The following is a 57,671-nucleotide window of genomic DNA, read 5'->3' as shown; positions in this document are numbered from 1 at the left end:
TTCAAGAGGAGAATGACCGTTCGTATGTGGATCCTTTCTGTCGACCACTAGGACTAATCTAAAGTGCTTTCCTGGAAAAACCCTGTGTACGGTCTGCAAGGTCGCTACGCGTTAAATAGGCTTTTCCCGCAAACGATAAAACCCCTGTTCAAGCGCGGAAAACGGGCTCGCTGCAATCAAGTATTTTCACTCTGAGGACATGATTGTCCGGGCGAGGGGATAGGGTATTGCAAGACCTACACACGTTCGAGTACGAAATTGGGGAGTGATCCCGCCATGGAAGGCGAAAAATCTACAGCCGCGGCAAACGCGGAAAAAGTAAAGGTCGACCCGCTAATTTTCTGGGTTGCCTTCGGCTTCATCGTTGCCTTTGTCGGCTACGCGATCATCTTCAAGGACAGGGCCGCAGAAAGCCTGCAGACCGGCGCAAACTGGCTGCTGGAGAACTTCAACTGGCTGTACATCGGCAGCATCTCCTTGGCCTTCCTGTTCCTCATCGTTCTCTTCGTCTCCCGCTTTGGCCGCATGCGCCTGGGCGTGGAGGGCGAGGAGCCGGCATTCCGAACTTTGTCCTGGTTTGCGATGCTCTTCGCCGGTGGCCTCGGCTCCGTGCTGATGTTCTACGGTGTGGCCGAGCCGATGAACCACGTCGTCAACGTGCCCATGCAGGACGCAGAACCGATGAGCACCGAAGCGATCGGCGAGGCCATGGGCTTTACCCTGTATCACTTCGGCCTGCACATGTGGGTTATCTTCGCCCTGCCGGGCCTTGCTCTGGGCTACTTCATCTACAAGCGCCACCTCCCGCCGCGCGTATCTAGTATCTTCGCGCCCATCCTCGGCGCCAGCATTTACTCGTGGCCCGGAAAGCTTATTGACGCCCTGTCTATCATCGGCACCGTTTTCGGCATCGCGGTTTCGGTCGGGCTCGGTACGCTGCAGATCAACTCTGGCCTGGCCAAGGTGTTCGGCGCGGAGACCGTCGCATGGGTGCAGATCAGCATCCTTGTCGTCATCGTGGCGGCGTCGTCCATCTCGGTATCCACGGGACTGTCGAAGGGCATCAAGTGGCTGTCCAACATCAACATCCTCGCCGCAACTTTACTGATGGTGTTTGTGCTGCTGACCGGCCCCACGCTTCTGCTGCTGCGCGGCACGATGGATGCCACTAGCCTGTACGCGGAGTACCTGCCGAAGATCATGTTCTGGTCCGACTCGCAGCAGGTAAACCCCGGCTGGCAGGGTAAGTGGACGGTCTTCTACTGGGCGTGGACGATCTGTTGGTCGCCTTTCGTGGGCATGTTCGTCGCCCGCATCTCCCGTGGTCGTACCGTCCGTGAGTTCATCGGTGGCGTGCTGCTGCTGCCGACTGCGTTCACCATCGTTTGGTTCTCCGTCTTTGGCTACGCCGGCCTGGACATCGAGAAGAAGGAGCCGGGCGTGCTGACCCAGCCGATCGTGGAGGAGGGCGATCCCGCCACCGCGCTGTTCACCTTCTTGGAGCACTTCCCGTGGACCCTTGCCATCAGCATCCTGGCGCTGTTCGTTATCGCCATCTTCTTCGTCACCTCCATCGACTCTGCGGCGTTGATCAACGACATGTTCGCCGCCGGTGAAGAGGGCAAGACCCCGCTGATCTACCGCCTGCTGTGGTGCATCATGATCGGTGCCGTCGCAGGATCCATCCTGATCATGGCTCCGGATTCCGGAATCGACGCGCTGCAGCAAACCGTGATCATCATTGGCTTCCCATTCGTGCTGTTCAACTTCGTGATGATGTTCTCCCTCGTGAAGGGAATGAACGACGACTCTGCGGCGCGCCCCGAGCCGCCGAGCCGCCAGTGGGGCAAGACCGACTCTGCGGAGAAGCTGGCCGAGCACGAAGCTCGCCCGGCCCCTGGCTATGACAACGAGGGCAACGAGCACGCCCGCTTCGAATACGACGCGGAAGGAAACCTCGTCATCCCTGGCAACGTGCGCATCGAGGGCGACCTGGGAATCGTCGGCGACGTGGACAATGAGGCGGAAGTCGCCCCCGCGCGCCCGATGTACGACCAGGAGGGCGAACTGATTACGGAAGAGTCGACTGAGCCCGAAAGCTCGGCGGACGATGAGGGCGTCAATAAGGAATAGATCAGGAAATGCGTTAAGCACAATCGCACCTACAACATCGGTAGGCTGGATCTAGTACGAATAAACCTATAAAAAAGGAGTGACCATGGTTCAGCGTGTAGGTGTTATCGGTGCAGGTCTAATGGGATCCGGCATCGCAGAGGTCGCCGCCAAGGCCGGCAGCGACGTGCTGGTTTGGGAGGCCAAGCAGGAGTTCGCCGATGCGGGTAAGGCTCGCATCGAGAAGTCCCTGGAGAAGGCCGTCAGCCGCGGCAAGCTGTCCGAGGAGGACCGCGACGCAGCTCTGGGTCGACTGACCTTCACCACCAAGCTCGAGGACTTCGCGGACCGCGAGCTGGTCATGGAGGCCATCATCGAGAACGAGGACATCAAGAAGGACGTCTTCGCCAAGCTGGACGAGATCGTCGAGGACAAGAAGGCGCCGCTGTGCTCCAACACGTCCTCCCTGCCGATCCAGACCATCGCCAGCGCCACCAAGAACCCGGGCCGTGTGCTGGGTCTGCACTTCTTCAACCCCGTTCCGGTTCTGCCGCTGGTGGAGGTCATCCCGGCGCTGACCACCGACGAGGACGTCGTTGAGGTGGCTCAGACCTACGCCACCGAGAAGCTGGGCAAGCAGGCCATCCGCGCGAAGGACCGCTCCGGCTTCATCGTGAACTTCCTGCTGGTGCCGTACATGCTCTCTGCAGTGCGCATGGTGGAAAACGGCGTGGCAACCCCGGAGGACATCGATACCGGCATGAAGCTGGGCGCCAACCACCCGATGGGCCCGCTGACCCTGGCCGACATGGTTGGCCTGGATACCTGCGCCTTCATCGCAGACGTGATGTACAAGGAGTTCGGCGACCCGAGCTACGCCTGCCCGCCGCTGCTGCGCCGCATGGTTACCGCAGGTCACACCGGGCGCAAGTCCGGCAAGGGATTTTACGAGTACAATTAAAATCACGACACTCTACAAGGAAGGAAGGTCAATATATGTCCATCGACGATCTGAAGAACAAGGCAGAGGGCGCCGCAGGCCAGGCCAAGGAGGCCGCCGGCGAGGCTACCAACAACCAGGATCTGGCCAACGAGGGTCGCGCAGACCAGACCAAGTCTGACATCAAGGACAAGGCGAACGAGCTGAAGGACAAGGCTTCCGACGCCGTAAACAAGGTTCTGGGCGACGCTCAGAAGTAAAGCTCAGAAGTAAAACTGAGAGCGAGAAAGTCCCGGCTGAAAAATTTCAGCCGGGACTTTTGCTATTGCCGGGGTGTTCCCAGGGCCGGAGCTCGAGGAACGCCCCGGCGCGCTGGCGCGTGCCGGGGTCCTACAGCACGAAGCCTTACAGCGCCTGGTCGACGACCGCTGCCGCGCGGTCGACGATCTCCAGTGCCCAGTTCAGCTGCTCCTCGGTGGTGATCAGTGGCGGGGCGAAGTGTAGGCGGTGGCCGGAAACCATCGGCCAGATGCCGGCCTTCTTCAGCTCGGCGCCGAACGCACCCATGGCCTCGCCACCCATCGGGGTCTTAGCCTTCTGGTCGCTGACGAACTCGATGGCCCAGAAGAAGCCCTTGCCGCGGACGTTGCCCACGCTCGGGTGGTTCTCCGCGATCTTCTCCATAGCCGGGGCGATAACGCGCTCGCCCAGCTCGGCAACCTTCTCGAAGGTGTTCTCCTCGCGGTAGACCCTCTGCGCAGCCAGGCCGGGGGCGGCCGCCAGCGGGTGGCCGGAGTAGGTCAGGCCGCCCGGGTAAGGCTTGTCGGCGAAGCGCTGGTAGACGGCCTCGTTCATCATCACGCCACCCAGCGGCGCCATGCCGGAGTTCACGCCCTTGGCGAAGGTAACCAGGTCCGGCTGCAGATCCTTGCCGCCGTGCTCGTAGGCGAACATCTTGCCGGTACGGCCGAAGCCGACCATGACCTCATCGGCGATGTACAGCGCACCGTGGCGGTCGCAGATCTCGCGCACGCCCTGCAGGAAGCCCTCCGGCGGGACGATGATGCCGCTGGAACCCACGACGGACTCGATCAGCACGGCAGCCACGTTGTCCTCGTACACCAGGGTTTCCTCCAGCGACTGCAGAGCGCGGGCACACTCTTCCTCCTGCGTGGAGGAGTAGAAGGCGCTGCGGTACAGGAACGGACCCCAGAAGTGCTTCACGTCGCCGTCGGTGGTGGGGTTGCCGTGGCGGCGAGCCTCGCCGGTGGCCATGATCGCGGAGCCGGTGGCGCCGTGGTAGCTGCGGTAGGCGGTCAGGATCTTGGACTTGCCGGTGGTCAGGCGCGCCATGCGGATGGCGTGCTCGATGGCGTCCGCGCCACCGTTGGTGAAGAACACGTGGGAGAAGTCGCCCTGCGCCTGCTCCACGATCTCCTTAGCCAGCTCGCTGCGCACATCGTTGGAGAACGCGGGGTTCTGGTTGGTGATGCGGGTGGCCTGCTGCTGAATTGCCTCTACCAGCTTCGGGTGGGCGTGGCCCAGGTTGGCGCTGACCAGCTGGCTGCCCAGATCCAGGTAGCCGTTGCCCTGGTAATCGTAGATCCACACGCCCTCCGCGTGGCTGAGCGGCTGCGGATTGATCTTATCCTGCGCCGACCAGCTGTGGAATACGTAGTTGCTGTCGTTGTCGCGTACCTGCTGCTCTGCGGTCGTTGCTTCTTCGGTACCGACGCCAACTTTCGCGCCGTCGAAGGTAGTGAACTCGGTGATGTTAGGGGGTAATTCAGTCATTCCCCCAGGCTACTCCTGTGTGTCGGCATCGGCAGCGGAGGTGCTGTCTAAGACTGTTCCCGGGTGGCCTGCTCCGTAAAGCTTTCGTCGTAATCCTCGCGGTAATCCTCGCCGTAGTCTTCGTCGTCTTCAGCGCCTGGCTCGGCGAAGCCGAAGCGCTTCAGGCGCGCCCGATCGGCGGCGGAGGAAGAGCTGGTCAGTTGCAGAAGCTCGTTGTAGATGCCGCCGCTGGTCGCCAGCTCCGCTGGGGATCCGACCTCGCAGACATGCCCCTTGTCCAGGGTGACGATCTTGTCCACGTCGGCGATGGTGGACAGGCGGTGGGCGATGACGATGGTGGTGCGGCCCACCATCAGCTCGTTTAGGCCGGCCTGCACCACGCGCTCGGCCTTGGTATCCAGCGCAGAGGTGGCCTCGTCCAGGATCAGCACGGGCGCGTCCTTCAGCATCGCGCGGGCCACGGCGATGCGCTGCTTCTGCCCGCCGGAAAGGCGCAGGCCGCGCTCGCCGATCAGCGTGTCGTAGCCGTCCTTGAAGTGCATGATGAAGTCGTGGGCGAAGGCGCGCTTGGCCACCGCCACGATCTCCTCGTCGGTCGCGTCGGGCTTGGCGTAGGCGATGTTCTCCCGCACAGTGCCGGAGAACAGGGCGGGTTCCTGGAACACCACGCCGACGGAGCTGCGCAGCTCCGCAGCCGTCATGTCCGCCACGTCCTTGCCGCAGACCTTAAGCTGGCCCTCGGTGGGGCGGTACAGGCCCAGCAGCAGGTTCACCAGGGTGGACTTGCCGCCGCCGGATTCGCCGACCAGCGCCACCTGGTCGCCCTTGGCCGCCTGGAAGGTGACTTCGTGGATGACGGGCTCGCCCTTGAGGTACTCGAAGCTCACGTGGTCGAAGTCGATCACCGGCCCGGTTTCCGGGGCGGACAGCTGCGGGCGCACGGCCTGGTCCACGTCCTCTTGGGATACCAGCATCGGCCCACCTGGGCGGGCGGCCTCCAGCAGGGGAGCGGTGGCCGATGGCTCCTCCAGCTCCTCCATGGTCTCGAAGTACTCGCGGGAGCCCGCGGCGGCGCGCTGGGCGGTATCCACCATCCAGCTCATCATGCCGGCCGGCTGGCGGGCCATCACCACGTACTGCAGCAGAAGCACCATGTCGCCGAGCGTGAAGTCGCCGTGCAGGGTGCGCCAGAACAGCATCAGGTAGATGGCGAAGAAGATGATGTTCATCCCGCCCATGCGCAGGACGTCCATGAAGTGCCACCAGCGGGACTGCTCGCGCGTCAGCTGGATCGTGTCTGCAAAGTGCTTCTGGAACAGCCGCAGCTCGCGCAGCTCCGAGACGAAGGACTTCACGACCTTCACCTGGCCGATGACCTCCGCAAAGCGCCCCTGGGCGACGTCGATGTGCTCATTCTTTTCCTTCTCCCACACCATCCACTTCTTGGAGGTCAGCATGGTCAGGTACAGGTACATCGGGAAGATGATGGCCAGCAGTAGCGCCAGCGGCCAGTAGTAGATCGCCGTGATGACCAGGATCATCACCACGGTGATCAGCATGGAGAAGAAGTTGTTGGCGAAGGACTTGATGAAGTCCGTCAGCCCCAGGATGGAGCGGTCCAACCGGGAAATGATGGTGCCGGTGACCTGCTTGTCGTAATAGCCCTGTGGCAGGGCCAGAAGTTTGGCGTAATAGCGGTTGGAAAGGATCTGGCGCATCCGCATCGCCATCACGTCGCCGAACCAACCGCCGATGTTGCGGATGATGGTGTTCGCCAGCTCCACCGCCAGCAGCCCGACCGCGAGCCAGATGACGGTCTTCGTAGCGTTCTCAATGGCGGTGTCGGAAGCACCACCACCGCCGACGGTGTCCACGATCGTGTCGGTGGCCAACTTCACCAGGAAGGGAGTAGCCAGTGCCAGCCCCGCGGTGACGAGGCTGGTGATCATCACAATGATGTAGAACGGCCACAGTTCCTTGGTGGAACGCAGGATACGGCTAAAGGCATTAATCACACCTAGCCAAGTTAATTGTTCACGTGCGCCTTAGCGAATTCCGCGATGCGGTCCAGGGCCTCGTTGAGGATCTCCCGGGACGTCCCGAAGTTGATGCGCACATGCCCCGCACCCTGGGCGCCGAACATGGTGCCCTCGTTGAAGGCCACACGGGCGCCTTCCAGCAGCTTCTGGCCCGGCTTCTCCTCCAACCCCGGGACCTCGCTGAGGTCTACCCACAGCAGGAAGCTGGCCTCGGGGCGGATGAACTTCGCGCCGGGCAGCACCTCCGGCAGGCGGCGTTCGAGCAGGTCCAGGTTGCCCTGTAGGTACTCCAGCTCGCTGTCCAGCCAGGCCTCGCCGTCCGTGTAGGCGGCTTCGGCGGCGACCTGCCCCAGAGTGGAGGCAGATCCGGTGCGCAGTGGGCTGACCTTCGCCATGGCCGCGCGGTCGTCCGGGTTGGTGAAGATCATCTGCGCGCAGTGCAGACCGGCGGTGTTCCAGCCCTTCGAGGTGGCCAGCACTGTCACGGTCACCCGCGCAGCGGTCTCGCTGAGCGTGGCCAGGGGAGTGTGCTTGTGCGGCGCGTAGACCACCGGCGCGTGGATCTCGTCGGAGATCAGGCGCACGTTGTACTTGTCAGCCAGTTCCACCAGCTTGGCCAGCTCTTCGGGGCGCCATGCGCGACCCAGCGGGTTGTACGGGTTGCAGACGATCATCGCGCCCACGCCCGCCGGGTTGTCGGTGCTGGCGAAGGCGGCCTCTAGGGCCGCGTAGTCGAAGGCCCACTCTTCGGCGCCATCCTTTTCCACCTTGGTCATCTCCACCTCGACCTTCGGGCGCTTGACTGCGCTCGGAACGTCGAAGAACGGGTGGTAGCTCGGCACGGGGACGATCACGTCGGAGCCCTGGGGCGTCAATTCGTCGATGGCCGAGGCCACGCCCTTAACTACGTCCGGCACGAGCCGCACCCACTTCGGGTCGATCTGCCAGCCGAAACGGCGATCCAGGAAGCCGGCCAGCGCCTTCTCCACCGAGCCGTTGCGGCGCTCGTAGCCGAAGTATTCGCGGTCCACGCCCGCCTGGATGGCCTGCTTGACGGCGGGGCAGGGGTCGAAGTCGGTCTCGGCGACCCACAGGGGTAGGACGTCCTCGTCGTAGACGGTCCATTTCATCGTCCCGCGGGCGCGCAGCGTGGCGAGGTCGGGGACGGATACGGCGGAATCCTGCGGATGGGTGGCCCGGATGTTCTGGGTGGCCTGGGCGTTCTGGGGGCTGTTGTTTTGGGTGGTTGCGTTCATAGCCTCCCACCCTAGCACTCTAGACCGAGCTGTCTAGTAGCCGTCTAGAAACGGCCTATTGCGGGCGCTGGACTAGCCCAGATTGAGCCCTAACGGCTCGGGTACAGCTCCGGATAATCCTCCCGAATCTGCTGGTAGGCATCTTCCGCCACCTCGCGGGTCACCTCACCTCGCGCGGATGCGTCCGTGTCGAAACGCCGCACCATACGTCGCGAACCATAGGGTGGCCACTCCGGATCTTCCCCGCGGGCGAAACGCGAGACGATCCCGTGAAACTCCGTCGCCAGCGGCTGCAAGCGCTCAGCCGCGGACTCGCCGCAGAAATACTTCACTGTTTTGGGCGCGACCGTGAGGGCGTCAAAAACCAAAGGCAGATCCGCGCAGTGCCAGGCCGATTGGCTCCCGTGAAACTCATAGGCCCAGCTCGTATCGCGTTTCTCCTCCATGATCGCCACGGCCCAGCGTTTGATGGCCGAATCACCGATGGCCATTCCTATCGGGTTTTCTGACGCCCACCGCACCCGCGCCCCCAGCTTCCGTTCCGCGTACCGCCCCAGCGCCTTGGCCGGTTGCCGAACCAGCGGGTTCTTGGAGCTCAAGCGCTTGTCGATGGCGCGGGCGAAGGGCATCTGTGTGAACTCCTCGCGCAGGGTACCGATCAGCAGCGGCACGTCGCGCATCTCGCTGGGCCGGAAAGGATACGGCCCCACGGCGCAGTCCGTGCTGTAGAAGCGGGCGTAGCGCCGATAGGCGCGCTGCAGCTGTTCGGGGGAGAGGCTGTCCAGGTGCTTGCTGGTCAGCGGGCCGCCGAGGACCGCGCGGGCAACATGCTCGCGGCTCGGCCAGCCCTCGCGCGGGAACCCGGGGCTCAAGATCACGGCGCGGTGCACCAAGCCTTCGGTGCGCGGATTACACAGCGTCCAGGCCGTCAGCGCGCCGCCGGCGGACTGACCCATCAGCGTGACTTGCTCCGGATCTCCGCCAAAAGCCGCGATGTTGTCCCGCACCCAGCGCAGGGCGGCCACAATATCCTCGGCGCCGCGGAAGTACTCCGGCTCGGTGTTCGGATCGGCCGAAGCGTCCACGTCGGCGGGGTGATCCTCGTCCAGCAGAGGCAGGAAGCCCTCCAGGCGGTAGCGGTAGTTCAGTGAAACGTAAACGAAACCCTCCTCGGCGAAGCGGACACCCTGGTACCAGAGTTCGTCGGCGAAGCCTTCCTCATAGCGACCACCGTGGATGAACACGATTACAGGTGCCCCAGACTTGGTGCTGGCTGTGGGGATGGAGCCAGATCCAGACTTGGCCTTGGGATGGAAGTCAGACTCGATGATGGAAGGGGGTGCGTCGACCGGGCAGGTGATGGATAGGGATTGGCGGTGGGTGGCGGTAGAGGGGTCGCCGAAGAAGAATCTAAAAGGGACGGCAGGGGAAGGAGGGGCGAAGCGTTCGCCCGAGGCGTAGGGGATGGACTCGAAGCGGAGGACGGAACCGCGGAGGAAGCCACGACTGCGACCCTGATTGATGGCCACATCAACGTAGTCCTTGGCCTCAGGGATAGAGTAGGGGATCATGGATTACCTCCAAAACGCTTCCGAACTGCCTTATGAACTGCCCGACTTCGCGGCTGTCGACCTTGCCGAGCTGGTGCCCGCCTTCCGCACCGCTCTGGTGGATCACGCCGCGCAGATCGCGGCGATCGCGAACAACCCTGAGTCTCCCACCTGGGAAAATACCGCCGAGGCGTGGGAAGAATCGGGGCAGATGCTGCAGCGCGTGCTGGCCATTGTTTTTAATTATACGGGCGCAAATGCCACCGATCAGGTGCGCGAGATCGAGGCGACCATCAGCCCGGAGCTGGCGCGGCACTTCAGCGAAATCTGGCTGAACCGGAGGCTGTGGGAGCGCATCTGCGCCCTGCCCGAGCAGCCGGAAGGCAGCGAGGAGGAGGCCCTGCTGCGGGAGCTGAAGAAGAGCTTCATTCGCGGCGGCGCGGAGCTGGACGATGCACAGCGGGCAAGCCTGCGCGACATCGACGCCCAGCTGGCCGAGCTGACCACCGCCTTCGGGGCGCAGCTGCAGACCGCCACCGAGGACGCGGCGGTGCTGCTGACCGACGAGGCCGAGGTCGCGGGGCTGAGCGCGGCGGACAAGGAGTACTTCGCCAAGGCCGCCATCGAACGTGGGGAGGAAGGCTGGCTGATTCGCCTGGGCCTGCCGAGCATCCAGCCGGTGCTGGAGTCCCTGGAGAACCCGGCTGCGCGCGCGAAGGTGCACGAGGCGTCGCTGAACCGCGCGACCGGCAGCAACGAGGCCACACTGCTGCAGATCGTGCGCCTGCGCGCCCAGCGCGCCGAGCTGCTGGGCTTTGCCAATCACGCCGAGTTCGTCGCCGCCGCCGAGACCGCCGGTAGCCTCGCGGCGGTCGAGGATCTGCTGAATCAGGTGACGCCCGCCGCCGTGGCGAACGCGCACGGAGAGTACAAGCGGGCGCTGGACAAAATGGCCGTGAGCGGCACATCGAGCGCAGCGGACGCAGCGGACACAGCGGGTACAGCGGGTACAGCGGGGCTGAGCGGTGCCGACTGGCCCTACTGGGATGCCCAGCTGCGTGCAGAAGAGCTGGACGTCGACGAAGCCGAGCTGAAGAAGTACTTCCCGCTGGAACAGGTGATGGTCGACGGTGCCTTCTTTGCCGCCAAGCGCCTCTACGGCATCGACGTGCGGGAACGCACCGACCTAGCCGGCTACGCGCCGGGCGTGCGGGTATGGGAAGTCACTGAGGGGGAAGAATCGCCCGTCGGCATCGGCCTGCTGCTGACCGACATGTACGCCCGCCCCACCAAGCGCGGCGGTGCGTGGATGAACTCCTTCGTCGAGCAATCCAACCTGCTGGGCAAGGCGCCTGTGGTAGTCAACGTCATGAACATCGCCGAACCCGCCGAAGGCGAGCAGGCGCTGCTGACCCTCGACGAGGTGCAGACTGTCTTCCACGAGTTCGGCCACGCCCTGCACGGCCTGCTCTCCGACGTGCGCTATCCCACGCTGTCTGGCACCAACGTGCCCCGCGACTTCGTGGAATTCCCCAGCCAGATCAACGAAAACTGGGCCTTGGAGCCCGCCGTGCTGCGTAACTACGCTCGCCACGTGGAGACCGGGGAAGTCATCAGCGGCGAGTTCGTCGACGCGATCCGCGCCCAGGCGAAGTGGGGCCAGGGGCTGGCCACCACCGAGTTCCTGGCCGCCTGTTGGCTGGACCTGGCCTGGCACAAGCTCTCCGCCGCGGAGGCGGAGAAGCTCGCCGCCACCGACGATGCCGCCGCCCAGGTGGAATCCTTCGAGGCCGAAGCCCTGGAGCACGCCGGGGTGGACGTCAACGGAGCCCTCGCCCCGCGCTACCGCTCGGCTTACTTCAACCACATCTTCGCCGGTGGTTACTCCGCCGACTACTGGAGCTACCTGTGGGCGGAGGTGCTGGACGCCGACGGTTTCCAAGCCTTCGTCGATACCGGCGCTGCAGTGGGGGAGTCTGGGGAGTCTAATGACGCCGCCGCCGACCTCGACGACGATGATGTCCGCTTCGCGGGCGAGCGTTTCCGCCGCATCATCCTCTCCCGCGGCGCTAGCATCGACTTCGAAGACGCATTCTGGATGTTCCGCGGCCAGCAGCGCAACGTGCAGCCGCTACTTGACCGCCGCGGGCTGAGCCAGGGGTAGGCGTCAAGAAAAATACAGAAGACCAACAGAGAAACAGGGAATCAGAAAGGGTGAGCGCCACCAATGATGGAATGGCTGATCAACGCGCCGGTGTGGATCCAAACCCCGCTGGTGTTCCTCGCCCTATTCGTGGTTTGCACCGTGTTGGCCTTAGTATGGCAGGTGATTGCGCTGCGGATTTTCCCCGCCAGCGCGGAGGAACAGCGCGTGCACGGGGCGCTTTCGCTGCACGAGATGTTCGCGAGCCGCAGCTCGGTGCCGTTAGACGGCGACGCTAAGCGTAGCGCCGGAGACGACCAGAAGCGCTAAGACGGACCAGAAGTGGTCAGAAACAGAGACAGAAGAGACGGAGAGGACTAGCAGCCGATGAAACACCACTCCAAGGTGCGCCAGGCGTTGGCCCTGCTGCTGGTTCTGCTGCTCGTGGCCTGGCTGGCCACCAGCGTCTTCTAGCCCAGCGCGCTCCCAGCGAGCGCGCTGCTAGCCCTCGCCGCGGGTGGCGGCCAGCACGTCGCGAGCCAGTGGCATGTTCGCCAGATCCTCCACCAGCACTGGGTTGCCCGCGCCGTCACACAGCGGTACGCGCCAGTTCGGGTACAGGTCCTGCGTGGTGCCCGGCTGGTTCTGCGCCCGCAGGTCTCCCACCAGATCCACCAGCGCGGCGCAGCGTAGCAGCGACGGTGTCTGCGCAATGTAGCGGTGCATGGCGCGCAGGATGTACGAGACATCCGGGCGGCGCTCGCGCCCGTGCCGCGGATCGTCCAGTTCCTGGCGCAGGTCGTTAAGGAAGTAGCCCTCGCAGTCCATTCCGCGGAAGCCACCGTGGCGGGCGATGGTGCCCAGCACGTCGACCTGCCAGTTGGCATCCTCGGCGAACTCGTCGTCCGAGCTGCGGGTCAGCACTCCCAGCTCCTCGCGCAGGCCGATGTGCCCGCCGCGCAGGTAGCTGGCGGTCGGGGGCAGGTCGTGTGTGGTCACGGAGGTCAGGCAGGTACGGCGGTAGGCCTCCGGCGGTTTCGCCCCGTTGGCGTCGCCCTCAAACCACACGATCGAGGTCCCCATCACGCCGCGGCTGGCCAGGTAATCCTGCACCCACGGCTCGAAGGTGCCCAGGTCCTCGCCGACCACTACGGCACCGGCGCGGTGAGCCTCCAGCACTAGCGCACCGACCAGCGCCTCGTGGTCGTAGGTGACGTACGTGCCCAGGGTGGGGGATTCCATGCGCGGGATCCACCACAGGCGGAACAGCCCCAGCACGTGATCGATGCGGATGCCGCCGGCGGTGCGCAGGATCGTTCGCAGCATGTCGCGCCACGGACGGTAGCCTTCTTCGGCCAGCTTCCAGGGGTGCCACGGCGGCTGCGACCAGTCCTGGCCTTGCTGGTTGTAGCCATCCGGCGGGGCGCCCACGCTGGCTCCGGGAGCCAGTACGTCGGCCAGAGTCTGCGCATCTGCGCCACCGGGATGCACGCCCACGGCCAGGTCGGCCATCAGTCCGATACTCATGTGTTCGGTCAGGGTGTTCTGCGCGTGCAGTTCCTGCTCCTGGCAAACCATCTGCATCCAGGCGTAAAAGTCGCTGGTCAGCGCCGGATCGTTGGCTGCGCGCTCGCACCATTCGGTGAAGCCCACCAGCCCCTCGCCCTCGCGCTCGCGGAAGGCACGCAGCTGCTCCGCGCGCTCGTCGCCGATCCCTGCGGCGTACAGCAGGTGTAGGGCCTTGATTTTGGACGCCACCACGGGGTCCCGCTCCAACAGGTCAGCCGTGTGATTGCGCTTCTTCAGCGGGGCGGCGAGCTGCTCGATCTCCGCGTGCAGCTCGGGGTGTGCGGCGTACTCAGGAGTGTTCTCCACCCGGATGTAGATGGGGTTGGTGTAGCGGCGGGTGGTCGGCAGGTAGGGGGAATCCTCCACCGGGGGAGCGGCCTCCGCTGCGTGCATGGGGTTTACCAGTACGAAGTCCGCCCCGCCGAGCTTCTGCAGGGAATCGCTCAAGACCTCGAGCGTGCCGTAATCGCCGATGCCCCAGGCACCGCGGTCGCGCAGGGAGTACAGCTGCGCCATTACTCCGGTGCGCGGGGCATCCGGTAGTTCCAGGGCTTGGGGGGAAACCAGCAGGGTAGAAGTAGCCTCCGTGGAATCGGCACGGGCCTCGAGCTGGTGCCAGCCCGCGGGCAGTGCGGGAAGCTGGAATGTGGCGGTGCCGAAAGTGGTGGCGGCGGCTTCAGCGCCGACGGTGATGGGATCGACCCATTCATTGAGCTGTTCGAGGGGGATGGTCTCGCCGTCTTCGGTGCGGACTTGCACCTGCAGGGATTCGCCGTCGATGCAGTGGACATGCAAGGTGCGGGGGCGGTCGGCGATGGCGGTGACGGTGGGAGGCAGCATGCGGCTATAGCGGGCGCGTAGCAGGTCCTCGATGGCCGCCTGTGCAATCTCTTCGGTGAGGGCGTCGGGGTCCTCGGGCAGATCCAGACCCAGCTCGCGGAGTGCGAAGAGCACGGTGCTGCTTTGGACCTCTACCCTTTGGCCGTTCTGGCCGGTGTACCAGGTGGCCACGCCGCACTCGGTGGCCAATTCGTTGAGGATTGCATTGACATCGGAGGCATTTGCGCCGCCGGATTCCACAGAGCTAGTCACAACTGCCATTGTGCAGGGCACCGGGCGCATCTTCCACTTTTCCAGCCTTTTGCAAAAAAGGGGCGAGCGGGACAGCGGGGAGATAGTGGGGAGAAGGCCGCAGCAGCGGGTGTGGGGAATTTTGCCGAAGGTTCGACGTGATTCACGCCACTCATATATGGTTGTAGAAGTATAAGTCACGTTGAGGCTGCGGGCGCAACGACCGAAATTGCGCCCGTTATTCACGTAAAAACCCAGGTCAGGCAACTGTCAGGACATGAACAAAGGGAGCAGCATGACGGAGTACACCTCTGAAGCCCTATACACGATCGACGAGCACGAGACCTGCCTAACGGCAGTCCGTGACCTCGGCGCCGAATCCCCAGACGGGGTGCTGTTTAAGCGTCCGAAGAACTTCGACTGGGTGGACGTCACCGTCTCCCAGTTCCTGGACGACGTTTACGCAGTAGCCAAGGGCCTGGTTGCCAACGGTATCGAGCAGGGCGACCGCGTGGTCATCATGTCCGACACTCGCTACGAGTGGACTGTGCTGGACTACGGCATCTGGGCTGCCGGCGGCATCACCGTGCCGATCTACCCGTCCTCCTCCACCTCCCAGTGTGAGTGGATCGTGGGCAACTCCGGCGCGAAGCTGGCCATCGCTGAAAAGTCCGGCCACACCACCCGCCTGAAGACCTTCGTCAAGGAAGGCGACCGTCCGGAGGGCGACAAGTCCGCGCACCTCAAGCGCGTGCTGGAGATCAACAGCGGTGCCATTGACATCCTGGTTAACGACGGCCAGGAAGCTGGCATCGGGCAGGACGTCCTGGAAGAGCGCATCGCCAACACCCGCCACGATGACGTTGCCTCCATCGTTTACACCTCCGGCACCACCGGCCGTCCAAAGGGCTGCAAGCTGACCCACCACAATTGGCTGGCTGAGGCCCGTGCCATCCTGACTCACCCGGTCGGCCGCGCCGCTGCTTTCGGTTACCGCAAGCTGACGTTCCTGCCGCTGGCGCACGTGTTCTCCCGCGCGATGGCTCACGCTGCCACCGTCGGTGGCGCTACCCAGACCCACTGGAGCGACATGAGCACCCTGGTTGCTGAGTTCCAGCGCACCAAGCCGAACCTGATCTGCTCTGTTCCGCGCATCTTTGAGAAGGTTCACGCGGGTGTGAAGTCCAAGGCCACGGAGGGCGGTGGCGTCAAGGCCAAGATCTTCAACTTCGCAGAGCGCGCCGCAGTCGACTACTCGAAGGCTCTCGATACCGACGAGGGGCCATCGCTGAAGCAGAAGATCGACCGCGCCATCGGTGACAAGCTGGTCTACTCCAAGGTGCGCGAGGCTATGGGTGGCGAGCTGGATTACGCGATCTCCGGCGGTTCCGCACTGAACCCGGAGCTCATGCACTTCTTCCGTGGCGTGGGTGTGACTCTGTACGAGGGTTACGGCCTGACCGAGTGCACCGCCGCAGCCTGCACTAACTTCGCCCCGGACAACATTATCGGCACCGTCGGCCGCCCGCTGGGTGGCATCACCGTCAAGATCGCCGATGACGGCGAGATCCTGCTGAAGGGCGACATGGTCTTCGCCGGCTACTGGGAGAACGAGGAAGCTACTGCGGAATCCTTCACTGAGGACGGCTTCTACCGTACGGGCGACCTGGGCAAGTTGTTGCCCACCGGCCACCTGAAGATCACTGGCCGCAAGAAGGAAATCATCGTCACCGCCGGTGGTAAGAACGTGTCGCCTGGCCCGATGGAGGACATCCTGCGCTCCGCTCCTCTGATCTCCCAGGCCATGGTCGTTGGAGACGATCAGAAGTTCGTCGGCGCCTTGATCTCCCTGGACGAGGAGGCTGCCAAGAAGTGGAAGGAGAACAACGGCATCGCCGAGAATGTTTCCATCCGCGAGCTGGCGAAAAACCCGGTCCTGCGCTCCGAGATTCAGGATGCGATCAACGAGGCCAACGCCACGGTCTCCCACGCTGAGGGCATCAAGAAGTTCCGTATCGTCCACCGCGACTTCACTGAGGAGAACGACGAAGTCACCCCGTCGCTGAAGCTGAAGCGCTTCGTCGTGGCGAAGAACTTCGCCGACGATATCGCCTGGATCTACAACTCAAAGTAAGTTAAGAAATCCGCTTCACGACACCGGCCACGCCTCCGCGCGTGACCGGTGTTCTTGTTTTAGAGTTGTCTGCGGTATCAACCAACACATGGGCTGTGACGAGCCCAGGGGAGAGGAGAACGCGTGCACTACGATGCTGCCCTGCGCGTTCGCGAGCTCACCCAAAATATCTACGACATTGGCGACGAGATCGCCGATTACATCAATCACGTCTCCCAGGCCATCGCCGATTGGGATGCCGACCTGGTGGAAGACTGCCTGCTGGAGCTGGAGGAGATCGTCGCGGAGGGGCGCGCCGAGGTGCGCCCCGGCCTGTCCGAGCTCAACGGCCTGCGCCAGGCTTTCGTCTCCGGTGTGCGCGCCGGCAGCATGTCCGGCGTGACTCCCTCGCGCACCCCTCGCGCCCTCGGCGGCAGCGTTGCGCGCGGCAGCGACTACCCGCACCCCGGCCGCACCTTGAGCTTTATGCACAGGAAGCCCGGTGCGTCCGCTCGCCGTTCTCTTTCTGACGCCACCACCCCAACCGCCGCCGGCACCAGCGACCCGCGCAGTGCCCGTGGCGCGGAGTTCGCTGATACTTCCGCCGAGCACGCGCCGGCGACGATGGCCTCCACGGCCTCCTGGCGCATGTGGCTGCGCGAGCAGGCCGAGCGTATCCGCGCGGACCTGCGCGAGGTGGAGGACTGGGTGATCAACCAGACGCAGTGCGCCCTGGAATCCCAGTCCGTGCTGCTGCCGCAGGCATACGTGAAGGCCGAGCAGCGCACCATCGAGCTGGTAGGCCACTGGCGGGAGGTCATTGCCCGCCAGCCGGAGCTGGCCGCGGGCATGCGCGGCGAGGCGCCGCCGGAGTTCCTGGCAGAGCGCGCCCGGGTGGAGGAGATCGTCGGCCGCCTGCAGCGACGCAAGCGCGGCACTGCGGTCTAGCGCCAGTACCGCCAGCACGGCTAGTACTATGCACGTAGTATGCATGGCCTTTATATCCACGTCCCCTTTTGCTCCACCCGCTGTGGCTACTGCGACTTCAACACGTACACCCCGCAGGAGCTCAGCGCGGCCGACGGCGGCGCTGCAGAGGGTAACACCATCCCCGGCTACCTGGATGCCCTGGAGCGTGAGCTAGAGGTCGCCGCCGAGGTGTGGGATTACCCCGGCGAGGTGCAGACTGTCTTCTTCGGCGGCGGCACGCCGTCCATGCTGGGGCACGAGGGGCTGGCCCGGGCGCTGAACGCTGCGCGTCGCACCGTGGGGCTCGCAGCCGATGCAGAGGTCACCACCGAGGCCAACCCGGAGTCCACCAGCCCGGAGTTCTTTGCAGGACTGCGCGAGGCCGGCTTCAACCGCATCTCCTTGGGCATGCAGTCCGCGATGGGGCATGTGTTGAAGGTGCTGGAGCGCCAGCACACCCCAGGCCGCCCGATTGAGGCCACCCGCGAGGCCAAGCGGGCCGGTTTCGAGCACATCAACCTGGACGTCATCTACGGCACCCCCACCGAGACCGACGACGATCTGCGGCGTACCCTCGACGCGGTGCTGGAGGCGGACGTCGACCACGTCTCCGCCTACTCCCTGATCGTGGAGGACGGCACGGCCATGGCGCGCAAGGTGCGGCGCGGCGAGCTGCCCGCCCCGGACGAGGACACTCTGGCGGATCGTTATGACGTCATCGACGCCCGCCTGCGCCAGGCCGGTTTTCGCTGGTACGAGGTCTCTAACTGGGCCAAACCCGGCGGCGAATGCCAGCACAACCTGATCTATTGGCGCTCCGGGCAGTGGTGGGGCGCAGGCCCCGGCGCCCACGGATGCGTGCGGCTGCGCGGGGAAGGCCACAGCGAATCAGGCCTGGTGAGGTTGGTGAATGCGAAGCGTCCGGCGACCTATTGGAATGGGCTGCTGGGTGAGGCCGAGGGGGCGTCAATAGGAAAGGATGGCCTACCCGTGCCAGGGTCGGTGGTGACGACCGAGCGCTTAAGCAACGACGACCTGCGCACAGAACAGGTGATGCTGCGGCTGCGGCTGGCCGAGGGGGTGGACCTGGCGGAGCTGACGGGCGGAAGCGATGGCGCGAACAGTGCTAATCCCGCCCAGAACGCGGAACTGGGACAGGTGATCGAGCGCTACACGGGCCTGGGGCTGCTGGACAAACGCGGCGAGCGCCTAAGATTGACGGATAAAGGGCGCTACCTGGCCGACGGGATCGTCACGGACATCGTGTTGGCGCTCGGGCTTTAAGAGCCAATCGAGAGCTATTTGAGGCTAATCGGACTCACGCGAGGAGTGAAGGATTTGTCGAGCGGAACTGAACACAGAAGGAACCAGGTGCTGCGGGCGATCGTCAGTGATTTCATCGCCTCGCACGAACCGGTGGGCTCGAAGATGCTGGTGGATAAGCACCAGCTGGGTGTTTCCTCCGCGACGATCCGCAACGACATGGCGGTGCTGGAGGCCGAGGGCTACATCACCCAACAGCACGCCTCCTCCGGGCGCATCCCCACGGTGAAGGGCTACCGCCGCTTTGTGGACGGCATCAACGAGGTCAAGCCGCTGAGCACCCCGGAGCGCCGCGCGATTCTGGACTTCCTGGAACACGGCGTGGACCTAGAGGACGTGCTGCGCCGCAGCGTGCAGCTGCTATCCCAGCTGACCCGCCAGGTGGCCGTGGTGCAGATGCCGGACCTGCGGCGCGGGCGGGTGAAGCACTGCGAGCTGGTGAAGTTGGGCAGCCACCGCATCCTGCTGGTGCTGATCACCGACACCGGGCGCGTGGACCAGCGCAACGTGGATCTAGGCCAGCCGATCAGCGACGACGACCTGCCGCGGCTGCGCGACCTGGTGAACTCCGCGATGGTGGGGCGCACCCTGGACGACGCATGCACGAACATCGCCGCGCTGGCGAACGAGGCCAAGGGCAACAGCATGCCCGAGGAGCTGCGCGACGTGGCACTCGTGGTGACGACCGTGCTGGTGGAGACCCTGCTGGAGCGCCCGAATGACCGGCTGATCCTGGCGGGCACGCCCAACCTGATGCGCACCAGCGAACTCAGCCCCGTGGTGGAGGCCCTGGAAGAGCAGGTAGTGGTGCTGAAGCTGCTGAATAGCGTGCGTGACCTGCAGGTGCAGGTGAGCATCGGCGAGGAGAACGAGGACGAGGAGCTGCGCGGCGCCTCCGTCGTATCCGCCGGCTACGGCAATGCCAACGCGGTGCTCGGCGGCATGGGAGTGGTGGGGCCAACCCACCTGGACTACTCCGGCACCATTTCCTCTGTGACCGCCGTGGCGCACTACGTCTCGCGGATTTTGAGCGAGGAGTAGGAATAGTAGGATAGTGCAGTTGGTTTAGGACTAAAGACTGCAAGCAGCTTCAAGATAGACGTGAAAAGGACCCGCTGAACGTGGCTCGAGACTATTACGGAATCCTCGGTGTGGATCGCGACGCTACGGACGCCGAAATTAAGAAGGCGTACCGCCGCCTGGCGCGCAAGTACCACCCGGACGTCAACCCTTCCGAGGAGGCTGCGGAGAAGTTCCGCGAAGCCTCCCTGGCCCAGGAGGTGCTGACGGACCCGCAGAAGCGCCAGATCGTGGACGCTGGTGGCGACCCGGAGGAGCAGGGCTTCGGCCAGCCGGGAGCCGGTGGATTCGGAGGCTTCTCCGGCGGCGGCCTGGGCGACATCTTCGACGCATTCTTCGGCGGTGGCGGCGGGGCACGCGGCCCGCGCGAGTCCCGCGTGCGCCGCGGCAACGATGCGCTGGTGCACCTGGAGGCCACGCTGGAGGAGGTCTACGCGGGCATCGACCGCGAGATCACCGTGGAAACCGCCGTGCTGTGCGACGTGTGCGACGGCTCGGGCTCGGCCTCCAAGGCCGCGCCGGTGACCTGCCCGACCTGTCAGGGCGCGGGCGAAGTCATGGAGTTGCAGAATTCCATGCTGGGCCGCGTGCAGGTGCGCCGCGCCTGCCACCGCTGTGCGGGCACCGGCGAGGTTATCGAGGACCCGTGTGAGAACTGCGCGGGCGACGGGCGCGTGCGCGACCGCCAGACCCTCAAGGTTTCCATTCCCGCCGGCATTTCCGACGGCATGCGCCTGCGCATGAGCGGCAAGGGCGAGGTCGGCCCGGGCGGCGGCCCGGCTGGCGACCTGTACGTGGAGGTGCACACCACCGAGCACCCGTACTTCATCCGCGAGTCCGACGACCTGCACGTGAACCTGCAGGTGCCGGCGGTAGACGCGGCCCTGGGTACCTCCGTGGAGGTCAAGCTGCTGGACGATTCCATCGCCACCGTGGACATCGCGCCGGGCACCCAGCCGGATGCCACCATTCGCCTGTCCGAAAAGGGCATGCCGCACCTGCGCCGCGAGGGCCACGGTTCCCTGATCGCCCACGTGGAGGTCATGATCCCCACCGACCTCAACCACAAGCAGCGCGACCTGCTGGAGAAGCTGCGAGAGGCCAGCTCCCAGAACGCTGGCGTGGCCTCGAAGGACGAGTCCCACAGCGGCTTCTTCTCCCGCCTGCGCTCGAAGTTTGGCCGCTAACCCATGACGGATCCGGTGTTCATCCACCCCATCCCCGAGCCGGTTGCGGTCGGGGATCGTTTCCGCCTGACCGGCGCGGAGGCCAAGCATGCCTCCGTCAAGCGTCTTGAGGTGGGTGAGGGGTTGGTCATCACCGATGGCGCCACACGCGCGGTGCAAGGTTCTTTTCTTGGTGACGCCACCGTGGAGGTCGCCGACATTCTCGAGCTACCCACCCCGAACCCTCGGGTGACGGTGGTGCAGGCGATCCCAAAGTCCGATAGGGCGGAGCTGGCCGTGGATCTGGCGGTGCAGGCGGGCGCGGATCGGATTGTGCCGTGGGCCGCCCGCAGGGCTATCGCCAAGTGGGACGGCAAGGAGGCCAAGGCGCACGCGAAGTGGGAGAACGCCGCCCGCGCGGCCGCCAAGCAGTCCCGCCGCCTGCAGATCCCGGAGGTTACCCAGCTGGTGCGCAGCCCACAGGAGCTGGCGCGGGTGCTGGGGCTGGGGGAGGCCGGCACCGGTAACGACGCAAGCGCCGTGCATGTGCTGGTTTTGCACGAGGAGGCCACCGAGCCGCTGCCCGCGGTCGTCACTGCGGCAGTAGGCAGTGCCAGCGCCGCAGCCAGTGACGCGGCCAGTGACGCGGCCAGTGACGCGGGCGCCACCGAGATCGCCCTTGTCGTCGGCCCCGAGGGCGGCATCAGCCCGGAGGAACTCGCCGAATTCGAGCAGCTGGGAGCCACCCCGGTCCGCCTGGGGCCGGAAGTTCTGCGCACCGCCACCGCTGCAGCCGTGGCGCTGGGAGCCATCGGCGCTGTCACGGACCGTTGGCGGTAGGATCGATACACATGACGTCACCCAACTCCGCTAGGTCACCGCGCCCCCGCGTAGCCAGCTCTACCGTGGAGCTCGACCCGGAATCGGTTCTGGCCGTCGCCGGCCCGGCAGATGAGAACCTGCGGGTGCTGGAGTACGCCTTCGATGCGGACATCCTGACCCGCGGCAACCGCGTGACGATCCGCGGCGAGGCCTCTGAGGTCTCCCAGGCGCGCCGGGTGTTGCAGGAGATGATCAACCTGGTCAGCCGCGGCCATGCGGTGGATCCGGCCGCCACAAAGCGCGCGATCACCCTGGTGGAGGAGCAAGCCCCGGCGCTGGTTTCCAGCAGCGATTCCGCACCCATCGTCTCCTACCGTGGCAAGACGGTGCGCCCGAAGACGCCTGGCCAGCAGGAGTACGTGGAGGCCATCGACGAGGACGCGATCGTATTCGGCATCGGCCCGGCCGGTACGGGTAAGACGTATCTAGCGATGGCCAAGGCCGTGCAGGCCCTGCAGGCCAAGGACGTCAATCGCATCATCCTTACCCGCCCGGCAGTGGAGGCGGGGGAGAAGCTGGGCTTTCTGCCCGGCACGCTCAGCGACAAGATCGACCCCTACTTGCGCCCGCTGCACGATGCGCTGCGGGAGATGGTGGATCCGGAGACGATTCCCCGGCTGATGGATACCGGCGTGATCGAGGTCGCGCCCCTGGCCTACATGCGCGGCCGCACGCTTAATGATTCCTTCGTGGTGCTGGACGAGGCGCAGAACACCACCCCGGCGCAGATGAAGATGTTCCTCACCCGCCTGGGCTTTGGCTCCAAGATGGTGGTCACCGGCGACCTGAGCCAGGTGGATCTGCCGAACCGTCAGGAGTCCGGCCTGAAGGTTGCCCGTCAGGTTCTGCAGGGCGTGGATGGCGTGTCGATCATCAACTTGGATTCCGACGATGTGGTGCGCCACCGGCTGGTCTCCAAGATCGTGGAGGCCTATGGCACCTACGAGCTGGACAATGAAATTTAACGGAAATCTAGCGGAAATCTAGCGGCAAGCACGAACTACCAAAAGGCGAGCACCCAATGAGCATCGAAGTTTTTAACGAATCCGGCCGCGGCGAGGTCAACGAGGAAGAGCTGATCGACGTCGCCCGCTACGCCCTGTGGACCCTCGACGTCCACCCGGCCGCCGAACTATCTATCCACATTGTGGACCTGGAAACCATCGAGGACCTGCACGTTAGGTGGATGGATCTGCCCGGCCCTACCGATGTGATGAGCTTTCCTATGGACGAATTGACGCCAGGTTGGGGCCGCAAGGATGCGGCGGAGCCCTCCCCGGCGATGCTGGGTGACATCATGCTGTGCCCCGACTTTGCCGAAGGGCAGGCGACCCGTGCGGGCCACTCCCTGGCTCACGAGCTCGACCTACTGACCGTCCACGGGGTGCTGCACCTGCTGGGCTTCGACCACGTCACCCCGGAGGACGAGCAGAAGATGTTCGCCCTGCAGAATGAGATCCTGGCGAACTGGTACGACTCCCAGGAGGAGCGCGGCGTGATCTTCGCCCCGAAGCCAACCGGCGCCGGGGCCTTCCCCAGCGCCGCGGACCGCGACGATACCCAGGACTAGAACCCACCCAAACCCAGGAAGACCTAGAAGCTTCGAAAGATGACGATCGACATCCCCTTATCCATCCCGTTCGCGATCCTTGCACTCTTCCTCGGAGGTGTGCTGTCGCTGGTGGAAACGGCAGTGTCCTCGCTCTCCGCGGCGCGGGTGGAGAACCTGGTAAAGGAGGATCGCCCGGGCGCGGCCCGGCTGGAGCGGGTGCTCGAGGGGCGGGCTGGCCACATTAACCTGTTGGTGCTGCTCCGCACCATCTGCGAGGTCTCCGGCGCGGTGCTGGCCGCCGCCGCGTGTGTGGAGCTGATGGGCTCGCGCGGCTGGGCTTTCGCCACCGCCATCGTGATCGTCACGCTGCTGACGTTCATCCTGATCGGCGTGCTCTCCCGCACGCTCGGCCGGCAGAACCCGTACACCATTAGCCTGGCGACCGCCCCGATCCTGCTGGGCCTATCCAAGCTACTGGGCCCCATCGCCAAGCTGCTGGTCGGCGCGGGTAACGTGCTGACCCCCGGCCGGGGTTTCCGCAACGGCCCCTTTGCCTCCGAAATCGAGCTGCGCGAGATGGTGGACATCGCCTCCGAACGCGGCGTGGTGGAGATGGACGAGCGCCGGATGATCCAATCCGTATTCGACCTTGCCAACACCTCGGCGCGCTCCGTGATGGTGCCGCGGCCAGAGATGGTGTGGATTGAGGCCGACAAGACCGCCGGCCAGGCCACCAGCCTGTGTGTGCGCACCGGTCTTTCCCGCCTGCCCGTGGTGGGCGATGACGTGGACGACATTGTGGGCGTCATTTACCTCAAAGACCTCATCGCAGAGACCTATCACATGACCGACGGCGGCAGCTCCATCCGCGTGCGCGACTGCATGCGGCCTGCCGTGTTCGTGCCGGACTCGAAGAAGCTGGACGACCTGCTGGAGGACATGCAGCGCGACCAGATCCACATCGCCATGCTCATCGACGAATACGGTGCCGTGGCGGGGTTGATCTCTATTGAGGACATCCTGGAGGAGATCGTCGGCGAGATCACCGACGAATACGATACGTCGGAGCAAGCGCCGATCGAGCCGCTGGAGGACGGCAGCTACCGGGTGCAGGCGCGCCTGTCGCTGGAGGAACTCGAGGAGCTTTTCGAGGACGTAGAGTTCAGCGAGGCGCAGCACGAGGAAGTGGATACCGTCTACGGCCTTGGAGCCTTCGAGCTGGGCAGGGTGCCGATCCCGGGGGCGGAGATTTCCACCGCCGGTCTGCATGTCCGTTACGAGGGCGGGCGCGACCGCCGTGGGCGCGTGAAGATCCGTACCGCCGTGGTGACCCGCGAGCAGCAGCCTGAAGGCACTGGTGATGCCAGCCGCGATGGTGAGGCGGCGGAACAAGATAAAGCCGCTGGCGATAAAGAACAGCAATAAGGGATACTTGATGACCATGAACGATCCTTATATCCCCGAAGACCCCTTCGACCCGGGCGCGGGAATGCCCGAAGGGGCGGGCGTGGCGCCCGAAGAGATGGAAGTGCCGGAGGAATACCGCGCTCCGGAGGGCTTCCGCTCCGGGTTCGTCAGCTTCGTCGGCCGCCCCAACACCGGCAAGTCCACCCTGACGAACGCGCTGGTGGGGGAGAAGATCGCCATCACCGCCGACCAGCCGGAAACCACGCGCCACCCCATCCGCGGCATCGTGCACCGCGAGGACGCGCAGATCATCCTGGTGGACACTCCCGGACTGCACCGGCCCCGCACGCTGCTCGGCGAGCGGCTAAACGAGGTGGTGAAGGAAACGTACTCGGATGTGGACGTCATCGCCATGTGCGTGCCCGCGGACGAGAAGATCGGCCCGGGGGATCGCTGGATTGTGGACGCCGTGCGTTCCGTCGCCCCGAAGACTCCGCTGATCGGTGTGGTGACGAAGCTGGACAAGGTCTCCAAGGACCAGGTCGGCGCGCAACTGCTGGCGCTACACGAACTGCTGGATGGGGCGGACGTGGTGCCGGTTTCCTCCACCAAGCAAGTGCAGCTGGACGTGCTGCTGGACGTGCTACGCGACCAGCTTCCGGAGGGGCCGAAGTTCTACCCGGACGACCACGTGACCGACGACGACCGCGATACCCGCATGGCCGAGCTGATCCGCGAAGCCGCGCTGGAAGGACTGCACGACGAGCTGCCGCACTCCGTGGCCGTGCAGATCGAGGAGGTTGTGCCGAACCCGCAGCGCGAGGGCGTGTTGGACGTGCACGCGGTGATCTACGTGGAGCGCGAAGGCCAGAAGGCGATCCTGCGGGGCAAGGACGGTCGGCGCCTGTCGCGCATCGTCCACCGCTCGCGGCTGGAGATCGTGAAGATGCTGGACCAGAACATCTATCTGGACGTGCACATTAAGGTGGCGAAGAACTGGCAGTCGGACCCGAAGCAGCTGGGACGGATGGGGTTCTAGCGGCTTGGTCTTGACCTGGGGCTGAACTGGGTTTGACCATTTTTTTAGTTCTGAGCCGGTGCGCGGAAGCGAAGTGCGATAGTTTGGTCTAGACCTTGATCTTGAAATTTCGTGGCGCATGGCGCGCCCCTAACCAGGCGCATGGATTGCGCCGCTAGGAAGGGCTACTAGTGACAACTCCGTCTAACCCCTACGGTTCCGATGATTCCGGCAAGCACTCGGCAGACGGTGCTGGCGACAATGGCGCTGGCTACGGCGCTGGCGATAACGGCGGCCTGAACAACGGTTCCGGACAGGACCAGACGCAGGACTACTCCCAGGGCTTCGGCCAGTACGGCCAGGACCAGCAGGGTCAGTACGGCCAGGACCAGCAGGGTCAGTACGGTTCCTACGGCCAGGATCAGTTCGGCCAGCAGGACCAGTACTCCCAGCCGAGCTCCTACGGCCAGCCGGGTCAGTACGACACGAACCAGTTCGACCAGAACCAGTTCGGCCAGCAGGAGCCTTGGGGCCAGCAGAACCAGCCGCAGGGTGCGGCCGGTTTCCAGGCTTACCCGAACCAGCAGATGGCGAACACGACGGGCACCGACAACGACGGTTTCTTCGCTGCCCTGTTCGACTTCAGCTTTAACCGCTACGTCACCCCGTCGGTGGTGAAGGTGCTGTACATCCTGCTGATGATCGTCGTCGGCCTCGTCGTACTGCTGGCGATCATCGGCCTGCTTGCGGCGATGGCGCAGGACGCTTCCGCAATCATCCTGGCGCTCATCGGCATCCCGCTGGTGCTCCTCGGTGCCGCGGCGTGGCTGGCGGTCTACCGCGTTGGTCTGGAGGTCGCTGTGTCCATCATCCGCACCGCGCAGTCGGTGCAGTCCATCGACGAGCGACAGGCGCGTAACTCGACCAACGGGAGCTAGCCGATGGGAAACGAATCTTTTCTTTCCGGGCTCTTCGACGTTAACTTTGAGAAGTACACGACCCGTTCTTTCCTGCGAGTGCTTTACATCCTCGCCACGATCGTGATCGGTCTGTACCTGCTGTTCTCTTTGATCGGAACCTGGACCAATAGTTCCTTCCTCGAGTTCTCTGCCTATGGGTCCTACTCCGATCAAGGCCAGGCCTATGCGAAGGTGGATTTGAGCGGCGGGGATTCCGTTGGAGGCAAGCTGATTTCCTCCGTGGTTTCGATCTTCCAGTCGATCGTTAACCTGGCGGTCGTCCGTATTGTCCTGGAGGTCTTCGCGGCGCTGACCAGTACTTCCGCCGCGTGGGCTCGCATCAAGCAGCGGGGTATGTCCGCCTAGCTTGTCTAAGCCCGATCACTTTGCAGCAAGCGCTATACTGGCTGCCTATGAGTAGAAGGTCTCGTCCCAGCTTCCGGGACGAGGCCTTTGTGCTTCGCACCTACAAACTGGGCGAGGCCGACCTGATCCTCGTCCTGCTCACCAAGGATAATGGCCTGATCCGTGCCGTAGCCAAGGGCATCCGCAAAACCCGCTCCCGTTTCGGTGCCCGTCTGGACCGTTTTTCCCGCGTTGACGTGCAGATTTATCCTGGCCGTTCACTGGCCAACGTCACCGACGCCGCCACCGTCGCCACCTACGCCTCGCCGATCGTCGCGGATGTCGATCGCTTCTACGCTGGCGCGGCGATGCTGGAGATGGCCCAGGTCTTTGCCGCCGAGCCTTCGTCGGCGCACTCGATCTTTTTTCTTTTGGACGCCGCGCTCCAGCAACTAACCACCTCAGCCCTCCCTCCGGTCAGCGTGGCCGACGAGTTCGTGCTGCATGGCCTGGAAGTCGCCGGCTGGGAGCCCAGCCTGGTCGACTGCGCGCAGTGCGGCAAGCGCGGCCCCCACCGGGCGTTCCACCCGGGGGCCGGTGGTGCGGTGTGCGTGACGTGCAGGCCTCCGGGCGCGTTCACGCCGCCGTCGGCGGCGGTACACGCCCTGTGGCTGCTGAAGAAGGGGCGTCACGAACAAGCAGCCCAAGTACTCCGCGACCAGCAGGGGCAAGACATCGCGGCACAATCGCACCGCCTGCTACTGGCACACGTGCGACAGCAGCTCGAGGTAGGCTGCCCGGCTTACGCGGCGCTATAGGGGCAGTGGTGCGGGTGTGGCAATATGGTACGGGTGAGTAGCACTGAATATCCGCACGTGGACCGTTCCGAGATTCCGCCGGAGCTCCGTCCGAAGCACATCGCGCTAGTGATGGACGGCAACGGGCGCTGGGCTGAGGAGCGCGGCATGGTCCGCACCGAGGGGCACCGCCGGGGCGAGGCTGTGCTGATGTCCTTGGTGGAGGAGTGCATCGAGCTGGGCGTGGATTACCTTTCGGCCTATGCGTTCTCCACCGAGAACTGGCGCCGGTCAGCCGACGAGGTGCGTTTTCTGATGGGCTTCAACCGCGACGTGCTGCGCCGCCAGCGCGACTACCTGAACAGCCTGGGGGTGCGGATCCGCTGGGTGGGGCGCCGCCCGCGTCTGTGGCGCACCGTGATTGCGGAGCTGGAGCAGGCCGAGGAGCTGACGAAGAACAACACGACCATGACCTTGGGCATGTGCGTGAATTACGGTGGCCGGGCGGAGATCGCGGACGCGGCGCGCTGGATCGCCGAGGATGTGAAGGCCGGTCGGCTGAAGCCCCGGCAGGTGAACGAGAAGACGTTCGCCCGCTACCTGGACGAACCGGACATGCCGGACGTGGATCTGTTCCTGCGGCCGTCGGGCGAGATGCGAACCTCGAACTTCCTGCCGTGGCAGTCCACCTACGCGGAGATGGTGTACCAGGATGTGCTGTTCCCGGATTACACGCCGAACCACCTGCGGGCGGCAGTGCTGGAGTTTGCGAAGCGCGATAGGCGCTTTGGAGGTGTGAAGTGAGCGACGTGACCGGTGCAAACGGGGCGGATGCCGCCGAGCAGGTCGAGCAGCCGCAGCCGACGAAGCGCCAGATCGCCCGCTGGCAGCAGTACCTGGCCAACGAGCGTGCCGAGGGTGCCGTCTACCGCGAGCTGGCGCGTAAGAAGACCGGCGAGGAGCGCGCCATCCTCCTGGGGCTTGCAGAAGCAGAGGCGCGCCACGAGGCCTATTGGAAGAACCGCCTCGGTGAATACGTGGGTCTGCCGCGCAAGGCCAGCCTGGATACCCGCATGAAGGCGTGGATGGCGCGACGCTTCGGATCGGTGTTCGTGCTGGCTCTGATGCAATCCTCGGAGCAGCGCAACGAGTACATTTCGGATGCGGACGCCGACGACCAGCTTGCGGCGGACGAGACGATTCACGCCGAGGTTGTCCGTGGCCTGGCCGCGCGCGGGCGCGCCCGCATGTCGGGCGATTTCCGCGCTGCTATCTTCGGCGCGAATGATGGCCTGGTTTCGAACCTGGCGCTGGTACTGGGCATGGTCGGCACGGGTGGATCTTCCCACCTGGTGCTGGTCACCGGTATCGCTGGCCTGCTGGCTGGCGCGCTGTCGATGGCTGCTGGCGAGTATGTGTCCGTGACCTCGCAGAAGGAGCTGCTGGGTGCGAATGCCCCGGATCCGAACGCTAGCCGCTCGCTGCCGAACCTGGACGTGAACCAGAACGAGCTGGCGCTGGTGTACCGCGCCCGTGGCATGAGCGAGCAGGAGGCCGCCGACCGCGCCCGCCGCGTTTTCGATTCGATCATCGAGACGAACCAGCCGGTAGGGGAGCAGGCCTTCGATGCAGAGAAGGTTGGCACTGTGTCCGCGCAGGGCGCCGGGGAGAGCATGGCGGAGCACGCGGCTCCCAAACACGAGGATGGCGGCTCCGGCTTGTCCGCTGCGGTCTCCAGTTTCTTCTGCTTCGCGGTTGGCGCTTTGATCCCGGTGCTGCCGTATATCTTCGGCCTGTCGGGCTCCACCGCGGCGATTGTCGCCTGCGTGATGGTGGGCCTGGCCTTGATGTTTACCGGCTCTGTGGTGGGCTTGCTGTCTGGCGTGGAGCCGGGCCGACGCGCTTTGCGTCAATTGCTTATCGGTTTCGGCGCTGCCGGGGCGACCTACCTGCTCGGCTCGCTGTTTAACGTCTAGTTAGCTGGCGGACTTCTTCTGGCAGTCCCCGCACAGGCCGAAGATCTCGGCGGTGTGGCCGGACTTTTTGTAGCCGAACTTCTTGGCGGTCTCCGCGGCCCAGTCCTCGACGGGGCCGCCGTCGATCTCCACGGTCCGGCGGCAGGAGGTGCACACCAGGTGATGATGGTGGTCGTCGGTGGCGCAGGCGCGGTAGAGGGTCTCGCCGGAATCGTCGTAGAGCGTATCGATCGCGCCGGCTTCCGCCATCTGCTGCAGCGTGCGGTACACGGTGGTCAGGCCGACCTTGTGGCCTTGGGCTACGAGCTTCTGGTGGATGTCCTGGGCACTGCAGAACGTGGTGAGGCCTTCCAATAGCTCCGCCACAGCGCGTCGTTGGCGGGTGTTGCGCTGGCCGATCTTGGGAAGTTTGTTGGTAGCTGGGGTGCTCACGGTGAGCTCGCTCCTTGTGCTCTAAAAGTGCTCTAAATGTGTGTTGCGTGGCAAATCAATGCTCTATTTGCGGCAGGTAACCTGCGGTAACTACCCACAATAGGGATCTTGCTGGTAATTTTCAATAAGCTTTCGATAAGTCCTTCTAAGGCAGCTCCAGTGCGGCACGATAGCGGTGTGTGGTCGCCGCGTGCGCGGTGCAGTGGCCACCAGAACTTGAGCCCGCACGCAACAGCGGCGAGCCGGAAAAATATGCCCAAATAATGTGCTCCGGACGCTTGACTTTCTAGAAACCCCCGGGCTAGATTTAAGGCAGTTCCCTTGGGAGCGTGCGTAATCCCCCCCCTTCGCAGCTTCCAGCTAAAGGGAACAGGCCCCATTCTCTTTATGAGGAAAGCGTGGCCGGAACCCGCGGTATTTACCCCCCCCTAACCGCGGGTTCTTTTTTATCTTCACCCATTTTTATGACGCCCCTTCGGCCGGCTGCAGCGGTGGTTGCGCCGAAATGCAGCGACACATTCGGCGCTCCCACCCCGACCGTTGGCTTTCGCCTTGAACGGGTTAGAATGTTGGGCACAATAGCTGGAAAGCGAAACCTGCATTTCTTGCACGAACACCTCGACCAAGGAGACACGCCAACCATGGCAAGCACCATTGATTCCGTCGTCAACCTAGCCAAGCGCAGGGGGCTGGTGTATCCCTGCGGCGAGATCTACGGTGGCACCCGCTCTGCCTGGGATTACGGTCCGCTGGGCGTCGAGCTGAAGGAGAACATCAAGCGCCAGTGGTGGCGCCACATGGTTACTTCCCGCCGCGACGTCGTCGGCCTGGATTCCTCCGTGATCCTGCCGAAGCGCGTCTGGGAGGTCTCCGGCCACGTCGAGGTATTCACCGACCCGCTGGTTGAGTCCCTGCACACCCACAAGCGCTACCGCGCGGACCACCTGCTGGAGGCTTACGAGGAGAAGCACGGCCACCCGCCGGCAAACGGCCTGGCCGACATCAACGATCCGGAGACCGGCCAGCCGGGCGCCTGGACCGAGCCGAAGGCCTTCTCTGGTCTGCTGAAGACCTTCCTGGGCCCGGTGGATGACAAGGAGGGCCTGCACTACCTACGCCCGGAGACCGCGCAGGGTATCTTCACGAACTTCAAGAACGTGATGACCACCTCCCGCCAGAAGCCGCCGTTCGGCATCGCGCAGGTTGGTAAGTCCTTCCGCAACGAGATCACCCCGGGTAACTTCATCTTCCGTACCCGCGAGTTCGAGCAGATGGAGATGGAGTTCTTCGTCAAGCCGGGCGAGGACGAAGAGTGGCACCAGTACTGGATCGATGATCGCCACCAGTGGTACATCGACCTGGGTATTAACCCCGATAACCTGCGCCTTTACGAGCACCCGCAGGAGAAGCTGTCCCACTACTCCAAGCGCACTGTGGACGTGGAGTATGCTTTCCACTTCAACGGCTCCAAGTGGGGCGAGCTCGAGGGCGTGGCCAACCGCACCGACTACGACCTGCGCGTTCACTCCGAGGGCTCGGGCGAGGACCTCAGCTACTACGACCAGGCTGCGGACGAGCGTTGGATCCCGTACACCATCGAGCCCGCCGCCGGTCTTGGCCGTGCGATGATGGCCTTCCTTGTTGACGCCTACACGGAAGAAGAAGTACCGAATGCGAAGGGTGGCACGGACACCCGCACGGTGCTGAAGCTGGACCGTCGTCTGTCTCCGGTCAAGATCGCAGTTCTGCCTCTGTCCAAGAAGGAGACGCTGACGCCGACCGCGGAGAAGATCGCCGACCAGCTGCGCGGCTTCTGGAACGTGGACTACGACACCTCCGGTGCTATCGGCCGCCGATACCGTCGCCAGGACGAGATCGGCACGCCTTTCTGTGTGACCGTCGACTTCGACACCCTCGAGGACAATGCCGTGACCGTCCGCGAGCGCGACACTATGGAGCAGGAGCGCATCAAGATCGAGGATCTGCAGAGCTACTTCGCTGAACGACTGGCGGGCTGCTAAGCATGTCGAGTGACATTCGCTGGGGCCTGCCGAGTGACGGACACACGTTCCCCATCTACGAAGGTCCCAGCAATGACCTCGTGAAGGTGGCGGAGTTCGCCGACGAGCGCGGCGTCACCAATATCCGCTTCGGTGGCGACACGTGGCAGTTGCACGGCCCCGACGACAGTGCCGCCAGCGACGGCGAAAGCACTGCGTCGGCGACGACCCAGACGGGCACCTGGACGGTGACCGGCAACGGCAAGAGCTTCGGCAAGTCGGACCGCTACGAGGTGCAGGCCGACCGGCACCACGTGACGATCATCGCGGAGACGAAGAAGAACTTCGTGCTGGACATCGACGGCGAGAAGGTGGGGCAGTTCACCAGCGAGAACCGTGGCCTGCGGAACCTGCACGTGGAGTTCGAGGGTGCGGGGGAGAAGCTGCCGATCGACGTGCGCGTGTTCATTTCCTGGGCGGCGCGGCTGTGCATGGAGACGCGGATGATCAGCTCTTCGTGGGCGATCACCATCGCGCTTTTGCTGTGCATCCCGATCGTGGTGCTCTACTGGATTGGGTTCATCTAAAACGCCGGATTGGGGTTGGCGGGGAGCTGGGTTTGGTTTGGCTAAAACTGCATGTCGAGGGTTTGCCCAAACTAAATAGGTAGCAAGATTTCAACCCCCATTAACCTTCTGTTCACCATTAAATCCCGTGTTTTTTACCTCCATCGGAGAAGGTGTTTCTGTCTGACATCTTGACGTTTTGGAGGAATCTTGTCGACGACAACCGAAACGGCCGCGCCATCGTCGGCCACGGGCATCACCCCTGTGCCCGAAAACGAGAATAATACCTGGTGGCACCTGTTCTTCGGTGGCCTCATGGCCATCACCCTGGTGACCTTCAGCCTGTGGGCGCACGACTACGTCGGCGACGATGCCAGCTTGATCGTGCTGCTGACCACCATCATCTTCGCCGTGTTCATGGCGTTCAATATCGGTGGTAATGACGTCGCGAACTCCTTCGGTACCTCCGTGGGTGCGGGCACGCTGAGCATGAAGCAAGCCCTGGTTGTGGCCGCCATCTTCGAAGTTTCCGGAGCTGTACTGGCTGGTGGCGAGGTTACGGATACGGTCCGTTCCGGCATTGTTGACCTGGGCGCTATCGACAACCTCGAGCCGATGAACTTCGCCTACATCATGATGGCCTCGCTGCTGGGTGCGGCTGTGTGGCTGCTGGTGGCGACCCGCATGGGTTGGCCAGTGTCTACCACGCACTCCATCGTGGGCGGTATCGTGGGTGCGGCTCTGACCGTCGGTTTCGTCACCGGCACTGGTGGCTGGTCCATGGTCCAGTGGGGTGCCGTTGGCAAGATTGCTATCTCTTGGGTTCTGTCTCCTGCCTTGGGCGGAATAGTTGCCTACCTTCTGTATGGCGCGATTAAGCGTGGCATCTTGGTCTACAACGAGCTGGCAGATCAGCGCCTCGAAGAGATCAAGAAGGAAAAGAAGGAGCTGAACATTCAGCACAAGATCGCCTTCGGTCAGCTCAGCGAGGAAGAGCAGCTGGCGCTGACCGATGCGATGATCCGCGACTCGACCACGATGCGCGAGCACGGCTATACCGAGGAGGACCTGGAGTCCGACTACTACAAGAAGCTGCACCGCATCAACAAGTCTGTCGACGAGGTTGAGGCGCACCACGCCCTGGATACCTGGGTGCCGCTGCTGGCCGCAGGTGGTTCCATCATCATTTCCGCGATGCTGCTGTTCAAGGGCCTGAAGAACATGAACCTGGAGCTGTCCAGCCTGGGCAACTTCCTGATCATGGGCATGGTGGCAGCTGTTGTCTGGATGGCTGTGTACATCTTCTCCCGTACCTTGAAGAAGCAGGCTCTGAACCGTTCGACCTTCCTGCTGTTCAGCTGGATGCAGGTGTTCACCGCGTCTGCTTTCGCATTCAGCCACGGCTCCAACGACATCGCTAACGCGCTTGGACCGTTCGTTGCAGTGCTGGACGTTCTGAAGACCAACACCATCTCTGAGGAATCTGGCGTGGCGCTGCCCGTGATGGTTGCGATGGGTGTTGCTCTGATCGCCGGCCTGTGGTTCATTGGCCGCTTCGTTATCCGCACCGTTGGCTCCGGTCTGACCAAGATGCACCCGGCTTCTGGCTTCGCTGCAGAGCTGTCCGCAGCTGCCGTGGTTATGGGCGCATCCGTGCTGGGTCTGCCGGTTTCCTCCACTCACATTCTGATCGGTGCAGTTCTGGGCGTTGGCCTGGTTAACAAGGACGCCAACTGGGGCCTGATGAAGCCCATCGCCCTGGCTTGGGTTATCACCCTCCCGGCTGCCGCCATCATCGCAGGCGGTACGGTCTCCGTGCTGCGCGTGATCTTCTAAAGCAAACTGCTTGCCGCTGGCTTAGCCCGGCTGGCTGGCCCGGCTGAAGTTGCTGGCCCGGCTGGGTCCGGCTGGCTGGCCCGGCCCGACTGGCTGGCGCGTTACTGCAGGCCCGGATGGCTGACCCGGCATTGCTGATTCAAGGCGCTCGCCCTTCGGGGCGGGCGCTTTTTGCTGCCCGGAGAACGTGGGGCCAGAATTTTGGGGGCGCCAGAATGTGGAACGCCTAAACGTGGGGGCGCCTGCTCGAGTCGACCCGAGGTTTAGGTCTTCTGTCCTGGTGGATCTGAAGGGCCTCGCTAGGCGTAAATGTCGTTAAAGTGGGAATCTGTAAAATTGAATCCCGCTTATGATTTTTCAGCAACTCGCTGACCTGCGGTTTTACACATTTGGAAATGAGTGCCGGTAACGAATTCCCACTTTAACGACATTTAACGCAATCCGAGGGCACAAAAGCCCTGGCTGGAAGCTGGAGGAGCCCCAGCCAGCCGACCGGCCCGGCCCTGGCAGGAAGCTGGGGCTAACTAGAAGCTAGAGGAGACTCGGCTAGAAGCTGGAGGAGCCGCTGCCGCCGAAGCCCCCGCCTCCGCCGCCAAAACCGCCGCCCCCGAAGCCGCCGCCAAATCCTCCGCCGAAGCCGCCGTTGCCGCTTAGCAGCGAGCCCAGCACCATGCCCGTCACAAAGTTGCCGCTGCCGCCACTTCCGCCGAACCCGCCGTAGCCGCTGTTGCGACGGTTGAAGTCGTCGATATCCTTGCGAGCCTGCGAAGTGGCCTGCTGCGCCAGCTGGCTAGCCCGCTGGGCCGCCCGCAGCGCCCGCTTCGGATCTTCCGTCCGCAGCTGCGCTGCCTCATCCAAAGCAGCCCGCGCCGCCTGCGCCGCCGTGCGCGTATCCACGCCGATGATCCGCCGGCGGTTCCTGATCAGGTCCTCCACGGCCTCCAACCGCTGGGCGGCATCCATGGCCGTCCGGTCCACCATGTCCACGGTCCGGGCAAAGTCGCTGGCCTTGCCGCGCGCCTCGTCCAGCTGAATGTCCAGCACACCGTCGGCTTCCAGTAGCTGGGAGTAGCTACCCAGCGGATCCGAAGAACCTTCCTCCCGTGCCTTCTTCAGCGCCTCGCGGGCCTGCTCCACGGCCTTGTGCAAAGCCGCACGGTCCAGGTCTGCGCCGGACTTTTCCAGCTGCCCGGCCTCTGTAATTTCCTCTTCCACCTCGGTGATCAGCGCGGGCAGGTTGGACTGCGCCGACCGCAGGTGCTCCTCCGCACGCTCCACGGCCAGCAGCTGCGAATCTGCCTGCTGCAGTGCCATGCGCGCGGCCCCCAGCGCGTCGATCAGCCCGCCTTGCTGCCCGGCCGGCTTGTCCAGCAGCCCGCGCGCGGAGTCCAGGGCCTTCTCAGCTTCCGCCAGCTCGTCCTCGGCCACGTCCGGGTTATGGCGCACGGATTCCAGCAGCGCCGGGTCCACGCGCGTGATGGCATCGCTGAGGATCTCCCGCGCATTCGGAATGCGATTGTGCAGGCTGATGCTGGTCTGGCGGAGCTTCTCCACCAGCTGGGGCGCATCCATCAGCTTCTGGCGCAGTTCGGCAAAGCGCGCGGCCTGCCCGTCCAGGTTGTCGTCTGCCTGCCCGCAGGTAGACACGATCTCGATCAGCAGGTCGCGCTGCTCCGGCTCAGTCGTCACCAGCCCGGAGCGCAGCCGCTCGTTCATGCTGTATGCCTTGTTCAACGTCGAGCGGCTGTGTTGCAGCGCCTTAGCAAGGTCACGGGTGCGCTCTTCACCGAACTCTCCGCGCGCAACGGCCAGCTCCTCGTCGCCCTTGCGGATGGATTCGTCGGTACTGTGCAGCTCCTCGTCCGCCAGTTCGCGCAGCACCTCGGTGGGCTGCTTGTACAGGTCGTCGATGTTGCCCGGGTCGATCTCGCGGGCTGTCTCCAGCTGCTGCGCGTGAGTCTTCTTACGGTTGCGGCGGGACCACACAACCGCACCGGCGCCCGCGCCGACCACTCCGACGGCACCGGCGCCCATCCACACCTTCGACGCGGTGGAGGTCTTGCCCGCCAGCTTGTCCGCCGCGGCCTGCGCGCCCCCGGCCCAGTCGTCGTCGGCGAAGTGGTCCCGCGCCGCGTCGTGCAGCTTCTCTGCCTCGCTCGTCTTTACCTTGTCCCCGGCGGCGTAGCCGATCTGCCGCGTTTCGGTGGCCACTGCCAGCACAATTACGTTGTCGGTGCCGTCCTGGTCCCGTAGCTGCTCGGCCATTGCATTGATGCTGTCTGCCGCAGTCGGGACGAAGACGATGTAGAGCTTCTTGCCGGATTCTTTGGTTGCTTCCTTTAATGACGCCGTAATGTCCGCTTTTTCCTGTTCAGACAGCACCCCGGACTCGTCAACGAGCTGGGATGTCAGCTGCACCTCGCTGGTGGCGGTAGCGGCTGGGGCCGAGGGGGCGTCAATAAGAAAAGAGCCAAATCCGAGTACGGCGCCGGCGGCTAGGATTGCCAGGAAGCGAGTGGTGGAAAAAGTCGGTTTCATACAGCCCACCTTAACGAAAAATACAGGGGAAACCGCGTATGGTTTTGCGCATGGCTAATGCACGGCGTCCGGTGAAGCGCGTGGTGAAGTATGTCTTCATCACGCTGTTGACCATCTTCTTGGTGGCGGCGGGTGTGTTCGGTGTGACGGCTTTCCAGGTGTGGCACTTTGCGCGGTCGGACGACAGGCGACCGGCGGACACGATCTTTGTGCTGGGGGCAGCGCAGTATGCGGGCAATCCCACGAACTGGTTTGCCTCGCGGCTGAATCACGCAGCGGAGCTGTACAAGCAGGGTGTGGCGCCGACAATCGTCACCGTTGGCGGCAAGGCGGAGGGCGACCTGTACACCGAGGCGGCCGCGGGCAAGAACTACCTGGTGGAGAACTTCGACATTCCGGAATCGGCGGTAGTGCCGGTGGAGGAAGGTGCGGATACGCTGAAGTCAGCCGAGGCGTTCGCGCAGGTGGCGAGCGAAAATGGTTGGCGGACTTCCGTGGTGGTGACGGATCCTGCGCACTCGCTGCGCGCTACTCGGATGGTGCGTGACCAGGGGCTGGAAGCGTGGTCGAGCCCCACGCGCCAGGGGCCGTCGGTGTTTACCCGAAAGTCGCAGGCCAACTCGATCCTGCACGAGACATTGGGCATGCTGTACTACGAGGTAGTAGAGAAACGCCGGTAGTTGAGTGCCGGTAGAAGTGGAAAGAGGACATGCGTTACCCCTATAGCGATCACGACCAGCAGCGGCGGCTGCCGGACCGGCCGAAGACCCTGGGGCTGCCCGGGGCGGTGGTGGACGGGCGCGATAGCTTCGACCGTGACCGGGCGCGCGTACTGCACTCTGCGGCGCTGCGGCGACTGGCGGATAAGACGCAGGTCGTGGGGCCGGGGTCGGGGGATACTCCGCGTACCCGCCTGACGCACTCGCTGGAGGTCGCGCAGATCGCTCGCGGGATCGGCAAGACGTTGGGCGCGGACCCGGATCTGACGGAGCTGGCGGGGCTGAGCCACGACATTGGCCACCCGCCGTATGGGCACAATGGCGAGCGTGCGCTGGATGAGGCCGCCGCCGACTGCGGAGGCTTCGAGGGCAACGCGCAGACGCTGCGCATTCTCGCCCGGCTGGAGCCGAAGGTGCTGGGGGACGGCAGTGAAGGCGCATCTGGCGCTGGCGCTGGGGCTGCTAGCGCGGCAGGCATAGCAGGCGCCGCGCCCGTCTCCTACGGCCTGAACCTCACCCGCGCCAGCCTGGACGCCGCCTGCAAGTACCCGTGGGGGCCGGTCGACGAGCACGGCAACAAGCGCGCCAAGTACTCCGCCTACGCCGAGGACGTGGAGACCCTCGAGTGGATCCGCGAGGGCGCGCCGGAAGGGCGCAAGTGCCTGGAGGCGCAGATCATGGACTGGTCCGACGACGTCGCGTACTCGGTGCACGACGTGGAGGACGGCATCCTTTCCGGGCGCATCGACTTCGGCGTGCTGTGGGATCTGGTCGAGCTAGCCGCGCTGGCGGAGAAGGGCGCCCGCGTGTTCGGCGGCACCCCGGAGGAGCTGCTGGAGGCTGCCGACCGCCTGCGTGCCATGACCTTGATCTCCCGGGCGGCGGATTTCCGCGGATCGATGCAGGACCTCGCCGCGCTAAAGGCCATGACCTCGGAGCTGGTTTCCCGCTTCGTCACCGCCGCCGTCACGGGCACCCGCCAGCAGTTCGGCGAAGGGACGCCGGAGCAGTCCCCGGTAAAGGCACTCGGCCGCTACGCCGCCGACCTGGTGATCCCCGAGCCCGTGCAGGCTGAGGTCACTCTACTGAAGTCCGTCGCGGTCCTGTACGTCATGGACGAGGCCCAGCATCTGGCCAACCAGCAGCGCCAGCGCGAGCGCATCTTTCGCGTCACGGACTACCTGTGGCGCGGTGGCTCGGGTGCGCTGGACCCAATGTTTTCTTCGTGGTTTGACGCCGCCGCCTCCGACCGCGAGGCACGCCGCGTAGTCATCGACCAGGTGGCTTCGCTGACGGAATCCCGGTTGGAGCGGCTGGACAAGCGCGCCAGCGGAATCAGCGCCGCCTGGGCCTAGGCGCCAGCGGGCCGGCGCGAGCTAGCGCGAGCGCCGCTAGTCCTCCGCGTCCGGGATGGAACAGAAGCTCTCGAAGTGGTCGGACGTGTAGTACCACACATCCGGGTCGGTCTCAGTGCCGCCGCCGACGACGATGCGGCGCTCACCCCGGTGGTTAAGCCCCGGGGTCTTCACGGTGTATTCGCGGTAGTAGTCGCCCTTCTCCTTCGGCAGCAGGCCTTCGTAGTTGCCGAAGTGCTTGCCGTCGGCCTCCCCGTCATCCGGCGGGGCGCCCTGCAAAATGTCGTCTATCTGCTTCTTGGCCTCCGGTGGGAGGGTGTCAACGGCGCAGGTGTCGGCGTCATTGCTAGAAACACCAGAAGCCTGCCCGCCGTTTCCGTCAGCTCCATCGTCGCCTTGCAGGCCGAACCAACCGGCTGCGACGACTGCCGCGCCGACGATCGGCGTGGCGTACTTTGCCCACTTCTTCGGCACTAGGCCCTGCGAGGGGCTCTGCGAGCGGCCCTGCGAACTTCCCTGAGACATAGGGAAGAGTCTAGAGCACGCGCAGTGGCAGGCGGAGGGCGGCCGGGGCGTCGTCCGGAACGATCGGGTTGTTCGGCTGCACTGGGTTAATGCGGCGGTAGCCCTCGGACTGCGGCGGGCGCGGGTCGGCCTCGCCCTTGTTCGGCCACATGGCGGCAGCACGCTCGGCATTCGCGGTGATGGACAGGGAGGGGTTCACGCCCGGGTTCGCGGTGATGGCGGAACCGTCGGTGATGAACAAGCTCGGGTAGCCCCATGCGCGGTGGTAAGGGTCCACCACGCCGTGCTCGGGCGAGGAGCCGATAACGCAGCCGCCCAGGAAATGCGCGGTCAGCGGGATGTTGAAGACCTCCGACCACACGCCACCTGCGATTCCCTTCGGCAGAAATTTCGCCAGGATGCGGGTGGCCGTGTTGCCTTCGGGGATCCAGGAGGGGTTTGGCTCGCCGGTACCCTGCTCGGAGCTCAGCATGTTGAACGGGCCGACCTTGCGGAGGAAGGTGCGCAGCGAGTTATCGCGGGTCTGCATCACCAGGTTGATGACGGTGCGCTGCGACCACTTGCTCAGGTTCACCAGGCGCGGGATGGCCTTGTACTGCAGGAAGACCTGCTTGATGAACTCCAGGAAACGGGGCTGCAGCTTATCGCCGTCTGTCATGAGGGTCTGCAGCAGGCCCATCGCGTTGGAGCCCTTGCCGTAGCGCACCGGCTCGATGTGCGTATCCGGGGCGGGGAAGTAGGAGGAGGTGATGGCCACGCCCTCGGAGAAATCCATGTCGGGGGAGTAGTCCGAACGGTTCGCGCCCAGCAGCGCCTCGGAGTTCGTGCGGGTAAGGTGCCCCAGCTTGTCTGACAGCTTCGGCAGGTTGCCGTTGGCCTTCTGGCGGTGCAGCAGGTTCTGGGTGCCCCAGGTGCCTGCGGCGACGACGAGGTTATCGGCGGTGAAGCTGCTGGTCTGCGGGTTGCGTTTGGTGATCGGTCCAGTCTGTTGCGCCTGTACCGTCCAGGTGGTGCCGTCGAAGGTGATGTCGGTGACGGTGGTGCGGTCGTGTACCTTCGCCCCGCCCTTCTCAGCCAGGTACAGGTAGTTCTTCAGCAGGGTGTTCTTCGCGCCGTGGCGGCAGCCGGTCATGCACTCGCCGCACTCGTGGCAGGCGGTGCGGTCGGGGCCAACACCACCGAAGTATGGATCCTTCACAGTTTCACACGGCTTACCTTCCAGCCCGACCTTTTCTCCGAAGAACACTCCGACGGGCGCCATGCGGAACGTGTCGCCCACGCCCATCTCCTCGGCAACCTTCTTGGAGTACACGTCGGCGGGGGTCATGGTGGGGTTCTCCACCACGCCGAGCATCTTCTGCGCCTGCTGGTAGTAGGGGGTCAGCTCGTCCTCCCAGTCGGTAATGGTGTTCCACTGCTTGTCGTTGAAGTATGCCTCGCCGGGCTGGTAAAGCGTGTTCGCGTAGTTCAGCGAGCCGCCGCCCACGCCCGCGCCAGCGAGGATCATCACGTCCTTGAGCAGGTGGATGCGTTGGATGCCATACAGGCCGATCTGCGGCATCCACAGGAAGTCCTTGAGGTGCCAGGAGTTCTTGGCGAACTCTTCGTCCTTGAAACGGCGGCCGGCTTCGAGGATGCCGACCTTGTAACCCTTCTCCACCAGGCGCAGGGCGGTGGTGGAGCCGCCGAAGCCAGAGCCGATGATCAGCACGTCGTAGTGGGTGGAGGAGTTGCCGGTGGCCTGCGATTCAGCCTGCGGGGCGGCTTGCGAATTAGCCTGCGAGTCAGTCATGGGAGTGGTCCTTCGTGTTATTGCAGTGTGACGTAGATCCTATTTTGAACACGTTAGCGCCCGGTTCTGTCGCGGTGTGTTGTTTGTAGAAAATAGGTTGTATAGGTTGTGACGGTCGCCGATCTGGGACTTCCGGGGGACGTCTGGGGGTTGTACTAGCATGTGGCTATGGCTAAGGGCAGGATTCCGGAGCGGGACATCGAAGCAATTCGAGAGCAAACCCCCATCGAAGAGGTAGTGGGGGAGTATGTGCAGCTCAAACCGGGTGGCGTCGATTCCATGAAGGGCCTTAGCCCCTTTAAGGACGAAAAGACTCCCTCGTTCCACGTCCGCCCGAACCACGGCTACTTCCACTGCTTCTCCACCGACCAGGGCGGCGATGTTTTCAAGTTCCTCATGCTGATGGAACACATGTCCTTCCCCGAGGCCGTGGAGGCCTGCGCCGAGCGCATCGGCTACCGCATCAACTACGAGGGCGGCCGGCCCGGCAACCGGGAGGAACCCGGCACGCGGCGCAGGTTAGTCGCCGCGAACAAGGCGGCCTTTGAGTTCTACCGCAAGGAATTTCTTGGTGACGCCGAAGGCGCGGACGTCGCCCGCAACTTCCTTATCGAGCGCGGTTTCACCATGGAACACGCCGAGCAGTTCGGCTGCGGGTATGCGCCCGCCGGGTGGGATCGGCTGACGAAGCACCTGCAGCAGAAGGGTTTTACGTTCAAGGAAATCGAGGCGGCGGGCCTGGGCCGCATGGGTAAGCGTGGCCCGATCGACCGGTTCCACCGCCGCCTTTTGTGGCCGATCCGTTCCGTCAGTGGAGACGTGATCGGCTTCGGTGCCCGCAAGCTCTTCGACGACGACCGTCTGGGCAAGTATCTGAACACGCCGGAGACCATGCTGTACAAGAAGTCGAAGGTGTTGTTCGGCATTGACCAGGCGAAGCGGAATATTGTGGCTAAGCACCAGGCTGTGGTGGTGGAGGGGTACACGGACGTGATGGCCATGCACGCCGCCGGGGTGGATACCGCGGTGGCCGCGTGTGGCACGGCCTTCGGTGCGGAGCACCTGTCGGCCCTGCGGCGGTTCATGTTGGACGACCAGTTCTTCCGGGGCGAGATCATCTACACCTTCGACGGTGACGAGGCCGGACAGAAGGCCGCCATGCGTGCCTTCGAGGGCGACCAGCAGTTCTCGGGACGGAGCTATGTGACGGTCGCGCCGGGCGGGCAGGATCCGTGCGACGTGCGCATCAAGCGCGGCGACGCGGCCGTGCGCGAGCTGGTAGCCTCCCGTATTCCGATGTTCGAGTTCGTGATCCGCACCCTCATCGCGGACTACGATACGGCCAGCATCGACGGGCGCGTGCACGCGCTGCGGCGCATCGTTCCGGTGCTGGCGGGGATTAAGGACGACGCGCTGCGGGACGAGTACGCCCGCCAGGCCGCGGGTTGGGTCGGCTGGGATAACCCGAACGACGTGCTGGATCAGGTGCGCAAGGAGGCGCGGAAGTCCGGCGGGCAGCGGCCGAAGCTGGAGTTGAAGACCGGCGCTGGTCCAGCGGGTGCCGGACGGGCCGGGGCCGGTGCTGGCTCGGCTGGCGCGGGTAGCGCAGGCGCGGGCAGCACAGGCGGCCCGAACCTGCACGTGGTGAAGGGCATGGAGCGCCCGAACCCGAACGACGACTACCTGGAAGGTCCCCGCGAGGTTATGAAGCTGGCTTTGCAGGAACCTCAGCTGGCCTCCACCATCTTCGACCTCATGCCCCCGGAGAGTTTTGTGCATCCGACATACGTGGCGATGGCGGAGGCTGTGGCGTCCTTAGGAGGGGCGGCGAACAGCGATGGCGGGGCCGGATGGATCGAGAAGATCGCGGCGCAGATGAAGGACCCGATGGGGGCGGCGGTGGTCTCCGAGCTGGCGGTGGAGGATCTGCACTGCCTGCCGGAGAGGCTGCCGTACTACGCGGATGCGATCATGGCGCGGATGCAGGAGCGTTGGGTGGGCAGCGAGATCGCGGACATGAAGTCTCGGATGCAGCGCATGCGCCCCGACCTGCAGAAAGAGGAATACAACGCGCTGTTTGCGGATGTGATTGCGTTGGAGAAGTACCGCCGCTCGCTGCACGAGCGGGCCTCGGACTTCGGCGACTTTACGCGCTAGGAAAACCGTTTGGAGAACTACGCGCTAACGCTTCTTCTTAATTCAAACCCTGTAGCGCCACTCGATCGCGGTTCCATCGGTCAGCATAAGTGGCCGAAGTTCGTCATCGTCCCCGACTTCGAATACCTCCGACTAACCAAGTTGGGCGAGGACTCCTGGGCACAAACGTTCACCGTTGACGAGCTACCCGACCGTATTGATCAACTGATCTTCCTCGCTGGACAAGAAACCATCACCACAGACGAAGAGTAAACGTCCCCTCCACACATCCAGGATGATTTCATCCCCCAGTCACCAATTTTCCTTTCAAAGGAAACCTCTGGTGCTACTGTCAGATCTAACCACTCACCGCAGCGAAAGATGACCACCATGGCTCGACCATTGCGCACCATCTCAGCCCTCCTTTTTCCCGCCATCCTCAGCATCGGTTTCGCCCCGGTTGCGCAGACCCAACCTGCTCAGGCACCAACAGTCACTAATGCTCCTACCGATAACAACGCCGATCAAGTTGCGCCCGGACACAGGTTCTCCAATGAATAAACATGGCATCGAGGCAACTATTTCACTAGCTCAGAAAATGGCCGCTACTAGGGGGTGGGATGAAGATAGTGAATACCTCCAGCCACGGGCCGTTCCCATCGCGGACGTAGTTGGAGACTTCATGAAGCCCTCAGAGGATTTCAGCGTGGAACTTAAAGGAACCATCTGGCTCGACACATACTCTGATTCGAAAGCATTTACATTACTAGCTTCGCCCTTAACCAGCCTGTTTGAATACACCATTGAGGGGCGCGATCCCCGTTCAAACCTTGATCTACTCCCGACGCCTTGGTCAAACCCTCACCACGGTTCTACGCAGGGTAACCGCACCTACGTTCCAAGAGGCGATATGCACACTCCGCCCTCGTTGGTGTTCTTCCAAAGACTTCCAATATGGGGGCAGATCAACAGCTCTTCACCAGAACGCCTAGTTCCCACCGAGGCGTGGTATCTACCAATTGGATTTACCATCGTTCGATGCACATCTCTCGATGGTTTCAGTGCAACGGACATGATTATTGACCACTGGGGCCGCTACCTTGTCTTTTATAGGCAAGTCGTCAACGAAGAAAAGGTAGTGGAAATGCGTGTCACCCAAGCGCAGCGTAAACAAGACCCGCGAAACAGTCCTTTAGTTCGCAACTATTAGTCGCTTAAATTCTTTCACCCGCAGGTAGTCCAAAGCACCTCTTTTCAAGTTTCGATTGTTTCGTGATCCGGCGCTTTGCGGCCGTCTCGTGTGGAGGCGCTGTCGCGGTACTACGCCCGCAATGTGTGGCGTGATACACCGAGGAGCTCACCGACTTCCTCGTAGGCGCGTTGCAGTGAGCAGGACTCCAAGCGGACCATTTCGATGATCTGATGGACCGCCTTCTCCTTAAACTCGACGGAATACTTTCTGGGCAAAGTGCCTCATCCTTCCTTACCTGAGGTAGGAACTAAACCCAGGATGATTCAAACGTCCTTACGCACCCCAATAGCCCGGTTGCGGGCAAGGAATACTCGTTCTGTTGTTATAAAACTTATATCCTTGCCATATTGCGCGGTCAGCCTTCGGAGTTTGTCAACGCCCAACCGCGGGCTGCTTCACGGCGCTTCCAGAAGTGCTGATAAATACCAGGAACACCGTAAAGTTCGTCATGTGTCCCCACCTGGCTGACCTGACCATGGCTACCCAGTACCACGATTTGATTCGCAGATTGAATGGTATCAAGTTTGTGGGCAATTACAATGAAGGTAGAGTCTGCGCGCAGGGCTTCCATAGAAGCCAGAATGTTCGCTTCGTTTTCGGCATCAAGGGCTGAGGTAGCCTCGTCGAATATTACGATGGGGGCATTCTTTAGTAGTGCACGGGCTACCGATACCCGCTGGCGCTCGCCACCGGAAAGGAGCCGGCCGCCTTCGCCCACCGGGGATTGCCAACCGAGTCGTCGGGCAATCGGGGTTACACCAGCAAGATCGGCAGCATGATAAACTTCTTCGTCGGTAGCATCGGGGCGGCCAACGCGGATATTGGCGATTAGCGAATCATCGAACAGATAAATGTCTTGGAAAACCATGGATAATTTGGACATTAACTGTTCCGTGCCCAACTGGCGAATGTCAACCCCATCGACGAATACAGTACCGGAATTGACATCCCAGAAGCGGGAAATTAATCGGGCAATGGTGGTCTTACCGGAGCCAGACGGGCCAACAATTGCAGTGACGGTTTGTGGTGGAACCTTAAAACTCACATCGTTTAGCACATTTTTCTTATCGTAGGCGAAGGTAACATTGCTAAGTTCCACACTGCCGGAGCCATCACCTGGGGTTGGTTCTGTCGGCTCTGGCAGGGACGGGGAATCGGTAATCGCCGATGTTTCGACAATGGCCACGCGCCCGACGTCCAGAGCTACATAGGCATTGCCAACCTGCTCCAATGAACGGGTAAACCGCAAACTAATACCGATCACGGCAACGGTTTCTAGTGGTGACATTGCCCCATCGATAGCCAAACTGGCAACTATAGTAATGAACGAGACGATGAATGCCTGTACTACTAAGCCATTGAGTAGCAATGCGAATGTGGATTGCCATAGTTCGCGTACCCGTGCTTTGTGATCGTTTTCTAGTGCTTCGTGGAGTAAACTGAAGTTTTCAGAACGACCTGCCGCGCGAAGTGCCGGTTGGCGACTGGCAAATTCGACGACTCTATTGGAGAGCGCTTTATTCGCTGGAAGTGCCCGATCGGTAGCTTTTTCACGAATCCAACCTGACAGCTGCATGATGGCTAGGGAGAAGGGGGCAATAACCAGAAAGATCAGGCCCAAGCGCGGATTCCAAATCCACGCACCGACCAGTAGCGTAATCAGTGCTGCACCATCACGGAAAATAGTGCCTTGTTGATGGGCGATTACCTCACCGGCAGCCATGTAGCGTTCCGATACTAGGCGAGACAATCCACCTGTTTTCGACGGGCCGAACCATCCGAGGGGAAGGTTAGCGAGTTTATCGCCGATCACCTGGTGAGCAGTGCGTAGAAAGTCCAGCACTGTGTGATAGGAGAACATGGTGGAGAAAAACCGCAGTACAAAGGCTATAACTGCGATGGCTAGCAATGTCCACAGCCAGGGGGTAATAGGGGAGCCGGCAACAAGTGCTTTCGTTAGCGGTACTAGCACGAGGATCGCAAGGCCGTCGAGGAGGCCGATGAGCAAGGATAGGAATATAAACCATTTACTGAGGCGCTGCCCCTGTGGAGTTAGCAATTTGGCTAGGCCACGTAGAAGTAGTGGATCATGCAGACGCGAACGGGTTGACTTCGATGGTGCATTAGACATTGGTAGCCTCCTTGACAGGATCAAGCTCGATTACTTGGTCGGCACCCTTAACGGACTCTGGTTTGTGTGCGATGACCAGCACAGTCTTATCTGCTACAAGTTTGGTTAGCGCCGCTTGAATTTCCGCCTCACAATCGGGATCTGTAGCCGCGGTGGCCTCATCGAGAATCAGGATGACTGGGTCGGCCACAATCGCCCGGGCAATAGAAATGCGTTGTTGTTGACCACCTGATAAGAAAGTTTCGTCGCTGACAATGGTGTCCAGCCCAGCTGGTAACGCGCGAATATCTTCGGCGATGTGTGCGGCCTCTGCGGCTTGCCAAATTAGTTCATCGGAGGCATCGGGCTTAGATAAGCGAATATTATCGCGAATGCTGGTGCGCAGTAGATATGGATCCTGCAGTACGAAGGCAACAGTGCGGTAGAGACTGGCAAAGGTTAACTCGCGAATATCGATACCGTCGATGGTGACCTGGCCGGAATCCGGATCCTGGAACCGCGCCAGCATTGTGGCTGCGGTGGATTTACCAGAACCAGAAGGCCCGATGAGTGCGGTCACGGTGCCGGGTTCCAGTGTTGCGTTGAAGTTATGCAGAACCGGGTGGGTGGAATCATAAGCAAAGCTCACATCGTGGAACGCCACCTTCAAGTCGCGCTTGTCGGTGACTAACTCAGTAGTTCCCTCTTTTACTAGGGGAATGTTCATGACATCATCTAGACGCCGTGCAGCATTACCGGCTAGCTGATAAGCCCACATCATCATACCAACGGTTTGAATAGTCCCTGGAATAATCAATGCGATGAGGGTTGTGGCAATGACCTCTGCCACAGTTACTTTGCCAGCATTGATGAGTAATACACCACCGCCGACATTAATGATGAGGATGACCGGTACGGCAATGACGGATTCAGAAATAGCACTGAAACGCAGCAATGGTTTTACCCACTCGTAGTAAAAATCAGCGAATCGGAATGCTGCATCCCGGTAGCGAGCATGAGCTTTACCAACGGTTCCGAAAGCCTTCACTACAGAAATTCCTTCGGTGAATTCCACGGCAGTGGCAGAAACCTTAGCGAGGAGGTCATCCATTTCGGCGGTTTTGGTTCCCATATCCTTCATGGAATAGGCCTGTATAGCTAGGTAAATGGGTACTGTGGTGATTGAAAGTAAACCCAGTCGCCAATCGAGAATGAAGGCATACACTAATAGTGATAGGGGAGTCACAATCGCAGCGATCCGTTCGACAGGTGCGTGAGCGGTGAGAGTGTGCAAGGTTAATGTGTCATCCTCAACGGCTTTGCGAACCTTACCGGAAGTGGTCTGGCTAAACCATGCCAACGGTGCTTGAGAGATACGATCTACGATCTTGCGCCGGTTAATGCCAACCAGTTTTGCATCTGCTAAGTGGGTGGTGAGAAGCGCTAAAAAGTATAGGAACAACTGCCCCAAAAAAGCAGTAATAAGCCACTGCGCGATTTTTCTGACATGGACCACATCTCCATCAAACAGTGCATTGCCCATTGCTACTAGTGCAACATAAGGCGCCACGGCGAGTACTGAGGACAGTAATGCGAGGAATTGTGCACCATAAATTATTGGTTGCACGGGGGAGAGGAGTTTCTTCAGGGCGGCTTGGCCAGCTTTATACCTATCGCGGGCAGCATCAGCCAAGGAAGAATTCTGTTTTTCTTCTTTTACATTGTCCATGTCAGATATTGCTTTCTATTGTTTCGTTGTCATCATTCATGTCAATGATTCGGGTTGCAGATTCGCTAGTGTACTAAAGGTAGCCTAACCTTATCTTTCTCTTGTTTTGTGTGCAAGGGCCTGGCCCCCGATGCGTCTACTATCCGGGGGTCAGGCCCGAAGTCAGCGACCCACCACTGATCAGGTCGCTGAGCCTGGGACCAGGCCCGTTGAATACGATCCGGGAAACGCTGCGCGGTGGGATCAGCAATGGTGGTACGCGTGGTCTTACGTCGGAGCACCCCCGCGATTCCAAGGATCTTCATAAGGTGCTGCACCTGGTCACGGCCGATGTTCCAACCAGCCCGGTGGGCGGCTTTCCATAGTTTGCGTCGCCCGTAGACCCGCCGATTAGCCACCCATAGCTCAAACAGCCGGTGCGCGGCATACGCCTCGTCTAGCTCAGCGGCGGTGGGACCGAAACCACGGGACTGGAAGCGGTAAAACGTTGCAGGTGAAATGGTGTATTCATGCTCGTTGAGCACGCGGCATGCCCGCTCGATGGAATACAGGTGCCGGTGAGTGTGGAGGAAATCTACAATCACTTCAGTTTGCGGTCGAGCTCCGCCTGAGCGAAAAAAGCTGAGGCCAGTTTCAAAATTTCATTGGCTTCTTTAAGCCTGGCGTTTTCTTTGCGCAGGGTGATAAGTTCCGCGTCTTTTTCTGCAGCGGATTGCTCAACGGCCACGACTGTCTTCTTCTCTTCCACACGTACCCAGTTGCGGATAGTGGATGTTTTGATACCGATGACCGCTTCGACGGCGCGAAGCGCGGCTGCCTTGGATTCGGCACCGTCAGCAAGCTCCTCGAAATTGAAGCGTCCTGGGATTAGTTCCTACCTCAGCTAAGGAAGGATTGAACTATGCCTAGAAAGTATTCCGTTGAGTTCAAGGAGAAGGCGGTCCATCAGATCATCGAAATGGTCCGCCTGGAGTCCTGCTCACTGCAACGTGCCTACACGGAAGTCGGTGAGCTGCTTGGAGTATCTCACCACACGTTGCGGGCTTGGTACCGTGACAGCGCTTCAGCACGTGATGACTCTGACGCGTCAGGCGGCGAAACAATGGAAGAAGAGCTCAAGCGTCTGCGCCGAGAAAACCGCGAACTAAAAAGAGCAAACGGGATTCTCAAGACTGCTTCGGCTTTTTTCGCAGCGGAACTCGACCGACCCACGACCAAATGATCTCCTACATCGACACATATAAAGATCAGTTTGGGGTCGAGGCCATCTGCCGAGTCCTTAAACAAGCAGATCGTGGATTCATCACCTCACGCGGCTACCGCAAAGCCACCACACGTGTTCCCAGCGCAAGGGCCTTAAGCGACAGCCTGCTCATCCCAGAGATACAACGTGTGCATGCGCAGAATTTCTCGGTCTACGGCATCCGCAAAATGTGGCACGCGATGAACCGTGAAGGCCTTCATATCGGCCGCGACAAAAACGCTCGATTAATGAAACTAGCAGGTGTTTGCGGCCGCAGACGTGGACGAACCCCCGTGACAACGACTAGCCCGAAGGCACCGGATCATCGCCCAGACCTAGTACAGCGAAACTTCCGTGCACAAGCACCAGGAAGGCTGTGGGTTGCCGACATTACTTACGTTCGCACCCTGTCAGGATTCGCCTACACCGCGTTTGTCGTGGATGTCTACAGCCGAAAGATTGTTGGTGTTGCTACACGCTCGACGATGCGTACCGATGCGCTGCCCATGGAGGCTTTGGAGCATGCGTTAACGACTGCAGGGCGAATCCATGGAAACCAACTGATTCACCATAGCGATCGGGGCAGCCAGTACGTGTCACTGAAGTATTCCACCGCTCTCGCCGAATCCGGCCGAGTGTCGGAACAGTCGGAGATTCTTATGACAATGCTCTAGCTGAGACCGTCAACGGTCTCTACAAGGCGGAACTGATTCATGCCCAAGGCCCGTGGACATCGGTCGGAGAAGTCGAACTGGCCACCTTGCGGTGGGTGCATTGGTGGAACACTAAGCGGCTTCACGAAGCTTTGGACTACGCCACCCCACAGGAAGTAGAAACCGAGTACTATCTCACCCAGCCCATCAACACAGGGGCATAAAAGAAGCGGAACTAATCCCAGGGCGCTTCAGTTCGCCGCACACAGCGATAGTTCCTACTTTCTCGTAATTGCGTAGGAGGTATCGTACCCACAAGCCGTGTTCATTTAAAGGGGTTCTTTGGCGCCCTCTTGGGCGATTCAATGCGGTCATTTGGGTGCGCATCATCCGCCTCGACGATGGTGTGGCCCTCGCCTAGGGAATCGCGGGTGGAGCGGTTCAGGTCGCGCACCTCGTGCATGCGCGGCTCCGGATCCAGGCGGTTGGCCAGAGCCTTACGGCCGGAACGCACAACGGCCTTGGTGATGTCCGAGTTCACTGCGGACTGGTAGCCGCGGCGGATCTGCTCATAGCGGCGGCGGCCGGCCTTCGTGCCCATCAGGTAACCCGCGGCGGCTCCGACGACGAGCTGAATCATGGTGGCTCCTTGGTTTCTTGCCTTGGTTGCTGCATTAATGCCGTTAGTGCCCCAATCCTACGCGAAGCTCCCGACGGCGCCGAACGGGGTGCTGGGCCCGACACCGCCCAGCGCTGCCTGGTGCTGGGCCCGACGCCGCCCAGCTCTGGCCGGCTGCCGCTTTTCTGAACCGCCCGTACAGTGGGTGACATGACTACCACTGTGAAAGCTGTAATTTCCCGCGCAAAGAACGACCCCGTCGAGCTGACCGACATCGTGATCCCCGACCCGGGCGATAACGACGTGATCGTCCGCATCCAGGCCTGCGGCGTGTGCCACACCGACCTGGCCTACCGCGATGGCGGCATTACGGACGACTACCCGTTCCTGCTGGGCCACGAGGCCGCTGGCGTGGTCGAGCAGGTGGGCGACCGCGTGACCCACGTGGAGGTCGGCGACTATGTGGTGCTGAACTGGCGCGCCGTGTGTGGCCAGTGCCGCGCCTGCAAGAAGGGCGAGCCGAAGTACTGCTTCGATACCCACAATGCCTCGAAGAAGATGACCCTCACCGACGGCACCGAGCTGGAGGCCGCCCTGGGCATCGGCGCTTTCGCTGAAAAGACGCTGGTCCACGAAGGCCAGTGCACCAAGGTGAACTCCGACGCCGACCCTGCGGTCGCGGGTCTGCTGGGATGTGGCGTCATGGCCGGTCTCGGCGCCGCAGTGAACACCGGTGAGGTCAAGCGCGGCGAGTCCATCGCCGTCATCGGCGTAGGCGGCGTGGGCATGGCCGCGATCGCAGGTGCGGCCGTTGCGGGTGCGACGAAGATCATTGCTATCGATATTTCTGACGCCAAGCTCGCCCGCGCCAAGGAGGAGTTCGGCGCTACCCACACGATCAACAGCTCGGGGCTTTCGGATGATGAGCTGGTGGAGAAGGTCCAGGAGATCAACGGCGGATTCGGCGTGGACGTGGCGGTGGACGCCGTGGGGCTGCCGCAGACGTACAAGCAGGCTTTCTACGTGCGCGACCTGGCTGGCCGTGTGGTGCTGGTGGGCGTGCCGACCCCGGACATGACCCTGGAGCTGCCATTCCTGGACGTTTTCAGTCACGGCGGTGCGCTGAAGTCCTCCTGGTACGGCGACTGCCTGCCGGAGCGCGACTTCCCGATGTATGTGGACCTGTACCAGGAGGGCCGATTCCCGCTGGATCGCTTCGTGGACGAGCGCATCGGCATCGATGGCGTGGAAGAGGCGTTCGAGAAGATGAAGCAGGGCGAGGTTCTGCGCTCCGTGGTGGAGTTTAAGTAGGCAGGCTGGGGGCGTAGGCCCGAAAGAAAGTTTGGCCCAAGAGTTAGAAGAGGAAGCATGAGCGAGCACAAGTTTGATAACCCGCAGATCGAGCAGTTCGAGACCTCCGGCAAGTTCCGCCTGGATGGCGGCGAGTGGGACGTAGACAACAACGTCTACTTGCTGGTCAACGATGACAAGTGCATCGTGGTGGATCCGGCGCACGACGCGCAGGCGGTGATCGACCACGTGGGGGATCGCACCGTGGAGGCAATCCTGCTGACCCATGCGCACAACGACCACTGCGAGCTGGCCCCGGAACTGGCAGAGAAGTGGGGAGTGAAGGTCTACCTGCACGAGGACGACCGGATGCTGTGGGAGGAATCCAACGGCGACGCGCCGTTCACCCCGATCGACGTAGAGGATCCGCGCTGGGCGGACTGGGGTGTGCGCCTGTACCACACGCCGGGCCACTCGCCGGGCTGCATCGTGGTGGAGGTTCCGGGACAGCATGCGCTGCTGTCCGGGGACACGCTGTTCAACGGTGGCCCGGGCGCGACGGGACGGAAGTACTCCAGCTTCCCGACGATTATCGAGTCCCTGCAGTCCACGGTGTTCATCCTGCCGCACGACTTGAAGGTGTACCCCGGCCATGGTGACACCACCACGGTGGGTGCCGAGGCAGCGCGCATCGAGGAGTACATCGAACGTGGATACTGATACCCCCTAGGGGTATACTGGGGGGTATGGCTGTAATAGATCTCGACATCACGGGCATGACCTGCGCCTCCTGCGCTAATCGCATCGAAAAGAAGCTGAACAAGCAGGAGGGCGTGACCGCCACCGTCAACTACGCCACGGAAAAGGCGCACATTGAAACGGGGGAGGGGGCGGCCGCCGACGCGGACTCCTACATCGCCATCGTGGAGAAACTCGGCTACGGCGGCAGCGTGCCCGCACCGGAGAAGCCCGCCGGCGACGACCCCGCCGCCAAGGAACTGCGCGGCCTGAAGCGCCGCCTAGTGGTCGCCATAGCGTTGGCCACCCCGGTGATCCTGCTGGCGATGATCCCGCCGCTGCAGTTCGACTACTGGCAGTGGGTCAGCTTCGCCCTGGCCACTCCCGTGATCCTGTGGGCGGGCTGGCCTTTCCACAAGGCCACGTGGGTAAACCTGAAGCACGGTGCGGCGACGATGGATACCCTCATCACCGTCGGCACCTCGGCGGCCTATCTGTGGTCGCTGTATGCCCTGTTCTTCGGTCATGCGGGTGAGCCCGGCATGCGCCACGGCTGGTCCATCCTGAACCATGCGGGCGACCCGATGGGGGACATCTACTTCGAGGTTGCCGCGGGCGTGGTGACGTTCGTGCTGGCGGGGCGGTACTTCGAGAAGCGCTCCAAGCAGCGTGCTGGGGACGCCATCCGCGCGCTGACGGACATGGGCGCTAAGCAGGTCACCGTGTTGCGGGATGGCACGGAAACATTGCTACCCATCGAGCAGCTGCAGATCGGCGACCGCTTCCTGGCCCGCCCGGGCGAGAAGATCGCCACGGACGGCCGCATCCTGGACGGCACGTCTGCCATTGATCAGTCCATGCTCACCGGCGAGTCCGTCCCTGTCGACGTTGGCCCCGGCGATGAGGTCACGGGTGCCACCATCAACACCTCCGGTCGCCTAGTGGTGGAGGCCACCCACGTGGGCTCGCAGACGAAACTCGCGCAGATGGCCAAGCTGATCGACGAGGCCCAGTCCGGCAAGGCCGACGTACAGCGCCTGGCCGATAAGGTCTCCGGCATTTTCGTTCCGGTCGTCATCGCGATTGCGCTGCTTACGCTGCTGTTCGCGGGCTTTAGCAATGCGGTCGCGGTGCTGATTATCGCGTGCCCCTGCGCCCTTGGTTTAGCGACGCCCACAGCCCTGCTGGTTGGCACGGGTCGCGGGGCCGAACAGGGCATTCTGATTCGCGGACCCGAGGTTTTGGAGGGCGCGCATGCCATCACCACCGTTGTGATGGATAAGACCGGCACGGTGACGACAGGCACAATGCGGGTAGTCGATGTGCAGCCAGCAGACGGCAATCGCGAGGATGTTCTGCGCGCCGCGGCTGCGGTCGAGGCGTACTCGGAGCACCCCATCGGCCGGGCTATTGCAGAGGCCGGCCGGGAGGAGTTCGGCGGCCTGCCGGAAGTCACCGGCTTTAGAAATCTGCCTGGACACGGCGTGGAGGGGACCGTCGAGGGCCAGGTGATACGGGTTGGCCGTGGGGACGAGGGGGCGTCCACAAATAAGGCAACCACAGTCAAGGTGAGCGCGGATGGGCGGGCGATCGGCACCATCAGCGTGGCCGATACGGTGCGCCCCACCAGTGCCGAAGCGGTGCGGAAGATGCATGAGATGGGCCTGAAGACCGTGCTGCTGACCGGCGATAATCAGCAGGTGGCGGACGCCGTGGCGCGTGAGGTTGGCATCGACGAGGTGATCGCCGGGGTGATGCCGGAAGACAAGGTGGCGCACATCCGCTCGTTGGAGAACGTGGCGATGGTCGGCGACGGCGTGAACGACGCGGCGGCGCTGGCGAGCGCGGATCTGGGCATCGCGATGGGTTCCGGCACGGACGCGGCGATCGAGGCGGCGGACATTACCGTGATGCGCGATGACCTGCTGGCGGTGGCGGATGCGCTGCGGCTGGCACGCAAGACGCTGCGGACGATCAAGGTGAACCTGTTCTGGGCGTTTGCCTACAACGTGGCGGCGATCCCGCTGGCCGCATTCGGGCTGCTGAACCCGATGTTGGCCGGGGCGGCGATGGCGCTGTCCAGCGTGTTTGTGGTGAGCAACAGCCTGCGGTTGAAAGGATTCAAATAATGCACGGGTACTTGAGTGATAAGGATCGCTACCTGGCGCGGCTGAAGCGGATCGAGGGGCAGGTGCGCGGGCTGCAGCGGATGGTGGATGAGGAGCAGTATTGCATCGACATCCTCACGCAGGTCAGCGCGCTGCAGTCTGCGCTGAAGGGCGTGGCGCTGGGGTTGTTGGACGACCACATGAACCACTGCGTCCGGCACGCCGCGGAGGCCGGGGGAGAGGAAGCCGAGGAAAAACTGGCGGAGGTATCCCAGGCCGTGAAACGGCTGGTTCGGTAGGTTGCTGGGCTGCGGGGCGCAGGGGTTAGCAGGGGGCAGGGGACTACATGTTGTCCACGCCGTACTGGGCCTGTTCCGGGGTGAAGCCCTCAAAGATCAGCTGGTCGTACAGGCCGCTGTCAGACATCGCTAGGCCGGACTCGTCGTACTGGCGAGCCATTTTGACTGCCTGCTCGTTCCAATCGACCTCGATATTCTGCATGGCGTAGTCGATCGCGTCCGGCGGGAAGCCTTCGAAGTCCAGCTGTTTGCGGAGCCCCTCGTCGGAGAATGCCATCGTGTCGAGGTAGTTCTTGGCCGAGCGCAGGGCGTTTCGCTGCTCGCGGGTTACATTTCCGGAATCGTTGGAATCTTCTTCTGGCTTTTCTTCCTCAGCTGGTGCAGGGTTCGGTTCTTCAGCCGGAGCGGGGTCCACTTCCTCGGTGGCCTGCTCGTTCTCAGCGGACGTTTCCTCAGGTGCGGAGGATTCAGAGCTTGAACTGCTAGAAGTCGAGGAGGCAGAGTTGTCTTCTTCGCTGCCACCCATGGCTGCGGCGATTATGACGAGAACAACCAACACGCCGATCACGATGAGGGCAAGCTTGCCCTTGCCCATCTTCTTCTTCTGGGGTGGTTGGGGTGCAGGCCAGCTATTCTGGTTTCCGTAGGGGTTGGCTTGTGGGGCCGGCTGTGGAGCAGTCATCTCTTGATCCTTAAGCGTCAGTGGTTGTAGGCATGTAGCCAGCTGCAGAGTAAAAGAACCCTGTTAGCATTTCGTATAGCTTAAATAACCTTTGGAAAACTACCTATACACTTAAGGTAAGTCACCCCTTTTCTGGGTTAAATATCAGGTTTCGAGGGTGGTAGGGGGAGGGGTTAGTGGCCGGCTACAGGCGGTCGATCGCGTACTGAGCCTGCTCCTCGGTGAAACCGGAGTTAGTCTTTAGTATCTCGAGTAGCTGATCCTCGGGCAAGGGGGAGCCGGACTCGTTGAGCTTGCGCGCGCAGTTGAGGGCCTGCTGGTTCCAGTCGGGATCGAGCTTGTTGATGGCCGTGGTGATCTGATCGTCGGAGTAGCCCTGCAGCTGCAGGTTCTCGCGCAGACCCTTTTCGGAGAGGTTGAATTTGAGGGCGGTCATGGCGGCATCGTTGGCTTGCCGCTGGGTTTTGGGAGCGTCGGTTGGCTGGGCGATGGCCGTGCTCTCAGTGGATTCCATGGCGGTGCTGCCGGTGGCCTCGCTTTCGGATGTGGAATATTGGTTGAGCTCGCTTTGTGGGGCGTTGGATGCCTTGACAGGCGCGTTGGCCGGCTCCGTGGCCGAAGTGCTGGCTGGGCGCTGATGTGCGGAGGCTGCGGCGGGCTGCGGGTTGATTCCGCGACCGTAGTCTTTGTTGTTGGCTACATACCAAATCGCTGCGACGAGGAGGCCGACCAGGACGATGGCGCCGATGAAGATCAGTGCGAGGCGGCCGTTGATGGGGTCTTGGAGGGCGTCTTTCTGAGGATCTGCGTGGGAGTCTCTCTGAGGAGTGTTGTCGGGGGAGGGCATCTAACAAAAGTCCTGGTACTCGTTGCTGGGTGCGTGTTGGGTACTTGCGGGTGACGTGCGCGGCGCCTGTAGGGAAGGCGAAGGCACAAAGCCCGGTCGTAGTAGTAGATGAACTAGCCCCCGAAAGTTGGACTGGTTTAA

At 62.7% G+C, this 57,671-nt stretch carries 48 protein-coding genes and 2 pseudogenes; 33 read left to right on the top strand and 17 right to left on the bottom strand.

Annotation, left to right across the window (positions count from 1 at the left end):
* Positions 1 to 276: 276 nt before the first annotated feature.
* The 3 genes from HMPREF3166_RS01305 to HMPREF3166_RS01295 all read left to right on the top strand — a co-directional run bounded on the left by HMPREF3166_RS01305 (position 277) and on the right by HMPREF3166_RS01295 (position 3,312).
* Positions 277 to 2,133 carry a BCCT family transporter gene (locus tag HMPREF3166_RS01305; protein ID WP_035005323.1) on the top strand — a complete coding sequence of 619 codons (1,857 nt, stop codon included), beginning with the start codon at positions 277 to 279 and terminating at the stop codon, positions 2,131 to 2,133.
* Positions 2,134 to 2,218: 85 nt separating this feature from the next.
* Positions 2,219 to 3,073: a 3-hydroxybutyryl-CoA dehydrogenase gene (locus HMPREF3166_RS01300; RefSeq protein WP_011273238.1), complete on the top strand. Its 855-nt coding sequence runs from the start codon at positions 2,219 to 2,221 to the stop codon at positions 3,071 to 3,073.
* A 41-nt stretch (positions 3,074 to 3,114) separates the two neighbouring features.
* The gene (locus tag HMPREF3166_RS01295) at positions 3,115 to 3,312 is read left to right on the top strand and encodes a CsbD family protein (RefSeq protein ID WP_192816666.1); all 198 of its coding nucleotides are present in this window, start codon (positions 3,115 to 3,117) and stop codon (positions 3,310 to 3,312) included.
* A gap of 145 nt (positions 3,313 to 3,457) precedes the next feature.
* On the opposite strand, the gene HMPREF3166_RS01290 is transcribed toward HMPREF3166_RS01295, so the two are convergent.
* The 4 genes from HMPREF3166_RS01290 to HMPREF3166_RS01275 all read right to left on the bottom strand — a co-directional run bounded on the left by HMPREF3166_RS01290 (position 3,458) and on the right by HMPREF3166_RS01275 (position 9,712).
* On the bottom strand, positions 3,458 to 4,846 hold the full coding sequence (locus tag HMPREF3166_RS01290) for an aspartate aminotransferase family protein (RefSeq protein ID WP_070487320.1): 1,389 nt from the start codon (positions 4,844 to 4,846) through the stop codon (positions 3,458 to 3,460).
* A gap of 47 nt (positions 4,847 to 4,893) precedes the next feature.
* Positions 4,894 to 6,861 carry an ABC transporter ATP-binding protein gene (locus HMPREF3166_RS01285; RefSeq protein WP_035005317.1) on the bottom strand — a complete coding sequence of 656 codons (1,968 nt, stop codon included), beginning with the start codon at positions 6,859 to 6,861 and terminating at the stop codon, positions 4,894 to 4,896.
* Between the two features lie 11 nt (positions 6,862 to 6,872).
* Complete coding sequence (locus tag HMPREF3166_RS01280) at positions 6,873 to 8,141, bottom strand: MalY/PatB family protein (protein ID WP_070487319.1); 1,269 nt, start codon at positions 8,139 to 8,141, stop codon at positions 6,873 to 6,875.
* Positions 8,142 to 8,230: 89 nt separating this feature from the next.
* Complete coding sequence (locus tag HMPREF3166_RS01275; protein WP_070487318.1) at positions 8,231 to 9,712, bottom strand: carboxylesterase family protein; 1,482 nt, start codon at positions 9,710 to 9,712, stop codon at positions 8,231 to 8,233.
* Between HMPREF3166_RS01275 and HMPREF3166_RS01270 the strand changes: the two genes are divergently transcribed.
* Complete coding sequence (locus tag HMPREF3166_RS01270; RefSeq protein WP_070487317.1) at positions 9,711 to 11,855, top strand: M3 family metallopeptidase; 2,145 nt, start codon at positions 9,711 to 9,713, stop codon at positions 11,853 to 11,855. The two genes, HMPREF3166_RS01275 and HMPREF3166_RS01270, sit on opposite strands and share 2 nt — an antisense overlap.
* Before the next feature lie 63 nt (positions 11,856 to 11,918).
* Positions 11,919 to 12,164 (top strand): hypothetical protein, encoded by a 246-nt coding sequence (locus HMPREF3166_RS01265; protein ID WP_049050220.1) that lies wholly within the window; start codon positions 11,919 to 11,921, stop codon positions 12,162 to 12,164.
* A gap of 171 nt (positions 12,165 to 12,335) precedes the next feature.
* Here HMPREF3166_RS01265 and HMPREF3166_RS01260 read toward each other — a convergent pair whose 3' ends face one another.
* Complete coding sequence (locus HMPREF3166_RS01260; RefSeq protein WP_070487316.1) at positions 12,336 to 14,504, bottom strand: 4-alpha-glucanotransferase; 2,169 nt, start codon at positions 14,502 to 14,504, stop codon at positions 12,336 to 12,338.
* Positions 14,505 to 14,769: 265 nt separating this feature from the next.
* Between HMPREF3166_RS01260 and HMPREF3166_RS01255 the strand changes: the two genes are divergently transcribed.
* The 15 genes from HMPREF3166_RS01255 (at position 14,770) to HMPREF3166_RS01185 (ending at position 30,061) form a co-directional block, all read left to right on the top strand.
* Positions 14,770 to 16,608: an AMP-dependent synthetase/ligase gene (locus HMPREF3166_RS01255; RefSeq protein ID WP_070487315.1), complete on the top strand. Its 1,839-nt coding sequence runs from the start codon at positions 14,770 to 14,772 to the stop codon at positions 16,606 to 16,608.
* A gap of 123 nt (positions 16,609 to 16,731) precedes the next feature.
* Positions 16,732 to 17,535: a hypothetical protein gene (locus HMPREF3166_RS01250; protein ID WP_070487314.1), complete on the top strand. Its 804-nt coding sequence runs from the start codon at positions 16,732 to 16,734 to the stop codon at positions 17,533 to 17,535.
* A 39-nt stretch (positions 17,536 to 17,574) separates the two neighbouring features.
* Complete coding sequence (hemW, locus tag HMPREF3166_RS01245; protein ID WP_070487313.1) at positions 17,575 to 18,840, top strand: radical SAM family heme chaperone HemW; 1,266 nt, start codon at positions 17,575 to 17,577, stop codon at positions 18,838 to 18,840.
* Positions 18,841 to 18,894: 54 nt separating this feature from the next.
* A complete protein-coding gene (gene hrcA / locus HMPREF3166_RS01240) occupies positions 18,895 to 19,920 on the top strand; it encodes a heat-inducible transcriptional repressor HrcA (RefSeq protein WP_035005385.1) in 1,026 nt (341 codons plus the stop codon).
* Positions 19,921 to 20,000: 80 nt separating this feature from the next.
* Positions 20,001 to 21,146, top strand: a complete 1,146-nt coding sequence (gene dnaJ / locus HMPREF3166_RS01235; protein WP_011273245.1) for a molecular chaperone DnaJ — start codon at positions 20,001 to 20,003, stop codon at positions 21,144 to 21,146.
* A gap of 3 nt (positions 21,147 to 21,149) precedes the next feature.
* On the top strand, positions 21,150 to 21,965 hold the full coding sequence (locus HMPREF3166_RS01230; RefSeq protein WP_070487312.1) for a 16S rRNA (uracil(1498)-N(3))-methyltransferase: 816 nt from the start codon (positions 21,150 to 21,152) through the stop codon (positions 21,963 to 21,965).
* An 11-nt stretch (positions 21,966 to 21,976) separates the two neighbouring features.
* Complete coding sequence (locus tag HMPREF3166_RS01225; protein WP_049050213.1) at positions 21,977 to 22,972, top strand: PhoH family protein; 996 nt, start codon at positions 21,977 to 21,979, stop codon at positions 22,970 to 22,972.
* A gap of 56 nt (positions 22,973 to 23,028) precedes the next feature.
* Positions 23,029 to 23,577, top strand: a complete 549-nt coding sequence (gene ybeY, locus HMPREF3166_RS01220; RefSeq protein WP_070487311.1) for an rRNA maturation RNase YbeY — start codon at positions 23,029 to 23,031, stop codon at positions 23,575 to 23,577.
* A gap of 39 nt (positions 23,578 to 23,616) precedes the next feature.
* Entirely contained in the window at positions 23,617 to 24,984 is a 1,368-nt protein-coding gene (locus tag HMPREF3166_RS01215; RefSeq protein ID WP_070487310.1) for a hemolysin family protein, read from the top strand.
* A gap of 64 nt (positions 24,985 to 25,048) precedes the next feature.
* A complete protein-coding gene (era, locus tag HMPREF3166_RS01210) occupies positions 25,049 to 26,005 on the top strand; it encodes a GTPase Era (RefSeq protein ID WP_173362254.1) in 957 nt (318 codons plus the stop codon).
* Between the two features lie 170 nt (positions 26,006 to 26,175).
* Positions 26,176 to 26,922 carry a DUF4282 domain-containing protein gene (locus HMPREF3166_RS01205; protein WP_070487309.1) on the top strand — a complete coding sequence of 249 codons (747 nt, stop codon included), beginning with the start codon at positions 26,176 to 26,178 and terminating at the stop codon, positions 26,920 to 26,922.
* Between the two features lie 3 nt (positions 26,923 to 26,925).
* The gene (locus HMPREF3166_RS01200; protein ID WP_070487308.1) at positions 26,926 to 27,309 is read left to right on the top strand and encodes a DUF4282 domain-containing protein; all 384 of its coding nucleotides are present in this window, start codon (positions 26,926 to 26,928) and stop codon (positions 27,307 to 27,309) included.
* A 47-nt stretch (positions 27,310 to 27,356) separates the two neighbouring features.
* Positions 27,357 to 28,106, top strand: a complete 750-nt coding sequence (gene recO, locus HMPREF3166_RS01195) for a DNA repair protein RecO (protein WP_034985321.1) — start codon at positions 27,357 to 27,359, stop codon at positions 28,104 to 28,106.
* A gap of 24 nt (positions 28,107 to 28,130) precedes the next feature.
* Complete coding sequence (locus HMPREF3166_RS01190; RefSeq protein ID WP_070487307.1) at positions 28,131 to 28,889, top strand: isoprenyl transferase; 759 nt, start codon at positions 28,131 to 28,133, stop codon at positions 28,887 to 28,889.
* Entirely contained in the window at positions 28,886 to 30,061 is a 1,176-nt protein-coding gene (locus HMPREF3166_RS01185; RefSeq protein WP_070487306.1) for a VIT1/CCC1 transporter family protein, read from the top strand. Before HMPREF3166_RS01190 ends, HMPREF3166_RS01185 begins: the two co-directional genes overlap by 4 nt.
* Here HMPREF3166_RS01185 and HMPREF3166_RS01180 read toward each other — a convergent pair whose 3' ends face one another.
* Positions 30,062 to 30,493, bottom strand: coding sequence for a Fur family transcriptional regulator (locus tag HMPREF3166_RS01180; protein ID WP_049050209.1), 432 nt, complete (start codon positions 30,491 to 30,493; stop codon positions 30,062 to 30,064). It abuts the gene before it with no gap.
* A gap of 641 nt (positions 30,494 to 31,134) precedes the next feature.
* Here HMPREF3166_RS01180 and HMPREF3166_RS01175 point away from each other — a divergent pair.
* The 3 genes from HMPREF3166_RS01175 to HMPREF3166_RS01165 all read left to right on the top strand — a co-directional run bounded on the left by HMPREF3166_RS01175 (position 31,135) and on the right by HMPREF3166_RS01165 (position 34,895).
* Positions 31,135 to 32,514, top strand: coding sequence for a glycine--tRNA ligase (locus tag HMPREF3166_RS01175; protein WP_034985313.1), 1,380 nt, complete (start codon positions 31,135 to 31,137; stop codon positions 32,512 to 32,514).
* A gap of 2 nt (positions 32,515 to 32,516) precedes the next feature.
* Positions 32,517 to 33,080, top strand: coding sequence for a hypothetical protein (locus HMPREF3166_RS01170; RefSeq protein WP_049049062.1), 564 nt, complete (start codon positions 32,517 to 32,519; stop codon positions 33,078 to 33,080).
* A 189-nt stretch (positions 33,081 to 33,269) separates the two neighbouring features.
* On the top strand, positions 33,270 to 34,895 hold the full coding sequence (locus HMPREF3166_RS01165; RefSeq protein ID WP_083293781.1) for an inorganic phosphate transporter: 1,626 nt from the start codon (positions 33,270 to 33,272) through the stop codon (positions 34,893 to 34,895).
* A 546-nt stretch (positions 34,896 to 35,441) separates the two neighbouring features.
* Here HMPREF3166_RS01165 and HMPREF3166_RS10405 read toward each other — a convergent pair.
* Positions 35,442 to 37,433: a TPM domain-containing protein gene (locus HMPREF3166_RS10405; protein ID WP_070487305.1), complete on the bottom strand. Its 1,992-nt coding sequence runs from the start codon at positions 37,431 to 37,433 to the stop codon at positions 35,442 to 35,444.
* A 50-nt stretch (positions 37,434 to 37,483) separates the two neighbouring features.
* On the opposite strand from HMPREF3166_RS10405, the gene HMPREF3166_RS01155 reads away from it, so the two are divergent.
* Positions 37,484 to 38,113, top strand: a complete 630-nt coding sequence (locus tag HMPREF3166_RS01155; RefSeq protein WP_371327250.1) for a YdcF family protein — start codon at positions 37,484 to 37,486, stop codon at positions 38,111 to 38,113.
* Between the two features lie 29 nt (positions 38,114 to 38,142).
* Positions 38,143 to 39,507: a deoxyguanosinetriphosphate triphosphohydrolase gene (locus HMPREF3166_RS01150; protein ID WP_070487303.1), complete on the top strand. Its 1,365-nt coding sequence runs from the start codon at positions 38,143 to 38,145 to the stop codon at positions 39,505 to 39,507.
* A gap of 36 nt (positions 39,508 to 39,543) precedes the next feature.
* Here the strand turns inward: HMPREF3166_RS01150 and HMPREF3166_RS01145 are convergent, their stop codons facing one another.
* Together HMPREF3166_RS01145 and HMPREF3166_RS01140 are read right to left on the bottom strand one after the other, a co-directional pair.
* The gene (locus HMPREF3166_RS01145; RefSeq protein WP_051901694.1) at positions 39,544 to 40,032 is read right to left on the bottom strand and encodes a guanyl-specific ribonuclease; all 489 of its coding nucleotides are present in this window, start codon (positions 40,030 to 40,032) and stop codon (positions 39,544 to 39,546) included.
* A 10-nt stretch (positions 40,033 to 40,042) separates the two neighbouring features.
* Entirely contained in the window at positions 40,043 to 41,824 is a 1,782-nt protein-coding gene (locus HMPREF3166_RS01140) for a GMC oxidoreductase (RefSeq protein ID WP_246816887.1), read from the bottom strand.
* A gap of 168 nt (positions 41,825 to 41,992) precedes the next feature.
* On the opposite strand from HMPREF3166_RS01140, the gene dnaG reads away from it, so the two are divergent.
* The 3 genes from dnaG (at position 41,993) to HMPREF3166_RS10065 (ending at position 45,170) form a co-directional block, all read left to right on the top strand.
* A complete protein-coding gene (dnaG, locus tag HMPREF3166_RS01135; protein WP_070487302.1) occupies positions 41,993 to 43,981 on the top strand; it encodes a DNA primase in 1,989 nt (662 codons plus the stop codon).
* A 9-nt stretch (positions 43,982 to 43,990) separates the two neighbouring features.
* Positions 43,991 to 44,233: a type IIL restriction-modification enzyme MmeI gene (locus HMPREF3166_RS01130; RefSeq protein WP_005296277.1), complete on the top strand. Its 243-nt coding sequence runs from the start codon at positions 43,991 to 43,993 to the stop codon at positions 44,231 to 44,233.
* A gap of 280 nt (positions 44,234 to 44,513) precedes the next feature.
* Complete coding sequence (locus HMPREF3166_RS10065; RefSeq protein WP_005296276.1) at positions 44,514 to 45,170, top strand: hypothetical protein; 657 nt, start codon at positions 44,514 to 44,516, stop codon at positions 45,168 to 45,170.
* A 113-nt stretch (positions 45,171 to 45,283) separates the two neighbouring features.
* On the opposite strand, the pseudogene HMPREF3166_RS10060 reads toward HMPREF3166_RS10065, so the two are convergent.
* The 5 genes and pseudogenes from HMPREF3166_RS10060 to HMPREF3166_RS10255 form a co-directional block, all read right to left on the bottom strand.
* Positions 45,284 to 45,427 (bottom strand): annotated as a pseudogene (locus tag HMPREF3166_RS10060) (IS3 family transposase); the annotation flags it as partial.
* A 140-nt stretch (positions 45,428 to 45,567) separates the two neighbouring features.
* Positions 45,568 to 47,343 (bottom strand): ABC transporter ATP-binding protein, encoded by a 1,776-nt coding sequence (locus HMPREF3166_RS01120; RefSeq protein WP_035011239.1) that lies wholly within the window; start codon positions 47,341 to 47,343, stop codon positions 45,568 to 45,570.
* Positions 47,336 to 49,051: an ABC transporter ATP-binding protein gene (locus HMPREF3166_RS01115; RefSeq protein ID WP_070487301.1), complete on the bottom strand. Its 1,716-nt coding sequence runs from the start codon at positions 49,049 to 49,051 to the stop codon at positions 47,336 to 47,338. The genes HMPREF3166_RS01120 and HMPREF3166_RS01115 overlap by 8 nt, the downstream gene beginning before the upstream one ends.
* A gap of 65 nt (positions 49,052 to 49,116) precedes the next feature.
* A complete protein-coding gene (locus HMPREF3166_RS01110; protein ID WP_256365730.1) occupies positions 49,117 to 49,575 on the bottom strand; it encodes an IS3 family transposase in 459 nt (152 codons plus the stop codon).
* Between the two features lie 56 nt (positions 49,576 to 49,631).
* Entirely contained in the window at positions 49,632 to 49,799 is a 168-nt protein-coding gene (locus tag HMPREF3166_RS10255; protein WP_005296265.1) for a transposase, read from the bottom strand.
* Between the two features lie 153 nt (positions 49,800 to 49,952).
* Here HMPREF3166_RS10255 and HMPREF3166_RS10055 point away from each other — a divergent pair.
* Positions 49,953 to 51,171: pseudogene (locus tag HMPREF3166_RS10055) on the top strand (IS3 family transposase).
* A gap of 101 nt (positions 51,172 to 51,272) precedes the next feature.
* On the opposite strand, the gene HMPREF3166_RS01090 reads toward HMPREF3166_RS10055, so the two are convergent.
* A complete protein-coding gene (locus HMPREF3166_RS01090) occupies positions 51,273 to 51,587 on the bottom strand; it encodes a hypothetical protein (protein ID WP_005296256.1) in 315 nt (104 codons plus the stop codon).
* Between the two features lie 189 nt (positions 51,588 to 51,776).
* Between HMPREF3166_RS01090 and HMPREF3166_RS01085 the strand changes: the two genes are divergently transcribed.
* The 4 genes from HMPREF3166_RS01085 to HMPREF3166_RS01070 are packed head-to-tail and all read left to right on the top strand — an operon-like array spanning position 51,777 to position 56,001.
* The gene (locus tag HMPREF3166_RS01085; protein WP_070487297.1) at positions 51,777 to 52,877 is read left to right on the top strand and encodes an S-(hydroxymethyl)mycothiol dehydrogenase; all 1,101 of its coding nucleotides are present in this window, start codon (positions 51,777 to 51,779) and stop codon (positions 52,875 to 52,877) included.
* Between the two features lie 57 nt (positions 52,878 to 52,934).
* The gene (locus HMPREF3166_RS01080) at positions 52,935 to 53,576 is read left to right on the top strand and encodes an MBL fold metallo-hydrolase (RefSeq protein ID WP_070487296.1); all 642 of its coding nucleotides are present in this window, start codon (positions 52,935 to 52,937) and stop codon (positions 53,574 to 53,576) included.
* Between the two features lie 26 nt (positions 53,577 to 53,602).
* Positions 53,603 to 55,723 carry a heavy metal translocating P-type ATPase gene (locus HMPREF3166_RS01075; protein WP_070487295.1) on the top strand — a complete coding sequence of 707 codons (2,121 nt, stop codon included), beginning with the start codon at positions 53,603 to 53,605 and terminating at the stop codon, positions 55,721 to 55,723.
* Positions 55,723 to 56,001, top strand: coding sequence for a metal-sensitive transcriptional regulator (locus tag HMPREF3166_RS01070; protein ID WP_070487294.1), 279 nt, complete (start codon positions 55,723 to 55,725; stop codon positions 55,999 to 56,001). The genes HMPREF3166_RS01075 and HMPREF3166_RS01070 overlap by 1 nt, the downstream gene beginning before the upstream one ends.
* Positions 56,002 to 56,044: 43 nt before the next feature.
* Here HMPREF3166_RS01070 and HMPREF3166_RS01065 read toward each other — a convergent pair whose 3' ends face one another.
* Positions 56,045 to 56,683, bottom strand: coding sequence for an Ltp family lipoprotein (locus HMPREF3166_RS01065; protein WP_083293778.1), 639 nt, complete (start codon positions 56,681 to 56,683; stop codon positions 56,045 to 56,047).
* Between the two features lie 184 nt (positions 56,684 to 56,867).
* Positions 56,868 to 57,530 carry an Ltp family lipoprotein gene (locus tag HMPREF3166_RS01060; RefSeq protein WP_070487292.1) on the bottom strand — a complete coding sequence of 221 codons (663 nt, stop codon included), beginning with the start codon at positions 57,528 to 57,530 and terminating at the stop codon, positions 56,868 to 56,870.
* Positions 57,531 to 57,671 lie beyond the last annotated feature (141 nt).

The organism is Corynebacterium sp. HMSC08A12 (assembly GCF_001807485.1).
GTDB lineage: Bacteria > Actinomycetota > Actinomycetes > Mycobacteriales > Mycobacteriaceae > Corynebacterium > Corynebacterium evansiae.
The sequence above is the reverse complement of the archived record's forward strand: the minus strand, read 5'-3'. Positions and strand labels throughout refer to the sequence as shown.

Bases quoted from the DNA above. Each gene is read 5' to 3' on its own strand.
- HMPREF3166_RS01255 (WP_070487315.1), top strand. From the start codon at position 14,770: ATGACGGAGTACACCTCTGAAGCCCTATACACGATCGACGAGCACGAG.
- HMPREF3166_RS01150 (WP_070487303.1), top strand. From the start codon at position 38,143: ATGCGTTACCCCTATAGCGATCACGACCAGCAGCGGCGGCTGCCGGAC.
- HMPREF3166_RS01115 (WP_070487301.1), bottom strand. From the start codon at position 49,051: ATGGACAATGTAAAAGAAGAAAAACAGAATTCTTCCTTGGCTGATGCT.
- HMPREF3166_RS01200 (WP_070487308.1), top strand. From the start codon at position 26,926: ATGGGAAACGAATCTTTTCTTTCCGGGCTCTTCGACGTTAACTTTGAG.
- HMPREF3166_RS01190 (WP_070487307.1), top strand. From the start codon at position 28,131: ATGGTACGGGTGAGTAGCACTGAATATCCGCACGTGGACCGTTCCGAG.
- HMPREF3166_RS01175 (WP_034985313.1), top strand. From the start codon at position 31,135: ATGGCAAGCACCATTGATTCCGTCGTCAACCTAGCCAAGCGCAGGGGG.
- dnaG (WP_070487302.1), top strand. From the start codon at position 41,993: ATGGCTAAGGGCAGGATTCCGGAGCGGGACATCGAAGCAATTCGAGAG.
- HMPREF3166_RS01305 (WP_035005323.1), top strand. From the start codon at position 277: ATGGAAGGCGAAAAATCTACAGCCGCGGCAAACGCGGAAAAAGTAAAG.
- HMPREF3166_RS01225 (WP_049050213.1), top strand. From the start codon at position 21,977: ATGACGTCACCCAACTCCGCTAGGTCACCGCGCCCCCGCGTAGCCAGC.
- HMPREF3166_RS01215 (WP_070487310.1), top strand. From the start codon at position 23,617: ATGACGATCGACATCCCCTTATCCATCCCGTTCGCGATCCTTGCACTC.
- ybeY (WP_070487311.1), top strand. From the start codon at position 23,029: ATGAGCATCGAAGTTTTTAACGAATCCGGCCGCGGCGAGGTCAACGAG.
- HMPREF3166_RS01085 (WP_070487297.1), top strand. From the start codon at position 51,777: ATGACTACCACTGTGAAAGCTGTAATTTCCCGCGCAAAGAACGACCCC.
- HMPREF3166_RS01140 (WP_246816887.1), bottom strand. From the start codon at position 41,824: ATGACTGACTCGCAGGCTAATTCGCAAGCCGCCCCGCAGGCTGAATCG.
- HMPREF3166_RS01230 (WP_070487312.1), top strand. From the start codon at position 21,150: ATGACGGATCCGGTGTTCATCCACCCCATCCCCGAGCCGGTTGCGGTC.
- HMPREF3166_RS01075 (WP_070487295.1), top strand. From the start codon at position 53,603: ATGGCTGTAATAGATCTCGACATCACGGGCATGACCTGCGCCTCCTGC.
- hemW (WP_070487313.1), top strand. From the start codon at position 17,575: ATGCATGGCCTTTATATCCACGTCCCCTTTTGCTCCACCCGCTGTGGC.
- HMPREF3166_RS01265 (WP_049050220.1), top strand. From the start codon at position 11,919: ATGATGGAATGGCTGATCAACGCGCCGGTGTGGATCCAAACCCCGCTG.
- HMPREF3166_RS01065 (WP_083293778.1), bottom strand. From the start codon at position 56,683: ATGACTGCTCCACAGCCGGCCCCACAAGCCAACCCCTACGGAAACCAG.
- HMPREF3166_RS01080 (WP_070487296.1), top strand. From the start codon at position 52,935: ATGAGCGAGCACAAGTTTGATAACCCGCAGATCGAGCAGTTCGAGACC.
- HMPREF3166_RS01060 (WP_070487292.1), bottom strand. From the start codon at position 57,530: ATGCCCTCCCCCGACAACACTCCTCAGAGAGACTCCCACGCAGATCCT.
- HMPREF3166_RS01290 (WP_070487320.1), bottom strand. From the start codon at position 4,846: ATGACTGAATTACCCCCTAACATCACCGAGTTCACTACCTTCGACGGC.
- recO (WP_034985321.1), top strand. From the start codon at position 27,357: ATGAGTAGAAGGTCTCGTCCCAGCTTCCGGGACGAGGCCTTTGTGCTT.
- HMPREF3166_RS01155 (WP_371327250.1), top strand. From the start codon at position 37,484: ATGGCTAATGCACGGCGTCCGGTGAAGCGCGTGGTGAAGTATGTCTTC.
- HMPREF3166_RS01280 (WP_070487319.1), bottom strand. From the start codon at position 8,141: ATGAACGCAACCACCCAAAACAACAGCCCCCAGAACGCCCAGGCCACC.
- HMPREF3166_RS01070 (WP_070487294.1), top strand. From the start codon at position 55,723: ATGCACGGGTACTTGAGTGATAAGGATCGCTACCTGGCGCGGCTGAAG.
- HMPREF3166_RS01170 (WP_049049062.1), top strand. From the start codon at position 32,517: ATGTCGAGTGACATTCGCTGGGGCCTGCCGAGTGACGGACACACGTTC.
- HMPREF3166_RS01120 (WP_035011239.1), bottom strand. From the start codon at position 47,343: ATGTCTAATGCACCATCGAAGTCAACCCGTTCGCGTCTGCATGATCCA.
- HMPREF3166_RS10405 (WP_070487305.1), bottom strand. From the start codon at position 37,433: ATGAAACCGACTTTTTCCACCACTCGCTTCCTGGCAATCCTAGCCGCC.
- HMPREF3166_RS01145 (WP_051901694.1), bottom strand. From the start codon at position 40,032: ATGTCTCAGGGAAGTTCGCAGGGCCGCTCGCAGAGCCCCTCGCAGGGC.
- HMPREF3166_RS01090 (WP_005296256.1), bottom strand. From the start codon at position 51,587: ATGATTCAGCTCGTCGTCGGAGCCGCCGCGGGTTACCTGATGGGCACG.
- HMPREF3166_RS10065 (WP_005296276.1), top strand. From the start codon at position 44,514: ATGAATAAACATGGCATCGAGGCAACTATTTCACTAGCTCAGAAAATG.
- HMPREF3166_RS01275 (WP_070487318.1), bottom strand. From the start codon at position 9,712: ATGATCCCCTACTCTATCCCTGAGGCCAAGGACTACGTTGATGTGGCC.
- HMPREF3166_RS01260 (WP_070487316.1), bottom strand. From the start codon at position 14,504: ATGGCAGTTGTGACTAGCTCTGTGGAATCCGGCGGCGCAAATGCCTCC.
- HMPREF3166_RS01270 (WP_070487317.1), top strand. From the start codon at position 9,711: ATGGATTACCTCCAAAACGCTTCCGAACTGCCTTATGAACTGCCCGAC.
- HMPREF3166_RS01300 (WP_011273238.1), top strand. From the start codon at position 2,219: ATGGTTCAGCGTGTAGGTGTTATCGGTGCAGGTCTAATGGGATCCGGC.
- era (WP_173362254.1), top strand. From the start codon at position 25,049: ATGCCCGAAGGGGCGGGCGTGGCGCCCGAAGAGATGGAAGTGCCGGAG.